The sequence below is a fragment of the Arthrobacter sp. 49Tsu3.1M3 genome, from assembly GCF_900168135.1.
Taxonomy (GTDB): Bacteria; Actinomycetota; Actinomycetes; order Actinomycetales; family Micrococcaceae; genus Arthrobacter.
On the sequence record NZ_FUZD01000001.1, the window covers coordinates 451,925 to 509,595 of the forward strand.

The 57,671-nt window shown below is 66.1% G+C and carries 51 protein-coding genes and 2 pseudogenes (2 of these 53 running past the window's edge); 38 read left to right on the forward strand and 15 right to left on the reverse strand.

The genetic code is table 11. From position 1 onward, the window contains the following. The 7 genes from B5X90_RS02215 to B5X90_RS02245 all read left to right on the forward strand — a co-directional run. Nucleotides 1-65, forward strand: the 3' end of a protein-coding gene (locus B5X90_RS02215) for a luciferase domain-containing protein (RefSeq protein ID WP_079549857.1). Its footprint begins 1,132 nt before the window's first position; only the last 65 of its 1,197 coding nucleotides appear in the window; its start codon lies beyond the left edge, outside the window; it ends in the stop codon at nucleotides 63-65. 126 nt (nucleotides 66-191) lie between these two features. Continuing rightward, complete coding sequence (locus tag B5X90_RS02220) at nucleotides 192-629, forward strand: VOC family protein (protein ID WP_079549858.1); 438 nt, start codon at nucleotides 192-194, stop codon at nucleotides 627-629. 197 nt (nucleotides 630-826) lie between these two features. Beyond that, nucleotides 827-1,384 (forward strand): putative immunity protein, encoded by a 558-nt coding sequence (locus tag B5X90_RS02225; RefSeq protein ID WP_079549859.1) that lies wholly within the window; start codon nucleotides 827-829, stop codon nucleotides 1,382-1,384. Nucleotides 1,385-1,596: 212 nt separating this feature from the next. Continuing rightward, nucleotides 1,597-2,202, forward strand: a complete 606-nt coding sequence (locus B5X90_RS02230) for a dihydrofolate reductase family protein (protein WP_079549860.1) — start codon at nucleotides 1,597-1,599, stop codon at nucleotides 2,200-2,202. A 297-nt stretch (nucleotides 2,203-2,499) separates the two neighbouring features. Continuing rightward, nucleotides 2,500-3,192, forward strand: coding sequence for a histidine phosphatase family protein (locus B5X90_RS02235; RefSeq protein ID WP_079549861.1), 693 nt, complete (start codon nucleotides 2,500-2,502; stop codon nucleotides 3,190-3,192). Nucleotides 3,193-3,216: 24 nt separating this feature from the next. Beyond that, a complete protein-coding gene (locus tag B5X90_RS02240) occupies nucleotides 3,217-3,771 on the forward strand; it encodes a DUF3090 domain-containing protein (protein ID WP_079549862.1) in 555 nt (184 codons plus the stop codon). Beyond that, nucleotides 3,771-4,538 carry an SCO1664 family protein gene (locus B5X90_RS02245; protein ID WP_079549863.1) on the forward strand — a complete coding sequence of 256 codons (768 nt, stop codon included), beginning with the start codon at nucleotides 3,771-3,773 and terminating at the stop codon, nucleotides 4,536-4,538. Before B5X90_RS02240 ends, B5X90_RS02245 begins: the two co-directional genes overlap by 1 nt. A 67-nt stretch (nucleotides 4,539-4,605) precedes the next feature. Here B5X90_RS02245 and B5X90_RS02250 read toward each other — a convergent pair whose 3' ends face one another. After that, complete coding sequence (locus tag B5X90_RS02250) at nucleotides 4,606-4,992, reverse strand: nuclear transport factor 2 family protein (RefSeq protein ID WP_179129010.1); 387 nt, start codon at nucleotides 4,990-4,992, stop codon at nucleotides 4,606-4,608. A 198-nt stretch (nucleotides 4,993-5,190) separates the two neighbouring features. Between B5X90_RS02250 and B5X90_RS21175 the strand changes: the two genes are divergently transcribed. From B5X90_RS21175 to B5X90_RS21360, 4 genes and pseudogenes are all read left to right on the forward strand, one after another. After that, nucleotides 5,191-5,361, forward strand: a complete 171-nt coding sequence (locus B5X90_RS21175; RefSeq protein ID WP_179129011.1) for a hypothetical protein — start codon at nucleotides 5,191-5,193, stop codon at nucleotides 5,359-5,361. 158 nt (nucleotides 5,362-5,519) lie between these two features. After that, nucleotides 5,520-5,882, forward strand: coding sequence for a PadR family transcriptional regulator (locus B5X90_RS02260; protein ID WP_079549865.1), 363 nt, complete (start codon nucleotides 5,520-5,522; stop codon nucleotides 5,880-5,882). Next, nucleotides 5,882-6,016, forward strand: a pseudogene (locus B5X90_RS21810) (hypothetical protein); the annotation flags it as partial. The gene B5X90_RS02260 and the pseudogene B5X90_RS21810, both read left to right, overlap by 1 nt. Before the next feature lie 10 nt (nucleotides 6,017-6,026). Beyond that, complete coding sequence (locus B5X90_RS21360) at nucleotides 6,027-6,371, forward strand: hypothetical protein (RefSeq protein ID WP_256860012.1); 345 nt, start codon at nucleotides 6,027-6,029, stop codon at nucleotides 6,369-6,371. A 2-nt stretch (nucleotides 6,372-6,373) separates the two neighbouring features. Here the strand turns inward: B5X90_RS21360 and B5X90_RS02270 are convergent, their stop codons facing one another. Then, nucleotides 6,374-8,035: a PucR family transcriptional regulator gene (locus B5X90_RS02270; protein ID WP_079549866.1), complete on the reverse strand. Its 1,662-nt coding sequence runs from the start codon at nucleotides 8,033-8,035 to the stop codon at nucleotides 6,374-6,376. Nucleotides 8,036-8,166: 131 nt separating this feature from the next. Here B5X90_RS02270 and B5X90_RS02275 point away from each other — a divergent pair, with 131 nt between their 5' ends. Continuing rightward, nucleotides 8,167-9,654: a CoA-acylating methylmalonate-semialdehyde dehydrogenase gene (locus tag B5X90_RS02275; RefSeq protein ID WP_079549867.1), complete on the forward strand. Its 1,488-nt coding sequence runs from the start codon at nucleotides 8,167-8,169 to the stop codon at nucleotides 9,652-9,654. A 28-nt stretch (nucleotides 9,655-9,682) separates the two neighbouring features. Then, nucleotides 9,683-11,059, forward strand: a complete 1,377-nt coding sequence (locus B5X90_RS02280) for an aspartate aminotransferase family protein (RefSeq protein ID WP_079549868.1) — start codon at nucleotides 9,683-9,685, stop codon at nucleotides 11,057-11,059. A gap of 37 nt (nucleotides 11,060-11,096) precedes the next feature. Here B5X90_RS02280 and B5X90_RS02285 read toward each other — a convergent pair whose 3' ends face one another. After that, on the reverse strand, nucleotides 11,097-11,738 hold the full coding sequence (locus tag B5X90_RS02285; protein WP_079549869.1) for a TetR/AcrR family transcriptional regulator: 642 nt from the start codon (nucleotides 11,736-11,738) through the stop codon (nucleotides 11,097-11,099). A gap of 110 nt (nucleotides 11,739-11,848) precedes the next feature. On the opposite strand from B5X90_RS02285, the gene B5X90_RS02290 reads away from it, so the two are divergent. The 7 genes from B5X90_RS02290 (at nucleotide 11,849) to B5X90_RS02320 (ending at nucleotide 24,001) form a co-directional block, all read left to right on the forward strand. Then, nucleotides 11,849-13,399 carry an APC family permease gene (locus tag B5X90_RS02290; protein ID WP_079549870.1) on the forward strand — a complete coding sequence of 517 codons (1,551 nt, stop codon included), beginning with the start codon at nucleotides 11,849-11,851 and terminating at the stop codon, nucleotides 13,397-13,399. Beyond that, nucleotides 13,400-14,311: a carbon-nitrogen hydrolase family protein gene (locus B5X90_RS02295; RefSeq protein WP_079549871.1), complete on the forward strand. Its 912-nt coding sequence runs from the start codon at nucleotides 13,400-13,402 to the stop codon at nucleotides 14,309-14,311. A gap of 164 nt (nucleotides 14,312-14,475) precedes the next feature. After that, a complete protein-coding gene (locus B5X90_RS02300) occupies nucleotides 14,476-16,143 on the forward strand; it encodes an amidohydrolase (RefSeq protein WP_256860013.1) in 1,668 nt (555 codons plus the stop codon). 131 nt (nucleotides 16,144-16,274) lie between these two features. Then, a complete protein-coding gene (locus B5X90_RS02305) occupies nucleotides 16,275-16,724 on the forward strand; it encodes a DUF1003 domain-containing protein (protein WP_079549873.1) in 450 nt (149 codons plus the stop codon). A gap of 196 nt (nucleotides 16,725-16,920) precedes the next feature. After that, nucleotides 16,921-20,187 carry a BTAD domain-containing putative transcriptional regulator gene (locus B5X90_RS02310; protein WP_079549874.1) on the forward strand — a complete coding sequence of 1,089 codons (3,267 nt, stop codon included), beginning with the start codon at nucleotides 16,921-16,923 and terminating at the stop codon, nucleotides 20,185-20,187. 75 nt (nucleotides 20,188-20,262) lie between these two features. Continuing rightward, nucleotides 20,263-21,669, forward strand: coding sequence for an FAD-binding oxidoreductase (locus tag B5X90_RS02315; protein ID WP_079549875.1), 1,407 nt, complete (start codon nucleotides 20,263-20,265; stop codon nucleotides 21,667-21,669). A gap of 709 nt (nucleotides 21,670-22,378) precedes the next feature. Next, entirely contained in the window at nucleotides 22,379-24,001 is a 1,623-nt protein-coding gene (locus B5X90_RS02320) for an MFS transporter (RefSeq protein WP_256860014.1), read from the forward strand. Between the two features lie 103 nt (nucleotides 24,002-24,104). Here B5X90_RS02320 and B5X90_RS02325 read toward each other — a convergent pair whose 3' ends face one another. The 9 genes and pseudogenes from B5X90_RS02325 to B5X90_RS02355 all read right to left on the reverse strand — a co-directional run bounded on the left by B5X90_RS02325 (nucleotide 24,105) and on the right by B5X90_RS02355 (nucleotide 30,755). Next, nucleotides 24,105-25,217, reverse strand: coding sequence for an FAD-dependent oxidoreductase (locus tag B5X90_RS02325; protein ID WP_079549876.1), 1,113 nt, complete (start codon nucleotides 25,215-25,217; stop codon nucleotides 24,105-24,107). 391 nt (nucleotides 25,218-25,608) lie between these two features. Beyond that, complete coding sequence (locus B5X90_RS21365; RefSeq protein WP_218670157.1) at nucleotides 25,609-26,001, reverse strand: amidohydrolase family protein; 393 nt, start codon at nucleotides 25,999-26,001, stop codon at nucleotides 25,609-25,611. Then, entirely contained in the window at nucleotides 25,920-26,576 is a 657-nt protein-coding gene (locus tag B5X90_RS02330) for an amidohydrolase family protein (RefSeq protein WP_218670158.1), read from the reverse strand. Before B5X90_RS02330 ends, B5X90_RS21365 begins: the two co-directional genes overlap by 82 nt. Nucleotides 26,577-27,114: 538 nt before the next feature. Next, nucleotides 27,115-27,492, reverse strand: a complete 378-nt coding sequence (locus B5X90_RS02335; protein WP_079549877.1) for a hypothetical protein — start codon at nucleotides 27,490-27,492, stop codon at nucleotides 27,115-27,117. Nucleotides 27,493-27,506: 14 nt separating this feature from the next. Next, nucleotides 27,507-27,629 (reverse strand): annotated as a pseudogene (locus B5X90_RS21180) (PxKF domain-containing protein); the annotation flags it as partial. Nucleotides 27,630-28,213: 584 nt separating this feature from the next. Next, nucleotides 28,214-28,903, reverse strand: coding sequence for a nucleoside/nucleotide kinase family protein (locus B5X90_RS02340; RefSeq protein WP_079549878.1), 690 nt, complete (start codon nucleotides 28,901-28,903; stop codon nucleotides 28,214-28,216). Between the two features lie 96 nt (nucleotides 28,904-28,999). After that, nucleotides 29,000-29,614, reverse strand: coding sequence for a TetR/AcrR family transcriptional regulator (locus B5X90_RS02345; RefSeq protein ID WP_079549879.1), 615 nt, complete (start codon nucleotides 29,612-29,614; stop codon nucleotides 29,000-29,002). 208 nt (nucleotides 29,615-29,822) lie between these two features. Further along, a complete protein-coding gene (locus B5X90_RS21185; RefSeq protein WP_179129014.1) occupies nucleotides 29,823-29,960 on the reverse strand; it encodes a hypothetical protein in 138 nt (45 codons plus the stop codon). Between the two features lie 177 nt (nucleotides 29,961-30,137). Continuing rightward, nucleotides 30,138-30,755 (reverse strand): TetR/AcrR family transcriptional regulator, encoded by a 618-nt coding sequence (locus B5X90_RS02355; protein ID WP_079549880.1) that lies wholly within the window; start codon nucleotides 30,753-30,755, stop codon nucleotides 30,138-30,140. A gap of 243 nt (nucleotides 30,756-30,998) precedes the next feature. Here B5X90_RS02355 and B5X90_RS02360 point away from each other — a divergent pair, with 243 nt between their 5' ends. Further along, the gene (locus B5X90_RS02360) at nucleotides 30,999-34,217 is read left to right on the forward strand and encodes a bifunctional cytochrome P450/NADPH--P450 reductase (protein WP_079549881.1); all 3,219 of its coding nucleotides are present in this window, start codon (nucleotides 30,999-31,001) and stop codon (nucleotides 34,215-34,217) included. Nucleotides 34,218-34,672: 455 nt separating this feature from the next. Beyond that, the gene (locus B5X90_RS02365) at nucleotides 34,673-35,719 is read left to right on the forward strand and encodes a zinc-binding dehydrogenase (protein ID WP_079549882.1); all 1,047 of its coding nucleotides are present in this window, start codon (nucleotides 34,673-34,675) and stop codon (nucleotides 35,717-35,719) included. Between the two features lie 269 nt (nucleotides 35,720-35,988). Here the strand turns inward: B5X90_RS02365 and B5X90_RS02370 are convergent, their stop codons facing one another. Beyond that, on the reverse strand, nucleotides 35,989-36,687 hold the full coding sequence (locus tag B5X90_RS02370) for a TetR/AcrR family transcriptional regulator (protein WP_079549883.1): 699 nt from the start codon (nucleotides 36,685-36,687) through the stop codon (nucleotides 35,989-35,991). A gap of 131 nt (nucleotides 36,688-36,818) precedes the next feature. Here B5X90_RS02370 and B5X90_RS02375 point away from each other — a divergent pair, with 131 nt between their 5' ends. The 7 genes from B5X90_RS02375 (at nucleotide 36,819) to B5X90_RS02405 (ending at nucleotide 45,917) form a co-directional block, all read left to right on the forward strand. Further along, nucleotides 36,819-37,961, forward strand: coding sequence for a VOC family protein (locus B5X90_RS02375; protein WP_079549884.1), 1,143 nt, complete (start codon nucleotides 36,819-36,821; stop codon nucleotides 37,959-37,961). Further along, nucleotides 37,958-38,896 carry a fumarylacetoacetate hydrolase family protein gene (locus B5X90_RS02380; RefSeq protein WP_079549885.1) on the forward strand — a complete coding sequence of 313 codons (939 nt, stop codon included), beginning with the start codon at nucleotides 37,958-37,960 and terminating at the stop codon, nucleotides 38,894-38,896. The genes B5X90_RS02375 and B5X90_RS02380 overlap by 4 nt, the downstream gene beginning before the upstream one ends. 5 nt (nucleotides 38,897-38,901) lie before the next feature. Further along, nucleotides 38,902-40,791, forward strand: a complete 1,890-nt coding sequence (locus B5X90_RS02385) for an acyl-CoA synthetase (RefSeq protein ID WP_079550003.1) — start codon at nucleotides 38,902-38,904, stop codon at nucleotides 40,789-40,791. A gap of 61 nt (nucleotides 40,792-40,852) precedes the next feature. Next, nucleotides 40,853-42,445 carry a bifunctional 3-(3-hydroxy-phenyl)propionate/3-hydroxycinnamic acid hydroxylase MhpA gene (locus B5X90_RS02390; RefSeq protein ID WP_256860015.1) on the forward strand — a complete coding sequence of 531 codons (1,593 nt, stop codon included), beginning with the start codon at nucleotides 40,853-40,855 and terminating at the stop codon, nucleotides 42,443-42,445. Beyond that, on the forward strand, nucleotides 42,442-42,783 hold the full coding sequence (locus tag B5X90_RS02395) for a nitroreductase family protein (protein ID WP_256860016.1): 342 nt from the start codon (nucleotides 42,442-42,444) through the stop codon (nucleotides 42,781-42,783). Before B5X90_RS02390 ends, B5X90_RS02395 begins: the two co-directional genes overlap by 4 nt. 219 nt (nucleotides 42,784-43,002) lie before the next feature. Next, nucleotides 43,003-44,901: an ABC transporter ATP-binding protein gene (locus B5X90_RS02400; RefSeq protein WP_079549886.1), complete on the forward strand. Its 1,899-nt coding sequence runs from the start codon at nucleotides 43,003-43,005 to the stop codon at nucleotides 44,899-44,901. Next, nucleotides 44,898-45,917, forward strand: coding sequence for a CHAD domain-containing protein (locus B5X90_RS02405; protein WP_079549887.1), 1,020 nt, complete (start codon nucleotides 44,898-44,900; stop codon nucleotides 45,915-45,917). Before B5X90_RS02400 ends, B5X90_RS02405 begins: the two co-directional genes overlap by 4 nt. 513 nt (nucleotides 45,918-46,430) lie before the next feature. Here the strand turns inward: B5X90_RS02405 and B5X90_RS02410 are convergent. Continuing rightward, nucleotides 46,431-47,972 (reverse strand): xylulokinase, encoded by a 1,542-nt coding sequence (locus tag B5X90_RS02410; RefSeq protein WP_079549888.1) that lies wholly within the window; start codon nucleotides 47,970-47,972, stop codon nucleotides 46,431-46,433. A 19-nt stretch (nucleotides 47,973-47,991) separates the two neighbouring features. Beyond that, nucleotides 47,992-49,182, reverse strand: a complete 1,191-nt coding sequence (gene xylA, locus B5X90_RS02415; protein ID WP_079549889.1) for a xylose isomerase — start codon at nucleotides 49,180-49,182, stop codon at nucleotides 47,992-47,994. Between the two features lie 239 nt (nucleotides 49,183-49,421). On the opposite strand from xylA, the gene B5X90_RS21495 reads away from it, so the two are divergent. From B5X90_RS21495 to B5X90_RS02455, 9 genes are all read left to right on the forward strand, one after another. Then, nucleotides 49,422-49,547 (forward strand): hypothetical protein, encoded by a 126-nt coding sequence (locus B5X90_RS21495; RefSeq protein ID WP_256860017.1) that lies wholly within the window; start codon nucleotides 49,422-49,424, stop codon nucleotides 49,545-49,547. A gap of 10 nt (nucleotides 49,548-49,557) precedes the next feature. Further along, nucleotides 49,558-50,805, forward strand: a complete 1,248-nt coding sequence (locus tag B5X90_RS02420; RefSeq protein WP_179129016.1) for an ROK family protein — start codon at nucleotides 49,558-49,560, stop codon at nucleotides 50,803-50,805. A 297-nt stretch (nucleotides 50,806-51,102) separates the two neighbouring features. After that, the gene (locus tag B5X90_RS02425; protein ID WP_079549890.1) at nucleotides 51,103-52,122 is read left to right on the forward strand and encodes a VOC family protein; all 1,020 of its coding nucleotides are present in this window, start codon (nucleotides 51,103-51,105) and stop codon (nucleotides 52,120-52,122) included. A gap of 6 nt (nucleotides 52,123-52,128) precedes the next feature. Beyond that, complete coding sequence (locus B5X90_RS02430) at nucleotides 52,129-53,091, forward strand: fumarylacetoacetate hydrolase family protein (RefSeq protein ID WP_079549891.1); 963 nt, start codon at nucleotides 52,129-52,131, stop codon at nucleotides 53,089-53,091. Then, on the forward strand, nucleotides 53,088-54,134 hold the full coding sequence (locus B5X90_RS02435; protein ID WP_079549892.1) for a cyclase family protein: 1,047 nt from the start codon (nucleotides 53,088-53,090) through the stop codon (nucleotides 54,132-54,134). Before B5X90_RS02430 ends, B5X90_RS02435 begins: the two co-directional genes overlap by 4 nt. A gap of 63 nt (nucleotides 54,135-54,197) precedes the next feature. Further along, complete coding sequence (locus B5X90_RS02440) at nucleotides 54,198-55,322, forward strand: FAD-dependent monooxygenase (RefSeq protein WP_079549893.1); 1,125 nt, start codon at nucleotides 54,198-54,200, stop codon at nucleotides 55,320-55,322. Further along, nucleotides 55,319-56,398 (forward strand): amidohydrolase family protein, encoded by a 1,080-nt coding sequence (locus B5X90_RS02445; RefSeq protein WP_079549894.1) that lies wholly within the window; start codon nucleotides 55,319-55,321, stop codon nucleotides 56,396-56,398. The genes B5X90_RS02440 and B5X90_RS02445 overlap by 4 nt, the downstream gene beginning before the upstream one ends. A gap of 12 nt (nucleotides 56,399-56,410) precedes the next feature. Further along, nucleotides 56,411-57,409 carry a fumarylacetoacetate hydrolase family protein gene (locus B5X90_RS02450; protein ID WP_079549895.1) on the forward strand — a complete coding sequence of 333 codons (999 nt, stop codon included), beginning with the start codon at nucleotides 56,411-56,413 and terminating at the stop codon, nucleotides 57,407-57,409. 1 nt (nucleotide 57,410) lies between these two features. Beyond that, a protein-coding gene (locus B5X90_RS02455; protein WP_179129017.1) for an SDR family NAD(P)-dependent oxidoreductase crosses the window boundary here: on the forward strand, nucleotides 57,411-57,671 show its 5' portion. Its footprint extends 516 nt past the window's final position; the window shows 261 of its 777 coding nt (coding positions 1-261); the start codon lies at nucleotides 57,411-57,413; its stop codon lies beyond the right edge, outside the window.

Consider the following 57,671-nt stretch of genomic DNA (forward strand, 5'->3'; position numbering starts at 1 on the left):
TGGTCGCTGCAATGGTGGAGACCAGTCATGCCTACGCCACAGGCCCCAACGCCGACATAATGTAGCATCTCGCGCCGTCATCGCTGGGACGCGGCCAGAGGCCGACCGCCGTTGCAACTGATTGCTCCAGCGCTTCTTCGATCGAGCCCGCACTCTGGTGCTGTTCGGTCCGGCTCGATAGCGTGTGACCCATGGCCATCAAACTTGAGAATGTCGGCATTGCGGTTCGCGACCTGGAGGCGACGATCGCCTTTTTCACCGACCTCGGCCTCACCGTAGTCGGCCGTGACACGGTCAGCGGCGAGTGGACCGACACTGCCGTCGGACTCGACGGCAACCATGCCAAGATTGCGATGCTCCAGACACCAGACGGTCACGGTCGCCTGGAGCTGTTCGAGTACATCCACCCGGAAGCGATCGAGTCGAACCCAACCCGCCCCAACGAGATCGGGATGCACCGCGTCGCCTTCTCGGTCGACGACATCGACAAAGCCCTTGAGATAGCTGCGCGCCACGGCTGCCGCCCGCTACGCGGGGTGGCCACGTACGAGGACGTCTACAAGCTCACCTACGTCCGCGGTCCCAGCGGCATCCTCGTGATGCTCGCCGAGGCACTGAAGAAGGATTAACAGTCGGGTCGCCGCACCAGCATTCGGCAGCGGATCGCCGTGTGCACCCCTGCGGTAAGCGGCGGCCTTTTGCGGCCCTATGGGGCACCCCAGGACGCTTCCCCGGCCGCGTTGCAGGGGCCGCGGCCGGCCGGGACTTATGTGCCCGAGGGGCGGCCGTCCAATAAGTGATCTGCAGACGTGTGTATGGTGCTGATATGGCTTCTCCGCAGACGCTAAGCGAGCCCCAGCGCCGCGTCGTCGCGACCTGGGCCGCAGACTGCGCCGAGCGGGTCGTGGCCATATTCGAGGCCGAGGCGCCGGCAGATGATCGCCCCCGCGACGCCATCGCCCGGGCCCGGGCCTTCGCCCGCGGTGAGCTCAGTGCCGCCGAAGAGATCCGCCGGCGGTTTGTGGCCGGCCGTGCCGCACGCGAGGTGACTAGCCCTGCTGCGGTGGCTGCCGCCCGGTCTGCCACGCAAGCCGCCGCCGTCGCCCACATGGGAGCGCACGCCCTGGGGGCAGCCGCGTATGCCGCGAAAGCGGCCGGCCTGGCGGCGCCCGATCGCCCCCAGACGGTCGACGACGAGATCCACTGGCAACTCGAGCACATGAGCGCCGAGGCCCGGTCCGCGCTCCGGCGCCTGCCACCGCTGGGTGCGAATGCCGCCGGTCCGCTGGGGCCGGGACTTCTCGCGTCCGGAATCCTCGCCTCGATCATCCGCGCGATCCAGGCCGACCTGGCCCGCCCTGACCCGCCTGCCCCCTCCAGCTGATCTGCCCGCAAGCCGGTCCCCCACCGCCGCCAACATCCGCCCGCACTGGCCCTCGTAACCGGCTCCCCGTCAGCCAGCAACACGGCCCTGAGCCCGGGTGAGGAGACCGCCGGCGAGCAACCGCCGGAGGCGGTGGGCGAGGATGCCATCACGTGCTAAGCTCCCGAGAATCCCCATGACCATGCAAGGCGCAATCACTCAGGAGGTACGCGGTGCCGGACACCACCTGCCACATGTCGATCTCGCTGGACGGCTTCGTCGCCGGGCCGGACCAGAGCCGCGAAAACCCTCTGGGCAAGCGGGGGCTGGAGCTGCACGGCTGGCACATCGGCGACCCGCGGGCCAACGATGCCGACAAGGTCGCGACCGACTGGCTCATGCGCCCGCGCGGCGCCTATGTGATGGGCCGGAACATGTTCGGCCCGATCCGCGGGGACTGGGATGAGGAATGGACTGGGTGGTGGGGAGCCGAACCGCCGTACCACGCGCCGGTGTTCGTGCTGACCCATCATGCACATGACCCGATCCAGCTGGACGGCGGGACCACCTTCCACTTTGTCACCGAGGGCTTCGACGCGGCCTACGCCGCCGCGTGCCAGGCAGCCGGGGACAAGGGCGTGGACATCGCCGGCGGGGCCTCGACCGTCCGACAGGCACTGCTCGCCGGCGTGATCGACGAGCTCACCCTCGACATCGCACCGGTCCTGCTCGGTTCGGGCGAGCGTATCTTCGACGGCGTTGAATCCTTCGGCTTCGAACCGGCAGAGGTGCTTCACTCACCGCTGGCCACCCACATCCGCTACCGCCGCGTCAGTTAACTCCGTAGTCGCTGCCGGCCTCCCGCGCACCAGAACCAGGCCAAAACAGTCTCCGACCCGGGGACGACACGATCCGAGGCCCAGAAGAGTGTGGACATTGTCCACACTCTTCTGGCAGTGCCGCTTCGTCCGGTTTTGCTGCCCCAGCCATGAGCCGGTATATGCGTGCCGAGCCCGTCCGGGCGGCTTTGAGCGCCTCGGCGTACTTGAAGGGTTCCGCCCGTGCATTATCTGCCTGGTCGACGCACGACCCGGTACGGTTCACACCGGCATCGAGGGTGTGGTTAGGCTGGGTGGATGGCGACAGTTATTCTCGTGCGGCACGGCCGCACCACAGCCAATGCCACCGGACTGCTGGCCGGTCGGGCCGTCGGCGTCAGCCTGGACCAGATCGGGCGCGACCAGGCTGCTCTGACCGGAGACCGGCTCGCGGCCGTGCCAGTAGTCGGGGTGGTGTCGAGCCCTCTTGAGCGTTGTCAGCAGACCGCCCAGCTCATCCTCGATCGCCAGGCTGGCTCGCCCTACGCGCCGGTCGATCTCGATCTCACCGAGTGCGATTACGGCCAGTGGCAGGGCCGCACGCTCAGTGATCTTGCGACCGAGGACTTGTGGCCGGTCGTGCAGTCGCAACCGTCCGCCGTCGTCTTTCCCGGCGGTGAATCCATGGCCGCGATGCAGGCTCGGTCGGTGGCAGCGATTCGACGCCACGATGCAGCCTTCGAAGCCGAGTATGGGCCAGGGGCCGTGTGGGTGGCGGTAAGTCACGGTGACATCATCAAGTCAATCCTCGCCGACGCGCTCGGCATGCACCTTGACCTGTTCCAGCGTATTAACGTGAGCCCCGCCTCAATATCGATCGTGCGCTACGGCGCCAGGCGGCCGAGCGTTTACGCGACCAACACCGACGCGGGTGATCTGTCGTGGCTGTCGAACGGCATCCAGTCTGGCGATGCGCCGGTGGGCGGCGGCGCAGGGCAAAAGGCGCCATGAACCTCATGTGCCTAGAATACTGACATGCCTACACGTGTTCACGAGTTTGCCTGGCCTGATCGGGTCGTCGTCGGCACCATTGGACTTCCGGGGGCGCGAACGTTCTACCTGCAGGTGCGCGCAGGGACGCAGATCGTGAGTATCGCCCTGGAGAAGCAGCAGTCGGCTCTGCTCGCGGAGAAGATCGACGAAATTCTCGACCAGCTGATCACCGTCGAGGGCAACCCCTTCAGCGTTCCCACGGGTACCCCCATTGAACTTGTCGACAATGACCAGCTCGAGGCCGTTCAGGAGCAGTTTCGCGCCGGCGCCATGAGCTTAGGTTGGGACCCAACCACGGCCCAGGTCGTATTAGAGGCCTACCCCATCACCGACGTCGATGCCGATGACAACGACGAATCGCTTGATGAGGACGGCGCTATCGAGCCCGAAATGCTGCTGGTGCGAATGCCGGTCGGCACCGCCCGCGCATTCGCCAAGCGCACCCGGGAGATCGTGGGCGCCGGGCGTCCGACGTGCCCGCTCTGCGGTTACCCCATAGACGCCGACGGTCACATCTGCACCCTTCCCGAGGTCTGATGCCAGCGCCGGACCTAGTGACCGCCGAGCTGACGCTCACCGGCCGCATCACGACGGCTTCAAACGCTACATTCCTGGGCAGCATCGGCGACGTGGTGGTGGTTTATAAGCCGATAGCAGGCGAAAGTCCGCTGTGGGATTTTCCCCACGGCACCCTGGCTCACCGGGAGGTGGCCGCCTATCTGGTCTCGCAGGTCGTCGGCTGGGACGTCGTGCCGCACACCTGGCTGCGCGATGGTCCGATGGGCGAAGGAATGGTGCAGCTCTGGCGGGAGCAAGACCGAGCCCAAAGCGCCGTGAACCTGGTCGCGACGGACCACGTACCGGAGACGGGCTGGAAACACGTTCTCGAGGGACGGGATGAGAACGGACGAATGGTCGCCCTCGTTCACGAAGACTCGCCAGCGCTCAGACGCATGGCGGTGTTCGACATGGTCGTCAACAACGCCGACCGCAAAGGCGACCACATTCTTGCCATGACCGACGGACACCGGCACGGCGTCGACCATGGGCTCACCTTTCACCGAGAACACAAGCTGCGCACGGTGCTGTGGGGATGGCTGGGAGAAGCTCTGACCGCCGAGGAACGCGACGGCATCGATCGTGTCAGCGAAGGACTGCACGGTGGACTGGGCCGGGACCTCGCCGACTTGCTCAGCGCCGAAGAAATCGCGTCACTCGCCGCGCGCTGCGCCCGGTTGCGCCTGGCAGGGCGGTTTCCGGTTCCGAGCGGTGGGATGCCGGCGGTGCCCTGGCCGCTGTTCTAAGGGACAAGGTTCATATTCGTGATCCGCAAATCGGGCAAGCAATGAAGGTCGACAGTAATGGTGTTCTTTACTGGGCCGGCGGCACCTGGGCCTTCAGGGCCTCATTGACGGGGGCGAAGGCGACCCGATCCAGGACAAGTTCGGTCTCGCGGATTTTGTCAGCGTTGATGGTGAGCAGCTCGATGCACCTGACTGCGCCAGCAGCCGTGTTGGTGGTGAAGTCATACACGATGCAGACACGATCCTGGGCGGTGAAGACATCCCGGATCTCGTTGCGAACCAGCGCCGGGAGAAGGCGCTTAAGCGCCGTGGTCCACCCAGCCTTGTCGAGGGTCGTTCCGGCGAAGGTGGCTACGAAATCCTCACTGAGCAGGGTTTCCACGGCGTTCAAGTCATGGGAACCAACGGCCAGGATGTAGGAGCGTGCGATCCCTTCGACGCTGAAGTCCGGCATGAGAGATCCATTTCTGAGCAGCGGAGCGGCCCCGGCGGGGGCCATGGGCAAGCCAGGAACCCGAGGGTGGTCACCTCGCTTTCCAGAAGCCTAGCGGCCAGGGAATGGGACGGGAAGCCCAACGCCCCAGCGCCTAACCTGAGCCCCGTCTAGTCCACGTTTGGTGCACGGCGAACTCTGATCAGGCCCGGGCCGGGCGTGGCCGGCTTCGTCGGCACCGGCACCCGTGACCTCCATCCGGTACACCACCCGGATCCGGTTCTGATCGATCGGGTCGATCCGGAAGGTGGTGCGCAGCAGGAGGCCGCCGAAGCTGGCCTCATCGACGAACAGTTCGTCTTTGACCGCTTCGGCGATGAGCAGCAGTAGCGGGTCTTCTCCGGGCGGCGTCATTGTGATTTGCGTGCCTGCCGCGAACGGCCGCCCCGGAACGGAGTCTTACAGGCTTTGGCCGTCCGGACATCCAGGACCTCCATACCTAGAACTACAATGCATGATACCCTTCAGCTCTAGGTATAGGAGGCGCAGTGCGCATCGATAAGGATCTGGTCGCCGCTTCAGCCACGCCGCTTGTGTTGGGCATCCTGTCGGACGGCGACCTGTATGGCTACGCAATCCTTAAACGGGTGAGTGAGCTCTCGGGAGGCGGCATGGAGTGGACGGACGGGATGCTCTACCCGCTGCTGCACCGCCTCGAGCGGCTCGGTTACGTCTCCTCGCTGTGGGGTACTTCCGAGGCCGGGCGCCGGCGCAAGCACTACACCATTACCCCGGCGGGCCGGAACGCCCTCGCCGACCGGCAACAGCAGTGGACAGTCGTCTCAGACGCGCTGCGCCAGGTGTGGCAGACCGCTCAGGGGCCAGCGGCCGCGGCTGAGGGATGGGCGTGATGGCGGCACACGCTGAACTGGAGGCCCAGATCGACCGGTGGCGCGGATACGTTCAGCGGAACCGGGCGATCTCCCCCTCCGACGTGGACGAGCTGGAGGACCACCTGCGCGGGCAAATCGCCGACCGGCAGGCGACCGGACTCGATGACGAGGAAGCCTTCCTCGTCGCAATCAAGCGCATGGGGACTGTTCGACGCTCTGCAGTTGGCCCTCGTCATCGCAGCCCTTGCACTCGATGCCGCGATGCTGACAGCGATGCTGACCCGGATCGCTGAGTTCGGCTACAGCCCGAACAAGATCGCCGCACTCGGATTGAACCTGATCCTGCTGGTGCACCTGCTGCGCGCGGCCTGGCTCACCGTCGGGTTCCTGCGCGGCCGGCTCCCGTTTGCAGAGCTCGAGCGCTGGCAAACACGCTACCTGCCGGTCTACGGCGCCTGGGCAACGGTCGTCGTCGTGGTCTTTCCGCCCGTCTTCGGCTTCATTTAGTGTTAGAGCCCCCGCAGCCGGTGCAGCAAGAGCGCGACGTGTAGGGATGTCCTGGATTCGGCGTCGTCGAGATCCACCGCCAGCAGTTCCTCCAGTTTGGCCAGCCGAGCGTAGAGCGTAGGACGGCTCAGGTAGCCGCTGCGGGCCATCGCCGCCTTGTTGCCGCCGGATTCCAGATACTTCCCGAGCAGTTCCAGCTGGCCGCCCTGGCCTTGGGCTTCCGCCGTGAGGAGGGAGGCCAGTTCCGATTCGACGAACTGCTGCACACGCGGGTCGTGGCGAAGCAGGGCCAGGAGTCCCCGGAGCCGGACATCCGTGGCTCGGTAGAAAGACTTTCCACCGTCGCGCAGGGTCGCCGCCGTCTCGGCGACGTGGGCCGCTTCGTCGATGCCCGCTGCGGCCTCGAGGAGGGAACCGGTGGGGCGTCCGACGCCAATGGTCCAGCGCGGCGCCGCCCAGGCTCCCGCATCCCCGGAAGGACCCGCGTGCTCGGCAACGACCCGGGCGAGGTGTTCGAGCACCGCCTCCTGGAACCGGTGTGCCGGCAGGCCCAGGATCATGCCGACCGAACCCGATCGGATGCTGGCCGTCAAGGCGGTGCCGGAGCTTGTTTTGAGCGTTTGGGCCAAGAGTTCCAGCAGTTCCCGCTCCTCCTCCTGGCCGGCGAGCGGGTCCCCCGGCGGAAGCGTTGCGCCGTGCGCGGCAGCCTGCTGGGCCGGGGTGGTCCGGAACACGACCGGCACGTAGAGCGGTGACCGCTTCAGCCCCAGAGATCCGGCGCGTGCAAGGGCTTCGGCGTCGCTCAGTCCGCGGGGCTGGCGCAGGGCGTTGAACAGACCTGCCTGGGCCCGCTGGCTCAGTTCGAGCCGGTCCCGTTCCGCGAGGCGGTTAATGGCCAGGGTCTGTGCCGCGCGCTCCAGGACCATTGCGGCCGTCCCGTCGTCGGCGAGCGGCACCGGCACAATCAGCCGGCCCCACAGATGCCGCCGCACGCCCACCGGCGTCTGAAGCCATTCCTCCGGCCCGGTCCGGGCCGTCGAGGCTGGCGCCGGCGTGGTTCGGGACCGTCGCTCCCAGTCTTCCAAAAGTTCTGCCGTGTCCAGCTGCCGGGCGGAGTAGCTAAGGACCAGATGGGAGAGGTCCTCCAAGACCACGGGGGCGTCGATCATTATCGCCGCCTGCTCCACCACCTGCTGGCTCCCAGCGCTTTCCAGGCTCAGGACGGTGAAGGCTTCATGGACATCTCTGGCGCGCTCGACGCGTTCGAGCTGCTCCGCCACGATCATCCGGTGCACTACTTCCGTGACCTGGACGAACCGCACGCGCCGCTCGAGGACAATCACCGGAAGTGAGGCCCCCTCGGCCGCGGCCCGCAGCGCGGCCATGCTGCGTTCCCTGTGTCCGATAAGTTCGACGATCAGCCCGGCGGCTGCGGCGCCCTCGAGAGATCTGATGAACGACGCCGTGAGGCCGGGTTCCTTTTCCAGCTCAAGGCCCGTGGTCAACACCAATTCCCCGCCGGAGAGCAGCCCGCCGACGTCGAGCAGCTCACTGACATGCACCCAGCGCACTGGCGCGTCCAAACCGGCTGAACCACCCAGCACCCGCGGGCCCGCAGCACGCAGAACGGGAAGGTCAAGGATCGTACGGACAGTGGGCAGCATTTACAGAGTGTAATCCCACGAGCTTCATTCTTTACACACTGCCCCTTATGGTGTTGCGCCGCCGCGGACAGACTGGACGCACAGCACGGCACCGAATGCCGCCACACATCAAATAGCACTGAGGAGAATCCTTGAACACGATCAAGCACTGGATCAACGGCACCTACGTCCCCGCCGGGGACCGCACAGCCCCCGTCACGAACCCCGCCACTGGAAAGGTGACCGGACAGGTTGTGCTCGGCAGCCGTGTTGAAAGCAATGCCGCCGTTGCCGCCGCCAAGGCCGCCTTCCCGGCTTGGCGCGACGCCTCGCTCGCCCGACGCACCCAGGTCCTCTTCGCATTCCGCGAGCTGCTGAACACCCGCAAGGACGAACTCGCGGCCATCATCACGTCCGAGCACGGCAAGGTCCTGGACGATGCCTTGGGCGAGGTCACCCGCGGCCAGGAGGTCGTGGAATTTGCCTGCGGCATCCCGCACCTGCTCAAGGGCAGCTTCACGGCGAACGCTTCCACCAACGTGGACGTCCATTCCCTCCGCCAGGCCCTCGGCCCGGTCGCCATCATCAGCCCCTTCAACTTCCCGGCCATGGTTCCGATGTGGTTCTTCCCCCTGGCCATTGCCGCGGGCAACACCGTGGTCATCAAGCCGAGCGAAAAGGATCCGACCGCCGCCAACTGGATGGCCGAGCTATGGAAGGAAGCCGGGCTGCCCGACGGCGTCTTCAACGTCCTGCACGGCGACAAGGTGGCCGTCGATGCACTGCTGACCCACCCGGACATCAAGGCCGTCTCCTTCGTGGGCTCCACACCGATCGCCAAGTACGTCTACGAGACCGCCACCGCCAACGGCAAGCGCGTCCAGGCCCTCGGCGGCGCCAAGAACCACATGATCGTCCTGCCCGACGCCGATCTCGACCTCGCCGCCGACGCCGCCATCAACGCAGGCTTCGGCTCCGCCGGCGAACGCTGCATGGCGATCTCCGCGCTCCTCGCCGTGGGCGACATCGCGGACGAACTGGTCGGCAAGATAGCCGGCCGAGCAACCTCGATCCGCACTGGCGACGGACTGCGCGGCTGCGATATGGGTCCGCTTGTCACGGCGCAGCACCGGGACAAGGTGGCCGGCTACATCGACGCCGGCGAAGCGGCCGGCGCCACGCTCGTCGTCGACGGCCGCACCATCGCCGCCGACGCCGACGGTGAGGGCTTCTTCGTCGGGCCGACCCTCTTCGACAACGTCACCACCGACATGTCCATCTACACCGATGAGATCTTCGGCCCGGTCCTCTCCGTGGTCCGCGTCGACAGCTACGACCAGGCCCTCGAGACGATCAATTCCAACCCGTACGGCAACGGCACCGCGATCTTCACGAACGACGGCGGCGCGGCCCGCCGCTTCGAAAACGAGGTGGAGGTCGGCATGGTGGGCATCAACGTTCCGGTGCCGGTCCCAATGGCCTACTACTCCTTCGGCGGCTGGAAGAACTCGCTCTTCGGCGACACCCACGCGCACGGCACCGAAGGCGTCGGATTCTTCACCCGCGGCAAGGCCGTCACGTCCCGCTGGCTGGACCCGAGCCACGGCGGCATCAACCTCGGCTTCCCGCAGAACGCGTGACCGGAACGTCAAGAGAAAGGCAACTGCCATGACCCCCACAATCGACAGCGGCATCCGACCGGTCCACGACACGGCCCACGCCGCACGCCGCGCCTACGAACTGGACCGCAGGCACGTCTTCCATTCCTGGTCCGCCCAGGACCTCATCGACCCCATGGTCATTTCGGCGGCCGAGGGATCCCACGTCTGGGACGGCGACGGCAACAAGTACCTGGACTTCTCCTCACAGCTGGTCAACACCAATATCGGCCACCAGCACCCCGCCGTCGTCTCCGCGATCGCCGCCCAGGCCACGAAACTGTGCACGATCGCCCCGAGCTACGTCAATGACGCGCGCTCCGAAGCCGCCCGTCTGATTGCCGGGCGCACCCCCGGCGAACTGGACAAGATCTTCTTCACCAACGGCGGCGCCGACGCCAACGAGCACGCGATCCGGATGGCCCGGCTGCACACGGGCCGTCAGAAGGTGCTCTCCGCCTACCGCTCGTACCATGGCGGCACCCAGCTGGCCATCAACGTCACGGGTGACCCCCGCCGCTGGGCCAGCGACACCGCCAGCAGCGGGACCGTGCACTTTTTCCCGCCGTACCTGTACCGCACCGTCTTCCATTCCACCACCGAGGAAGAGGAAAGCCAGCGCGCCTTGGAACACCTGGAACAGCTGATTAGCTTCGAGGGCCCTTCAACCATCGCCGCCCTCATCCTGGAAAGCGTCCCGGGCACAGCCGGGATCTACATGCCGCCCCCTGGATACTTGCAGGGGGTCCGGGAGCTCTGCACACGGCACGGCATCGTCTTCATCGCCGACGAAGTCATGTCCGGCTTCGGCCGCACCGGGACCTGGTTCGCCGTCGAGCACTTCGACGTCGTCCCCGACTTGCTGACCTTCGCCAAGGGCGTGAATTCCGGCTATGTTCCGATGGGCGGCGTGGCGATCAGTCCGGAGATCGCCGCCACGTTCGGCACGCGCGTTTACCCTGGCGGGCTGACCTACTCGGGCCACCCGCTCGCGGCGGCTGCCGCCGTGGCCACCATCAACGCGATGGAGAACGAACAGATCGTCCAGCACGCGGCAGCCCTGGGCGAGGCGGTGATCGGCCCGGCCCTCCGCAGATTCGCCGAAACCCATGCCTCGGTTGGCGAAGTCCGCGGCACAGGCGTCTTCTGGGCGATCGAACTCGTCAAGGACCGGCAGACCCGGGAGCCCTTGGCCCCGTACGGCGGTTCAAGCCCGGAAATGAGCCAGCTCGTGGGGGCCTGCAAATCCCGAGGACTGCTCCCCTTCGCGAACTTCAACCGCATCCATGTCGTCCCGCCATGCAACACCAGCGTGGAAGAGACCCAGACGGGCCTGGCCATCCTGGACACCGTGCTGGACATCGCGGACGGGTTCGCCACCACCTGATGAATCCGAAGAGCAAATGCCGACCCGATTCAGCGGCTTAACCTTGACGGGCGAAGGTGAGACTTCCGATGTGGTCGAGGAGCGTGTCGCGGTCGAGCCCCAGAAGGGCCGAGGCGAGACTGGCGACCAGGTCAAGCACCTCCTGGCTGCTGGCGGTGCCGGCCAGTACGTCCATGACCAGGCCGTCTTCCTGCGCCACCAGGGTCCGTGCAATCTTCGCTGATTCCAGGACCGGAGAGAACTCACCGGCCTGCATTCCATCGGCAATGATTTGTTCGTACGTCGCTTGCTGGGTGCGGATGAGATTCGCTTGGATCCGTCGGTGCTCCAGGTCCCTGATCGAATGCGTCCAGTACTCGTAAAGAATCCGGAAAGTGTCGTCCTCAAGCCCTGCCGTAGTGCCGGCGCTGATGACTGCGGCGAGCCGGACCGTCGGGCTCATGGCGGGGTCCGCTGCCTCCGCCAGCCGTGCGAGGAATCTGGCGGATGAGGCTTCGACGGCTGCTGCGGTGATCTCGGCAAGGCTTCCGTAGTAGTACAGCACGGCGTTTGGCGCCATGCCTGCCTCCGCCGCAATCGCCCGCAGCGTCGCGGCTTCGGCACCGTCACGGGCGGCGACGGCCTGTGCCGCCGCCGCAATCGCCCTCCGGCGCACTTCCCTCTTGCTGAGGTCCGCCATTGCCATTCCTCCCCCGCCCCGATGCCTATTGACAGCGAGTCTAGACCCGTATTGAATGGTATTCAAATTTGAATGTGATTCAAATAACTATGATTCGATGAGGAGTCTCCGTGTCACATCCCCTTCCACCCCCCACCGTTACACCCCCTACCCCTCCGGTTGCCGCTGCGAGCAAGGGACTGAAGGCCGGCTCGATCGGCATCGGCCCCACGGTGGCACTGGGTCTCGCCGCGGTGGCCCCGGCGTACAGCCTGGCGGTGACCTTGGGCTTCGTTGTCCTGGCGGTCGGGTCGAGCACACCCGCGGCGTTCCTCCTGGGGTTCGTGCCTATCCTGTTCACGGCCTTCGCCTTCCGGGACCTCAACCGGGAAATGCCGGACTGCGGCGGGGTTTTCGTGTGGATCTCCCGGGTCTTTGGCCCGTGGTCGGGCTGGTTCTTCGGTGGCTGGGTCCCCCAAATTGCCACCTTCATCTCCAGCGCGGCCCTGGCGCAGGTTGCCACGACGTATCTTCTGACCTTTTTGGGGCTCGGCTGGGCCGCCTCCCAACCGGTCATCGTCGCGTCCATCGCGTGCGGGCTGATCGCCCTGAGCGGCGTCGTGGCGGCCCGCGGAATTGAACTCTCCGCGTGGCTTCAATACGCATTGATCGCCTTGCAGCTGATCGCTCTGGGCGGTTTCTGCATCGGGGCCTTTACCGCCATGGCCGCCGGGACCGCGGCGGCAGGTGCCGAGCCGCCACGGCTGGACTGGTTCAACCCCTTTGCCTCCGGCGATCTCTCCGGCCTGGTCCACGGCGTCATCCTGTGCCTGTTCATCTACTGGGGCTGGGACGCGCTGATAGCGGTCAATGAGGAAACGACCGACCGCAAGGGAACACCCGGGCGGGCCGTGGTCATCACCACCGTGATCCTTCTGTTCTTCTACGTCGTGACCGCGACGGCCGCCGTCGGATTTGCCGGGACCGCCGGCATCACGGATCCTGCAACCGTCTCGGACGTGCTGTCCGTGCTTGGCCCCCAAGCCACCGGTGGCCTCTTCGGGCAGGTCATCATCCTCGCCGTCGGGATCTCGGCATTAGCGGCGCTGATGACCGTCGCGATCAGCAACCCCCGATCCTGGCTCAGCATGGGAACTTACGGCGCACTGCCCGCTGCCACCACGAAGATGCACCCCTCCAGAGGGACACCCACCACGTCAATCGTTTGGTGGGCGCTCCTGAGCATTGCCGTGACAGTAGTTCTGACAGCGATCAGCGCCGACTTCATCGGCCTGGCTATTCTTTCAGTCGGCCTGATGATCGCCGCCTACTATGCCGCCACGGCGCTGGCCTGTGTCGTCTATTTCGCGCCCCAAATGCGCACCTCCACCTCTGCCCTTGTCATCAAGGGCATCCTCCCTGGCCTGGGCGCCCTCCTGATGACGGGAGCGTTTGCCTACAGCGCCGTCGACATGTTGTCCCCCGACTATGCCGGGCTCTCCTGGCTCGGTATCGGAACCGTGTTCTGGATCGGCATCGGCGCCCTCGCCCTGGGCGTCCTGGTCATTGCCATCATCCGCCCCCGGCTCCGGCCCTACTTCGCCGGGCAAACGATCCCCCGGGGAACTTTCTCCACCCGCAACGAACTGCAATCCATCCTGAGCAGCGAAACCGAGGCATAAATGCGCGTCCTATCCATCGCAGCAATCCAAACGAAACCCGTGCCGTACGACGTCGAAGCAACCTGGGACCGCTTCGCCGCCCAGGCCGAAACCGCCAAAGAGCTCGGTCCTGAGGTCGACATCATCGTTGCACCAGAACTTCTGCTCGCAGCACCCGGGGAATTCCTGATCCCCGACCCTGAGGGCGAAACCCGCTCCGCCGGCCCCATCCCCAGCGCGCTCACCGACCGGATCGCGGACCTGGCCCGCCGCCTGGGGGTCTGGCTCGTGCCCGGCTCCCTGCTGGAAACGGACGGCGGCAACACCTACAACACGGCAATCGCTGTTTCCCCCGAAGGCGAGATCGTGGCCCGGTACCGGAAACTCTTTCCCTGGCGCCCGTTCGAAACAACGACGCCGGGCGACTCGTTCGTGACCTTCGACGTCCCCGGCCGGGGACGCGTAGGCCTCGCCATCTGCTTCGACGGAAGCTTTCCCGAGGTCGCCCGGCAACTGGCATGGCTCGGAGCAGAAGTCATCATCCAGCCGACCCTCACCACGACCCGGGACAGGGAAATGGAAATCGTGATGTCACGGGCCAACGCCTTCGCAAACCAGGTGTACATCGTCAACGTCAACGGCGCCGACCCATCAGCCGTCGGAGAAAGCGTCATCGTGGACCCCGAGGGCACCATCATGCAGCACGCCAGAGGAGGCGAGGAAATCCTCTACGGAGTCCTGGACCTCGACCGGGTCACCCAGGTCCGCCGCTACGGAACCCACGGCATTAACAGGCCCTGGGCACAGCTCCACGACCAGCAAGGAATCCTCCGTTACCCGATGTACGGCGGCGCGCACTTCCAGCCCCCGGCGTGGAGCACCCCGGACCCGGAGGATTCACGCGTGAACCAGCTCAGCACTTCAAGGGCCTGACCGCTTCCTCCCACGGCCGAACCCCCACCACAACGAGTGCGTACCTCCGGCCCCGGAGGTACGCACTCGTTGCCAGAAACCACAATCGACAGCACGATCTCATCCGCACCACCAACTGTCGGCCGCTGCGAGGCCGTAGACCCTTGCCCCGACACTCCAGGCGCGTGCCAACCTTCAAGATCACGGGAAGTCTGATGCCCAATATCCTCAAATCCGCGGACACTGTCATCGTCAATGCCGGGGTGCACACGCTGGATCCAAGACAACCATCCGCCAGCACCATCGTCATCGCGAACGGCAGGATTCTCGCCGCTGGCGGCAAACACCTTCTTCGCGAGCACCGCGGCACACACACCCAAGTGCACGATGCCAAGGGCCAAACCATCACGCCGGGACTCATCGACGGGCACATTCATCCCATCCAAGGTTCGGAAATCACGATCGGCGTCGATTTCGGCCCGGTGTCAACATTCGACGGTTTCCTCGCCGTCCTGCGCACCGAAGCAGCCAGGGTTCTTGCGGATAATCCGGCGGGGTGGGTCCGGGGATGGAACCTTGACTACGGCGTCTTTGAAGGCAGGCGAATATCCGCTGACCTGATCGAGGAGTCGGTCCACGGCCTGCCGGCGTACATCCTCCTGTTTGATCTTCATACCGCACTGGCGAGCAGGAAAGCTCTGAGCCTGAGCGGCATCACAGGTGCGCGCCGGTTTTGCGACAATTCAGAGATAGTCGTTGACGAGGCCGGCAACCCCACCGGGGAGTTACGGGAATCCACTGCCTACGAATTGGTTGGATCCACCGCACCGGCTCTTTCTGCAGCGCAGGCCGTTGAGAGGGCCCGGGAACTGATCTCCTGCTTGTCGAGAACCGGCATCACCTCAGGAACAATCATGGATGGTGACCTTGCTTCGCTCGATTTCATCGACAAGATCGACAGCACGGGATCGGGTTTGCCCGTCAGGCTGGTTTCCGCACTCGAGCATCGGCCCGGCCTGACTGCTGAAGAAGCACGGTCTTACGTCTTGTCGAAGGACCGGCGGGGTCGGCGCTGGCGCGGCGGGCTCATCAAACTCTTACTCGACGGTGTAATCGATACGGGAACCGGCTGGCTCTATGAGCCGGACACGATGGGCGGCGGACTGAAATCCTTTTGGCCCGACCCGGCTGACTATGCAGCAACCGTCAAAAACTATAGCGACGCAGGATTTCAAATCGCGACGCACGCCATCGGCGATCGAGCCATCGGTGCCGCGATCGAGGCGTACGTCTCGGCCGGCGTGCGGTCCCGGCGGGGAGCCCCGCACCGCATTGAACACCTGGAGTGCCTTGCGGACACGGACCTCGCACGTCTTTCCGCGGCAGGCATCACGGCATCGATGCAGCCGTTGCACATGCAGTGGCGAAAGGCGGACGGATCCGATTCTTGGTCCAGTCGCCTGGGCGCCGAGCGATCGAAACGGGCCTGGAGGATCCGTGACGTCATCGATTCGGGTGCTCCGGTTGCGCTGGGCTCGGATTGGCCGGTGGCCCAGTACGACGCCCGCATCGGCATGGCCTGGGCACGCCTGCGCCGCATCCCGGGCCGGACCGATGGGCATGTCTTCGAACCTTCACAAAGGTTGACGGCGCTCGAAGCGCTCAAGGGCTTCTCGGTTTGGGCCGCCGAAGCCCAAGGAGACCACGACCAGGGAAGCATCCGGCCCGGGAACAGGGCGGACCTCGCGATATGGGCTGACGATCCCCTGTTGGTTTCTGCCGACGACCTCATTGACCTGCCGATCGAATCGACATGGGTGGATGGAGAAACTGTCTTCAGCCGCCAAGAATAGGCCGACGTCGGCCTTCCCTGTCGGTGAGCTCAGTGCCGCCGGAGAGATCCGCCGGCACCGGAGGGCTAGGACTCATGGCGCAGACTAGCGGAGAAGCAGGTCCCAGCCGCTGCGTCTGGTTAGGGTGGAGGATGACCGGAGAACCGAACACCTGGCACGACAAGCACAAGGCTTCCCTCACACGCGGGCAGCAGGCCGCGGACCTCATGCGAAACGGGATGGGGAGCTGGCCTTTCGTGGGTGGTTTCATCGCCTTCATGCTGGTCTGGGCCGCCGTAAACACCTGGGCGCTGGCAACCCATGCCTGGGATCCGTACCCCTATATCCTTCTTAACCTCTTTCTGTCCATGCTGGCCGGTCTGCAAGGAGCAATTCTGCTCATCGCCGCCAAACGCCAGGATGCCATCGCGGGGGCCATGGCCCAGCATGACTACACTACGAACCTGAAGTCCAAGGAAGAGATCGATCTCCTGATGGACATTAACCGCCAGCAGTTGGAGATTCTCCGCGAACTTCAGCAACGCACACAGCACGGACCAAGCGAAAGCAGCCTGACAACTAGCGCCCGCCCGGCCCTGTAGGGAGACAAACGTTGCCACGTTGTTTCCCTACACTCGGCCCAAACTGCTGAATCGAGCCGTACGGGGGCGATTGGCTGCTGTGGTTCTAGTGGTTTGCTTGCCAGTGATGGGGGCTCACAGCGTGCGCCACGGCGGCGCGCCTGTGGGAAATTTCGTTGTTCGACAACGCCGGTTGGCGAGCGGATACTGAAGAACCATGAAGCCCACCCAAAGCGGGTTGCGCATCCAGCTTCTCGGCTCGTTCATCGTGTACGTCAACGGGAACGCCGTCGAGAACAGCCACTGGAGGCTGCAGAAGGCAAAGGCCGTGGTGGCAATGCTGGCACTGGCGCGTGGTCAGCGTGGCCGTCGCGAGCAGGTACTGGACCGCCTGTGGCCTGACATGGAGCCAGTGGCCGCGGCCAGAAATCTGCATCAGACCCTGTACGTCGCCCGCCGTGCGCTCGCAAGCGCTGGAGCCGGCAGCGACGGGCTGCTCGCCATCCGCGGGGAAGTGGTCGTGCTGGATGACACTGGCCCGGTCGATGTCGATGTCCTGCACTTCGAGCGTTCGGCCGTGGCAGCGTTGGCTGCAGGTGTCGAGGCAAGCCTGCGCGATGCAGCCGACTTGTACAGCGGTGATCTTCTGCCGGAGCTGCCGGATGCAGACTGGCTGACGACACGCCGCGATGAGGTCCGGGAAATCCATCGCGAGGTACTGGTGAAACTGGCGTCCACGGTGGCACAGCGCGCGCCGCAGGAAGCGTTGGTCATCCTCACCCATGCGCTCGAATCCGATCCCGTCCATGAGGGAGCCGTGCGCGCGCAGATGGTGGTGCTGGCCGGGATGGGCCGGCGGTCGGAAGCATTGGCACGATATGAGCGGCTGGTCGACGAACTCCTCGACGCGTTCGGGACCGACCCGGACACCCGGACGGTGCAACTGTTTCGCGAGTTGTTGACCGGCTCGCCGCCCGAGGAACGCCTCCACCAGCCCGCCGGCGTGACCGGCAAAGACGATGCCATCGGTTATCTGCCATCCCCGTTGACAAGCTTCATCGGGCGCGAGCGCGAGCTCGTTGACGTCGAGCGGCTGATGGGCCATGCGCGCCTGCTCACCCTCACCGGGGCTGGCGGCAGCGGCAAGACCAGACTGGCGTTGGAGGCCGCGAGGATAGTTCGTCCCGAGTACGTGGACGGAGTCTGGTTCGTCGACCTCGCGGCCGTTGGGGAGTCGCTGCTGGTGGCCGATGCCGTAGCCGAGGTCCTCGGGTTGGATTCCGGCGCGGCACCAAGCCGCGTGCAAGCGCTGGTCGACCAACTGCGGCGACGCTCGCTGCTCCTCGTGCTGGACAACTGCGAACACTTGCTCGCGGCCTGTGCGCAACTCGTCGTCGCGCTGCTTGACGGATCTCCTGGCGTTAAAGTGCTGGCCACCAGCCGGGAGCCACTTCATGCCGACGGGGAGTACACCTACCGGGTGCCGTCATTGCCCCTGCCCTCGCCCCTGCGGACCGACGCTCCCGACCTGGCCGAGCTGGGCCGTCTGCCCTCTGTCCGGCTTTTCGTTGAGCGGGCAGCGCAGGTCCGGCCGGGTTTCGCGCTCGACGCCGACAACGCGCAGGGGGTGACAGAGTTGTGCCGACGGCTCGACGGGATGCCGCTGGCCTTGGAATTGGCCGCGGCCAGAACGGCCGTCCTCGAACCTGCCGAGATCGTCCAGGGATTGGGTGATGCTTTGTCCATGCTCGGCGGGGGAACCAGCGGCGTCACGCGGCACCAGACGCTGCGTGGCACCTTGGAATGGAGCCACGAACTGCTCACCAAACCGGAGCAGGTTCTGCTGCGCCGGCTCTCTGTGTTCGCCGGTGGTTTCACCCTCGACGCTGTGGTGGCAGTCTGCGCTGACGCGCCCCTCCAGCAGATCGAACTGCTCGACCTGTTGGCCAAGCTGGTGGACAAGTCTTTGGTGGTCACCGAAAGGAGGGGCGCCGGAACCCGATACCGGCAATTGGAGACGGTCCGCCAGTTTGGCCAGGAGAATCTCGATCATGCAGGCGAGGCGGCTCAACTGGCGGCTGCGCATTGCGCCTACTTCCTTGCCGTCGCCGAATCCCACAATCCCGAACGGGCCACCGGGGTGGTCATCGAACAGCCGAAGTCGCTCGACCGCGAGCACGACAACCTGCGCGCTGCGTTGCGCTGGGCGTGCGCCCGCGATCCCGAGACCGCGCTCCGGCTCGCGGCCAGCCTGTGGCGGTTCTGGTTCGTCCGCGGTCACGCCGTCGAGGGAGCCCGTTGGGTCGAGCGTGCCTTGGCGGTGGCTCCCGGCCCGACCCGGGCTCGTGCGGCTGCTCTGATCGGCCTGACCGGGCTGGACAGCCGGCAGGGCCGGGGCGATCGGCATCGGGCGCTCGGCGCGGAGGCCCTGGCAATTATGCGGGAGATCGGCAACCCCGACGAGGTGGCGATGGCCCGGCTCATTGAGACCTCGCTCGCCTGGAGCACTTTCGACTTGGACGAGGCCGAACAGCTGGCAGCCGACGTGCACACCGAGGCAGTCGAGGGTGGCAGACCCGAACATTGCGCTGCGAGCAGTTGGCTGCTCGGCCAGTGCGCGTTGTCCCGGGAGGACGGACCACTCGCCGCCCGTCACCTAAACACCTGCCTGAGCGAACTCGCACAGTCTGAGACCGGCACTCCACCCTTCCTGCCGGTGATCACGCCCAGCCTGCAACTGGTCCCGATCGCCGGGCGGTGGGTCCCCTGCGTCGAGGAGACGCTGCTGTTGGGCCGGCGGGTTGGCGTCATCCAAGCCAAAGGCTACGTGCTGTCCGCGATCGGTTACGCGGCCAGACTTTCGAAAGACACGCAGTCTGCGATATCCGTCATCACGGATGCAGCCGAACATTTCGCCGATTTAGGCGATGACCTGGCCAGGGCGCAAACACTTCACCAACTTGGCTGCATTCTGCGCGACTGTGGCGACCACAGCGCGGCCGATGAGGCACTTTCCTTGGCGCGGGAGCTTCGGCTCGGTCTGGGCGACCGACGCGGCGAGCTGCTGACCGAGATTAATATCGCCCTGCTCCGCGCCATGCGTGGTGATATCGACCGCGGCCTGACAGATGCTCGGCGTTGCCTTTCAGGGTTCGAGTCCGCGGGAGATCAGGTGGGGATGGGCGCCACTCTGACCATTCTCGGTGCCGCCGAACTGATCTCCGGGGAGGTCCGGGCAGCGCGGGAAATGTACAGGCAGGCAGCGGAAAAAGTCGCCCCATGGCGGCGACACACGGGCTGGCAACGGTTGATGGTGGCAGAGCTATCCAACGAGCTCGGCGACCCGCATCGGGCGTCCCGCGAAATTGACAGGGCTGGAGCGATTTTCGACCGAACGAGATGCCTCATCGCCGGCCAGCGGCTGGCGGCACTGCGTAGGCGGGACTCGGATGATGATGTTGAGACGGCGTTGAGTGCCCGTTGAGGACGGTCCTCTAGCGTTGTTGCTGGATCTGACAAATGGATCTGGCAAACAAACATCAATCAGGAGGAACGCATCGTGACAACGACGCAGACTAGGCCGACCCGCATCGGCGAGGCCACCATCGCCGAGTTCGCCGCCGGGCTGCGCGGCACGGTCGTCAGGCCAGGGGACGCGGACTACGACCACGAACGCAGCATCTGGAACGGGGCCCACGACCGCCGACCGGCGCTCATCGCACGCTGTGCGGGTGTGGCAGATGTGATCCGCACGGTCGATCTCGCGCGCAGCGAGGGGTTGCCGTTGTCGGTTCGCGGCGGTGGACATTCGATCCCCGGGTTTTCCACCGTCGACGACGGTATCGTGCTGGACCTTTCGCTGATGAAGGGGGTGCAGGTGGACCCTGCACGCCGCCGCGTCGCTGCACAGGCAGGGTGTACCTGGAAGGACCTGGATGCGGAGACCCAGCAGTTCGGGCTCGCGGTGACCGGCGGCTTGGTGTCCTCGACCGGCGTCGCCGGCTTCACCACCGGCGGCGGCATCGGCTGGCTCGTGCGCAAGCACGGGCTGGCCAGCGACAACCTGGTCGGCGCCGACGTCGTCACTGCTGACGGGCAGTTTATTCACACCAGTGCCGACGAGCACCCCGATTTGTTCTGGGGACTGCGCGGCGGCGGCGGCAATTTCGGTGTGGTGACGTCTTTCGACTATCAATTGCACGAAGTGGGGCCCATCGTCCTTTCCGGCCTGGTTTTCTACCCCGCAGAAGAGGCGGAGCAGGTGTTGCGCGGCTATCGGGCGGCCTGCGCGGCGGCCCCCGATGAGCTGACCACGCTGGTCAACATGACCACGGCGCCGCCGGTCCCGTTCCTGCCAGAGTCAGTGCACGGCAAGCCGGTCATCGCTGTGGGAGGGTGCTGGTCCGGCGATCTAGATGCCGGCGAGGCAGCCACCGCGCCCTTCCGGTCATTGGGCACGGTCATCGCCGATGTGTTCGCGGCCAACCCGTACACGGGGTGGCAGCAGGCGCTCGATCCGCTGTACCCGCGGGGCGTGCACAACTATTTCCGCTCGGCATTTCTCCGCACCGCCGACGACGCGTCCGTGCGCGTGCTGCTGGACTCGTTTGCAGCCTCGCCCAACGCCATGACGGAGATTCACCTGCACCACCTTGGCGGCGCGGTCGGCCGGGTTCCTGCCGAAGCAACGGCCTTCGCGCTCCGCGACCAGGAATTCATCGTCAATGTTATTGCGCGCACGCCGACGGCGGAAGGCTTCGCGGATGTCGTCGAATGGGCCCGGGGCGTGACGTCCGCGCTCGGTCCGGATGCGGCGGCCTACGTCAATTTCACGGGTGAAGCGAATACGGCACTCGTCCGGGCGTCGTACCCGGCGGAAACATACCGGCGGCTCGTGGAACTGAAGAACGAATACGACCCCACCAATCTATTCCGGTTGAACCAGAACATCGCCCCCACGGTGTGACAGCACGGCCTGCGTGAGAAGTGGATGATCGACCGTGGATCGGGAGGCAACCTGACAACCTGCAACTGACCGGCAACGCCGGTCAGTTGCCGGGTCCAGCCCACCTCCCAGCACGCGGAGCTCCACCAGCCAGGGCCCTGAACCCGCCACCCCTACAATCGAACAAGCCACCGCGCCCACGATGTCGCGGGGCTCTAACAGGCGGGTCAGCGCGGCGCGTGCGATGCGGTTTTCGTCAGTCATGATTTCCGCTGTCCTTTGCCGAGGATCCGGCGGGTGGGTGGCTCAGGTGACCGGATCGAATAGATCGTCCGTTCTGGATGAGCCGGATATCCAGGACGGGTGCAATGCTGGCCCCATGGATGATCAGTCCGCTGCCTGGCAGTCACAGTCTCGGCCGCGTGCTTATCAGACAGGGCGGATGGAAGCATTCAGCGACGTCGCGCTTTGCCATTGCGATAACGCTCATCATTCTGGAGATAGCCGTCCTTCCCGGATCCCACCGAGGACCTCGTGGCCGCGCTTTCCGCCCTGTGGCCGTCGTACTTGGCCTATCTACTCAGCTTCGCCACGCTTGGGGCGGTCCCGCATGACCGACAGGGGTGATGCCGATGTGCCGGCTCGCATCACTGCGGCCCAGTGGCAGTTGCGGGCAACATCAAGTCCTGGATGCGGTTCGTCCGACGGAGAGTGAGGGGCTGGGAGCGACGTGACTGAGCGGCAAGTGGGTGCGGCCGGGGTCGTGCTGTTGACGTTGGCGATGGGGCAGTTCGTGATGGCCCTGGACACCACCGTAATGAACACGGCGATCGCGACGGTGGCCAACGACCTCGGGACCACGGTGACCGGCATTCAGACGGCGATCACGCTCTACACGCTGGTGATGGCGTCGTTGATGATTACGGGCGGCAAGATCGGCGAGATCATCGGCCGGAAGCGGGCGTTCACGATCGGGTGCGTCGTTTATTCCTGCGGATCGTTGACGACGGCACTGGCCCCGAACCTGACCGTGCTGATCATCGGCTGGTCATTCCTGGAGGGTCTGGGAGCCGTACTGATCATGCCGGCGATCGTGGCGCTCGTCGCGTCGAACTTCGGCAAGCCCGAACGGCCGCGTGCGTACGGGCTGGTCGCCGCCGCCGGCGCCATCGCGGCGGCGCTCGGGCCGCTGATCGGCGGCGCTTTCACCACCTACGCATCGTGGCGCTGGGTGTTCGCCGGCGAGGTCCTCATCGTGGTCGTCATCCTGCTGCTCGCGCGGCGCGTTAACGACACACCCGCTGCGGAGGGTGTCCGCCTCGACCTCGTCGGCACGGCGCTGTCGGCGCTCGGTCTCACGTTGATCGTCATGGGCATCCTCCTCTCCGGGTCGTGGGGGTTCGTGCAGCCCAAGCCCAACGCGCCTGAATGGCTCGGGCTGTCTCCGGTCATCTGGCTCATCCTCGGCGGCGGTGCGGTCCTGGCCGTTTTCATGGCGTGGGAGAACCAGCGCATCGCACGCGGTAAGGGCGCGCTCATCGACCCCGCGATGCTCCGCAACCTCCAGCTGCGCAGCGGCGTCACCTCCTTCCTGTTCATGTACCTAGTCCAAGCAGGCACTTTCTTCGTCGTCCCGCTGTTCTTGTCCGTGGCGCTCGGGCTTTCAGCCATCGAGACCGGCGTGCGCCTGCTGCCTCTTTCGCTGACTCTGCTGATCTTCGCCATCGGCATACCGAAACTGCGCCCGGACGCTTCGCCACGACGTGTCGTCAACGCCGGCTTCGTCGCCCTGTTCACCGGCCTGGTGCTCCTGGTCGCACTGCTCGAAGTCGGCGCGGGTCCAGAGATCGTGACCTGGCCGCTGCTGCTCGCGGGTTCCGGACTGGGAGCGATGGCCTCCCAGCTCGGCAGCGTCACCGTGTCCGCCGTGCCTGACGAACAAAGCGGTGAGGTCGGCGGTCTGCAGAACACAGGCACCCAGCTCGGCGCCTCGATCGGGACCGCGCTAGCCGGCGCTGTGCTCATCTCCGCGCTCAGTGCCTCGTTCTTCGCGATCATCCACGACAACCCGGAAATCCCGGCCACCCTAGAGTCGCAGGCGCAAATACAGCTCGCCGATGGGGTTCCGTTCGTTTCCGACGCGGACCTGCGGGCCGCGCTCACTGCCGCGAACGTTCCCCCCGCGACTATCGACGCGGTCGCGGAGGCGAACGCGGACAGCCAGATCCAAGGGCTACGCAGCGCCATCTCCATCCTTGCCCTGATGACACTGCTCGCCCTGGTCTTCACCCGCGGCATACCAACCGTTCAACCCGGCACCCAAACCAAGCAAGACTCCCAACGGGCGCCGTAATACTCGACGGCTCGCAAGCACACCAGAGCGCCGGTGAACGGTGCCGGTTCGGTGAAGCCGGTCATGCTCCCTATGGAGGAAACGGGATCGCACGGCGCGAAACTCAGGCAACAAGCCTCCGAAGCCGTCTTAACACCGCATTGCGCACCGCGATGCCCGATCGGGTCTTGGGTACGAGGAGGCGCGATGCGATGCCGGCGCCCCGTAGTAGCGGTCGGACGTGTTGGCGGTGCGTGTGTTCATAGCCGGCGAAAGCAGCGGTGTGGTCGCCCGGATGGGCGGCAATCGCGTCGGCGAGGGTCTTGGCTCCGACGATCGCGCTGCTGGAGCCTTCACCGAACAGCGAGATGCAACTCGCCGCGTCACCGACCAGCACCACGCGGCCGGCACTCCACTGCGGTACGTCCACGCGGGTGACGGCGTCGAAGTACCTATCGCCGGACGCACCCCATTCCTCGAGCGCGAGCGTGGTGAGCCATCCGCCGCCGGCGTAGGTGGACTCGACGAGGCACCTGCCTCGTTCCGCATCGCGGTAGTCGAAATCGTGTTGCCCACGGAAGATAAATGCGAAACCGGGCTTCCCACCCGCCGGATGGATGGTCAAGGAGGTTCCCGGTTCGTTGTACATCAGCACGGTGCGCGGATCCTCGACCGGCGCAGGGGCGCGCGCGGTGCCCACGAACATGCCGAATGGGCGGGAAAAACGTTCCTCGGGGCCGAACGCCAGACGCCGAACGGTGGAGTGGACTCCGTCGGCTCCGACGACCAGGTCGAAGCGACGGGAAGGGGTCCGCTGAAACTCGACGTCGATTCCACCGCCGTCCTGATGCAAGGCGGCGATCGAGTCGTCCCGGATGATGAGACTTGCCTCCCGGGCCCTGTCGAACAACAAGCCGACGAGTTCATTGCGCGCGACCTCGACCTCCTCGTGGCGGTCGACGCGTTGGCGCGTGCGGATCGTGGCCTGTGGCCGCCCGTCCGCGTCGACGAAGACCAGGCGTTCGACACCGGTGGCAGCGTCCTCCAGGCGCGACCAGATGCCCATTTGCCGTGCGATAGCGACCGCTGCTCCGCGTACGTCGATAGGGTTGCCGCTGGATCGTGTGCCGGCCGCTCTTTCCACGATCGTGACCGACCAGCCAGCCTTCGCCAGCCAATACGCGGCGGTCGAGCCGGCAATCCCGCCGCCGGAGACCAGTACGCTGCGATCCACCATGCCCCCATTCAAGCACTCAACTCCGGAGCCAAGTCCGCACCGCTGGCGATCCCACGTCGGACCCCACTTGGATCGCCATGCGATCTCCGCCGCACAGTGCCGCGCAGGGCGCTTACGAGTCTGGGCGCCCGCAAGGACCCGATCAATGGCGACCACGCCGTAACCGCAATAAACAGGAACGGCCGGCACCAAACGAAGCCCGCGGCTGCCCGGGCCGGCGGCACCCCGGCGGTCACCAACTCCATCGGTTCGCCCTGCCCTACCCGATGCTCAAGAACATCATCGACGTCACGACGGGACTTTTCCCCGGAGAGCCGGTATGACACCTGCTGGTCGTTGGCGGCACAGGAAGCGGTACGGAGTTTTCTACATCGCTGGTTGCTGCCTTGATTTAGCCTTGATCAAGCTTCAGGCGGGGAAACAGCGCCTCGGAATTGCCGCGGTCTATCGCTGCGCGCAGGACGGGGCCCAACGGGTAGTTCTCGTACTGCATGTTCAGGAAATCGATCGCCATAGATGGGGCGAAGGGGAAGTCAGTGCCGTAGATGATGCGGCTAGGGTCAGCGACCGCGAGGAGGCTGGGCAGGGCCGCCGGGCTGGCGGACAGGGCGACGTCGTAGTAGAACCGCCGCAGGACGGACTGCTTCTCATCTGCCAGCGCTGCCCACGCGCTAAGGGCCAAGTCCTTATCGTTGAGCATCGTCAGCAGGATCCTCGAGGAGATGTATGGCACGAAGCCGCCCGCGTGGGCCAGGATGAACTTGATTCCCGAGTGTTTCTCCATCGCGCCGGACAGGACCAGGCTGATGGCGGTGCGGGTGTGGTGTCGAGCAAGAAATCAGCGACGAAGGTGGGTATGCCAGGCACCGCCGGAGCGGGCAGAGCACCAGGGTGGATGAAAACTACTGCCCTGCGGTGGTGCAGGAACTCCAGCAGTGGCTCAAAGCCCGGGTCGCCGAGATAGCGGCCGGCGCTGTTGGCCAGAAGCACGATTCCGTCCGCGAGCAGGGTGTCCAGGGCGTACTCGGCCTCCGCCAGGGCACCTTCGACGTCCGGCAACGTGAGCGTCGCGAAAAACCCGAACCGCTCCGGTCGGGCGGCCACCACCTCTGCGCTGTACTCGTTGACCTCCCGCGCCCGTAGCCGCGCCTCCACGGCGTCCCCGAAGTACACGCCGGGTGTGGACAAGGACAGGATGCCGGTCTGCACGTCGTGCCTGTTCATGAACTTCAACGCGGAGCGCTCGGACCACGACGGCAGGCTTAGGCCGCCGGGGCGGATGCCCTTTTGGTGCATCCAGCGTTCATAGCCCGGCGGAATGATGTGCTGGTGAGTGTCGATGCGGTAGGGCCGGTTCATCCGGGTCCTTGTCCACGTGCTCGTTTCGCTGATCCGCGGGACCCTCAAAGATCAGCGGATGTGAACAATCTACTCGCTAAGCGGACCCAAGCGCAGACCGTGGGACGATGCCCGGGCCTGAGCTGGACCGGTCCATGGGTGCTCTTCGAGTCGCGTGCACCGACCGCCGCGGACGCGGGGAGCCGTTCTCTTAGTCGCCCCGCGGGTTCTCCTCGGTCAGTGTCTCTGGGGGTCGGGGCGGCAGGTGACGGTAGTGGCTGGAGCGGGTGATATCCGTGGCTTTGACTATAAACCCCTCTGACGAGGGGGAATACTGTGCCCGAGGTGGGACTCGAACTTCATCCAGCCCCTGCGAACACTGGGAACTCCCGGAAACATAACGAATCCGGGCCTTCCGGCACCAGCACGAACCGATCCGCCGACCAAATGTGCACAATATACACACCGCCCGGGAGTCGGCCGCCAGTTCACAAAAGGGCCGCCCCCTTCCACTGCACTGCTCCCCGAGAGCGCGGCCACTCTTGTTTGTCGTGAGGGGTCACGAAGGCGTTCGGCGCCGCTGACCCACGACGCCGCCGATAACCCCGACCACCCCCAGCGGGACGGCGGCCAGCGCAGCGATGTGCGGCAGCAGGCTGTCGCCGACGACCAGATTCAGTCCCCCAATGACCACTGCCGGGACCGCTACCGTGACAGTGACCCACAAGGGATCGCCCCGATGCCGCGACCAGCCGGCGGCCGCCAGATCAAGGACGGCCCCGGCCAGGATGAGCGTGTTGCCGATCTGGTCCCGCGCAAAGGCATTCGTGACGGACCCGAAGTAGAATGTCTGGCCCAGACCCAGGCACAGCAGGATGAGGCCCGCCGCGGCAATGCCTGCCCAGGCCGCCCTTGCCGCTATGGACGGTCCTCTCATGAGTCCTCCTGCTGTCATTTGGTGAACTGGGATGTCACCGTGTGGGCGGTGCCGTCATCGAGCTTCAGCGTGAAGACCCGGCACGTTCCGGCCCAGTCCTTGTTGGTTTTCCACACGTAGCTCCGCCCTCCATGCCTCGTAGTCCGGGTGCCCGAATCTGACCTCTCCCGACAACAGCTGAATGTGGCCTTGCACGTTGCTCAGCATCCACCCAAGGCCGGCCGCCAGAGGTCCCGCAACGAACAAATTCAAGAGCCAGTGGAGCCAACGTGCGCTGCGTTGGCCGCGCGAAAGTCCGGAATTAGACACCGTTTCTATGGACACTGCTATTCCCCCAAATGACCCCGGCGCAACAGCGGACCCGCTGCTGACACCCGCCTGATATCTATCGCCCAATCGTTGCATCCGTGCTCCATTAACAACCGAATCGTGCCGCCTGGACCACGATATTGGCCGTTGGCATACCGGAGCACGTCATAGACGAACGCGAGTAGAAATTGAGCTTGATGCCGATGGAGCCCGTTGACCGCACCAACGGCCGCTTGGAACGCACTCCCCCACCCGCAGATCCTCCGGTACCGGAAATTATGACAAGTCGCCGCCCAGAAGGGGCTATGAAGGCACGTGAACACCATCGATGATGAGCCTCGTGGGCATTTTGTGTCCCAGGCAGTGAGTGACGCCGCCGCCCCTATGAAGCAGCGGCTCGGTTTCCGGCCGTTTACTCGAGGCCGGGCGCCGATAAGGTCGACGGCGTGTGCTCGATGACGAGTGTGCTCCGCTGGTTTCCTGCTGCAACCAGGCGCGCGTTGCGTTCGTCATTGCCGGTTGCACGCCATTCGGCGATGGCGGCGTCGTTATCGAACTTCAGGTGCCGGGCGGTGAGCCGGCGCAGCCGTTCGTCCTGGTCGAGTTCCACGAACCAGGTTTCATCCAGGAGCGATGCGACCTCGTTCCATGGGTCCTCGTCAAAGAGCAGGTAGTTGCCCTCGGTGATGACCAGGCGTATTTCCGGCGGGACGGCGATGGCCCCGGCGATCGCGTCGTTGACTTCGCGGCGGAAGACCGGCGCGAAGATCTCCCGCGAAGTCTCCGAGCGCAGCCGGCGGAGCAACGCGACGTAGCCGACACCGTCGAAAGTGTCCGGAGCGCCCTTACGATGCTCAAGCCCGCGGGACTCGAGCAGCGACTGCGCCAGATGAAATCCGTCCATGGGGACCAGGGCGACCTGCCGGGGATGGTTGGTGAGCAGATGCTCCAGCAGCCATTCGGAGATGGTGGATTTTCCGGCACCAGGCGCCCCGGCTATTCCAAGCAGGCGCCGTCCGCGCCGCTGGAGCAACGCTTCAGCCCGGGCGAGGAGCTGCTGCCGGCCTGATCCGTCCCAGCGCAGGTGCAACGGAGTGTTCATCGCTTCTACTTTCCTCCTCATGCCTGGACCAAGACGCCAATCAACCCGCCTGACCACGGGCGCTCTTTGAGGCTGCAACGCTATAGGCCCGCATCATCAATGGTCGGCGCCCTGAAAGTCACCGTCGGCGGCGAGTCGGCTTTCCAGGCCCATGATGATCGTGTCCAGCGTCAGGCGGAAGACGCGGACGTCACGGCCTGGAACGGTGAGCCCGTCTTCGCCGACAGTGGGGAGTTTGAGGCTCGACCACCGGTGGAGCGCGCCATTGAGTTCGGCGGTGACGACACCGGTGATGACGACGCCCCCGAGAGCGGTGAACTGCGGGAGCTCCGAGCGCGGCACCCCTGCGGCGTCCAGGATCGCGGTGAGCGCAACCAAGAACGGGTCTTCGGGCTGGATGAAGTCCGCCTGGTGGCTGAACGAGTAACCCATGAGCCTGGGGTGGCGGTGCGCCAGTGTCCGGAAATCCGTAGCGAGCAGGCGGATGCGCTCCTGCCACGGGGCGTCCTCCCGCGCCACGGTGCGGAACTGGGTGCCGACCATTCTGGCCACGCCGCGCAGCACGGCGTCCTTGTTCAGCACGTGGTGGTACAGCGACATCGGGTTCGCATCTAGCGCGGTCGCGAGTTTGCGCATGGTGAGCGCCTCGACCCCGTCCGCGTCAATGAGCCGCAGGGCGGCTGCATAGATCCCAGCCTCGGTCAGGGGCACCTCTCTCTTCCTGGTCCCCCGCGGGGAACTTTTCGTCTTTTCCATATCCGGACGGTAACAGATTCATACAGTGTATGAAAAATAGCCTCGACCCCGCGGCGGGATGACTACCGCCCGCACGGCTCCGGATTACATCCATCGATCCATGCATTGCATGGTTCCTTGCCCTGGCCAACGTCACAGCCATGCTGCCAATTGAGCTGCTGGTTCACGCCGCCGTGGCGAACGCGGCACTGCCATATGTTCTGAAGGTCCTTGTCCTGACTTTGACGGCCACCGTACTGGTGATGGTGCGGGCGGGATGCTGGACGAGCTGGTCGTCTCCGCGCCCGATCATGTCACCCACGCGGAACTGCTCGCTGCGACCGCGGGCGGCGGAGGACGGAATGTCCGAGCGCGGTCGGCGACAGCCCTGACCGTGGCGGACGGCCAGACCAAGGCGCTTGCCGTGGCCCTGCGCGTCGTGGTGGACCCGACGGCCTGCCAGAAAGTTCCATCGCGGCAACGCTGCAGAACCGCACCATCAATGGTCGGCGCCGCGACCCTCAGCAACAGCGGCGAGTTGGCCCTCAAGGCCCATGATGATCGTGTCCAGCGCCAGGCGGAATACGCGGTCATCATCAGGGCCTGGAGGGGTGCGTCCGTCTTCGCCAAGACCGGCGGGGTTGAGGCTCGACCACCGGTGGAGCGCGCCGGTGAGCTCGGCGGTGAGGACACCGTTGATGGCAAAGCCCACGAGAGCGGTGAAGTGCGCGAGCTCAGGGTGCGGCAACCCTGCGGCGTCCAGGATCGCCGTGAGCTCACTCCAGAACGGGTCGTCGGGCTGGATGAAGTCCGACTGGAGGCTGAACGAGTAGCCCATGAACCTGGGGTGGCGGTGCGCCAGTGTCCGGAAATCGGTGGCGAGCAGGCGGATGCGCTCCTGCCACGGGGCGTCCTCCAGCGTCACGGTGCGGAACTGGGCGCCGACCATTCTCGCCACGCCGCGCAGCACGGCATCCTTGTTCGGCACGTGGTGGTAGAGCGACATCGGGTTCGCATCGAGCGCGGTGGCAAGTTTACGCATGGTGAGCGCCTCGACCCCGTCCGCGTCGATGAGCCGCAGGGCGGCGGCATAGATCCCGGCCTCGGTCAGAGGCACCTCTCTCTTCCTGGTCCCCCGCGGGGAACTTTTCGTCTTTTCCATACGGGGACACTATCAAATTCGTACAGCGTATGGAAATAACCCCGGCAGCCCGCCGGAATTACCGCAGTCCAAATTCAGGGTTGCGATCATCCATCCATACGCTGTATGGTTGAGCTTCCATACATCGTATGTTTCCGCGACGCATCTCCACGGCGCCGGCGCAATAGCCCATCCCCGCCCTGTACAAAGGAGCAACCCATGACCACACAGTCCGAGAACGACCTGCGACCGATCCCGTCTCCGCGCGGGGTTCCGCTCTTAGGCCACACGCCGCAGATCCCCAGCACCAATCCGGTGGAGTACTTCGGCGAACTGTCCAAGCAGTTCCCCGAGGGGCTCTACGGCATGAAGATCGCCGACATTGAGCAGATCTTCGTCTGGGATCCGGACCTTGTAGCCGAGGTCTGCGACGAGACGCGGTTCTTCAAGCAGATCGACAAGACGCCGCTGGCCCATGTCCGGGACTTCACTGGCGCCGGGCTGTTCACGGCCCACCAGCACGAGGAGGAATGGGGCATGGCTCATCGAGTCCTTCTCCCGGCCTTCAGCCAGCGTGCCATGAAGGGCTACTACGGGCAGATGCTGGAGATCGCCCAGAACCTGGTGGGCAAGTGGGAGCGCAGCGAGGGCCAGTCGGTCAACATCACCGACGACTACACCCGGCTAACTCTGGACACCATAGCCCTGTCGGGATTCGGTTACCGGTTCGACTCATTCGCCAAGGAGGATCTGCACCCCTTCCTCAACGCGCTGCTGGAGGCGCTGGTTGAATCGCTCCGGCGCACGCAGGAGCTGCCGATGATGACCAAATTGCGCAAGGCCGATGACAAGAAGTACCGCGCGAACATCCAGCTGATGCGGGACCTGGTGGAGAGTGTGATCAAGGAGCGCCGCGAAGGGAAGGGCGCCGCTGAGGATGACCTCCTGGGCCTGATGCTGGAGGCTACCGACCCGGAGTCCGGCAGGGGGCTGGAGGACGAAAACGTCCGTGACCAGGTGGTGACGTTCCTGATCGCCGGTCACGAGACCACCAGTGGCCTGCTGGCGTTTGCCACGTACTCGCTGATGCGCAACCCAAACGTGCTGGCCCAGGCCTACGCCGAGGTGGACCGACTACTGCCGGGCGACACGGTTCCGGACTACGACACGATCATGCAGATGGACGTGATCCCGCGCATCCTCGAGGAGACCCTGCGCCTGTGGGCTCCCATCCCGATGATCGGCAAGTCCCCTCTGGAGGACACCGTCATCGGCGGCTGCTACGAGCTGACGAAGGGAGCGCGGGTCAATATCCTCGAGGGCCCGCTGCACACCCACCCCAAGGCGTGGGACCGGCCGGAGGAGTTCGACATCAACCGGTGGCTGCCGGAGAACCGAGTCAACCATCACCCGCACGCCTACAAGCCGTTCGGCAACGGAGTGCGTGCGTGTATCGGCCGGCAGTTCGCGCTCACCGAGGCCCGTCTCGCCCTCGCGCTGGTACTGCAGAAGTTCAAGTTCGCCGACACCAACGACTACAGGATGGACGTCAAGGAGGCGCTGACGCGCAAGCCCGGCGGATTCGAACTGAAAGTGCGGTCCCGTCAGGAGCACGAGCGCACCGTGTTCGGCGCGGTGGACCTGCAGACCGGCGACACGCAGGCGCCGGCCGCGGTCAGCGGTGTCGGGGTGAACTTGACCGTGGCCTACGGCTCCAGCCTCGGCTCGTGCGAGGACTTGGCCCGCACCATCGCCGACCGCAGTGAGCGCTCCGGTTTCGGCACCACGCTTGTCGGTCTGGACGAGCTGGTCGACAACCTGCCCACCGAGGGCCTGCTTGTGGTGGTGGCCTCCAGCTACAACGGCAAGGCCCCGGACAACGCGCAGCGTTTCGACGACCTGCTCGCTGCCGGGCTCCCGGCGGGTTCGCTGTCGGACGTGCGGTTCGCGCTGCTGGGGGCCGGCAACACCCAGTGGGTGGCCACCTACCAGGGCTTCCCCAAGCGGATCGAGGCAGGCCTGCTGGCCGCCGGCGCCACCCCCGTTATCGAGCGCGGCGCCGCGGATGCCGCCGGTGACTTCGACGGCATGGCCACCCGCTGGATGGAAATCCTGTGGAGCACCCTGGCCGAGCAGTACGCCGCCGACACCTCCCAGGCGAACAGCCCGCGCTTCCAGGTGCAGCTGCTCACCGAGGCGGACGTGCGCCCCGCGATCGTCTCCGAGCAGGCCTACCCCCTCACTGTGGTGGCCAACGAGGAACTCGTGGCCGACGCGACCGGCCTGTGGGACTTCAGCCTCGAGCCGCCGCGCCCGTCGGCGAAATCCATCACGATCGGGCTGCCGGAGGGTGTCACCTACGAGACCGGCAACCACCTGGCCGTCTTCGCCAAGAACGAGCCGGCCCTGGTGAACCGCGCACTCGCGCGGCTCGGCATCGACCGCGATCAGGTCCTGCGCCTGGAGCAGCCCGCCGGCGGCCGCACCCATCTCCCGGTGGGCACCCCTGTGACTGCAGGCCTGCTGCTCACCGACTTCCTGGAGCTGCAGGACGTGGCCACCCGCTCTCAGATGCAGCTGCTTGCCGAACACACCCAGTGCCCGTGGACCCGGCCGCAGTTGCAGGCCTACACGGCCGACACCGCCGAAGCCGAGGAGCGCTATAAGACTGAGATCCTGGGCAAGCGCGTCTCCGTGCTGGGCCTGCTGGAGCGCTTCCGGGCGGTCGAGCTGCCGCTGGCGGTCTTCCTGGACATGATGGGCCCGATCCGTCCGCGGTTCTACTCCATTTCCTCCGCCCCGCTGGCCAACCCCCGCCACGTCCGCCTGACCGTGGGCCTGCTGGAAGGCCCGGCCCTGTCCGGTGACGGCCAGTACCGGGGCACCTGCTCCTCCTACATCGGTGGCCTTGAGCCCGGGGACGTCTTCTACGGCTACGTGCGCGTGCCCTCCCCGACCTTCGCCCCGCCGGCCGACCCTGCCACGCCGCTGATCCTCATCGGTCCCGGCACCGGCATCGCGCCACTGCGCGGCTTCCTTGAGGAACGCGCGTCGCAGCACGAGAACGGCACCGAAGTGGGTCTGTCGCAGGTCTTCGTCGGTTGCCGCCACCCGGAGCACGACTACTTCTACCGGCAGGAGATGCAGGACTGGGAGCAGGCCGGGATCGCCGAGGTGCACACCGCCTACTCCGCGGTGACGGGCCACCCGGCCCGGTTCGTGCAGAATGCCATCGCCAACGCCGCCGACACGGTGTGGCAGGCCATCGAAGACGGCGCGTACATCTATGTCTGCGGCGACGGCCGCCGAATGGCGCCCGCCGTGCGCCAGGCCCTCGTCGCGATCCACCGCGAGCGGACCGGCAGCGAGGACGCCGCCCAGCAGTGGCTCGCCCAGCTCGAGGCCGATGGGCGCTACCAGCAGGACGTCTTCGCCTGATCCCTCAGACGCGGAAGGGTGCGGCGGTCCCGACGCACCGTTCCCTTCGGCCACCACTCACCGGCTAAACACACGACCACACTCACGTCAACAAAGGAGTCACCATGGCGACGGAAACCCAGGCCACGGCCGCCCCTCAAAGAGGCATCCTGAGAGCCACCGGCAAAACCGATGCAACGACACTACCGCCACCGCAACTTTCACCCGCTCACCTTGAGCACCGGCGGGCTTGCGAGCTGACCCATGCGCCGTGGGCCGGCTGGTACTGCGAGACCGCACCTGACTGAAAACCGCAGCGGTGCCCACACCGTCGCCTGATCCCCCAGACGCCGGAAGGGTGCGGCGGATCCTATGCCGCACCCTCCCGGCCACCACCCAATTGCGAAACACCACAACCACACGGCAGTCATCGGCCCAAAGGGCCAGAAAATGCGCCTCAGAGAAAGCAGATCACCATGCCCACCATGCTCGCCGGACGCTTCCACCTGGACACCAAGAAGTTCGCCGTGGAGGAGGTTCCCATCCCCGTTCCGGGCCCCGGTGAAATCCTGATCGAGGTGAAGGCCGCAGGTGTCTGCCTGTCGGACGTCCACCTGCTCGACGGTTCCCTCGTCCCGATGTTCGCCACCTCCGACGCGGTCACCGTCGGCCACGAGGTTGCCGGTGTGATCCACACCCTCGGCCCTGATCTCAAGCGCGGCCTGACCGTAGGCACCCGCGTTACCCTTGAGGCGGGCAAGACCTGCGGCCAGTGCGCGGGCTGCGTGCGCCACCGCCCCTGCACCCAGATGCTCACCGCCGGCATTGATTACGACGGCGGCTGGGCCCAGTACACCGTCGCCCGCGAGGACACGCTCATCCCCATCCCCGACAACCTCCCCTTCGATCAGGCAGCGATCATCCCGGACGCGGTTTCCACCCCCTACGCCGCCGTCGTTGCCACCGCCGGGGTGCGTCCCGCACAGTCCGTCGGCATCTGGGGCGTCGGCGGAGTCGGCGCCCACAACGTGCGCGTCGCCCGCATGGCGGGCGCCGCGCCGGTCATTGCCGTCGACCCGCTGCCCAGCGCCCGCGAGCGTGCCCTGGCCTTCGGTGCGGACTTCGCCCTGGACCCTGCCGCCGACGACTTCGCCGACCAGATCCGCACAGCCACAGGCGGACGAGGCCTGGACTTCGCCTTCGACTGCGCCGGCGTGCCCGCCGTCCGAGAGCAGGCCGCTTCCGTACTCGGCCTCAACGGCGCCCTCATCCTCGTCGGCATCAGCCCCAGGCCTCTCACCATCACCGAGGGCCTGACCTTCAACTACCTCGGAAAGCAGGTGCGCGGCCACTACGGCGGCACCCCGGAGTCCGTCAGCGAGCTGGTCCGACTGGCTGAGGTTGGCCGTCTAGACCTCGCCCCCTCGATCACCGACCACTTCCCGCTCGCCGAGGCCGCCGACGCGGTGAACCGGCTGGCGAACAAGATCGGCGACCCGATCCGACTTATCTTGATGCCCTGACACCTGAACAGAAGTTCACATGGGCAATCTTAGCTTCCAGGACTCCCTGTTTCATGGCGGCAGCATCAGATTCAATGTTGACGAAAACGGCAGCCGTCGCGGTCGAATCGACTTCAACCGATGCACTTTCAGCGGAACAACATTTGAAACTGTTGAACAAAGCCGTGATGCCCTGTCGCTGGACTCGAAACCCGGAGAACACCCGCGGCTCCGGAGCACGAATGGTCTGGCGACGGCCGCTCTCCGTCGCCATCCCGAGGTCGGGCAATTCAGCGGGCAGCCTCTCCGTTCGCCGGCACCTCGTCGACGGCACCGCGCAGCCCGGCAGTATGGAGTTCGGGGAGTGGACTGCGAGATATCGCACGCGCTTCGCTGGGAGGTACACCCAGCATCCGCAGCAGCGCCTCGGCCGCCCGATCCGTCGCCTCGGCGTCGTCGCGGTCCGGTTCGGCATGGATGAGCTGTCCAAGAAAGGTTGCCGCGCCGACGGCGCACACCACGGCGACGTCGACGTCCGTCATCGTGAACCGACCGGACTCGACGCCGGCCTCGATGTCACGCCGGACACGCGGTGTCAGTCCTTTCGTCGCGCCAAGGAGGTCGAGGGCGCTGTGCAGGATCACCTTGCTGAGCTGAGGTTCACGGCGGTGGAAGCGACCGGTCAACCTGAAGCTGGTCGCAAACGCAATGGCGGGGTCATCGACGTCGGTCGTGAGTTCGTCGAGGACAGCGCCAAGGAGATCCATGACGTGTTCCACCGCCGCCTCGAACAGCTCGTCTTTCGACGCAAAGTGGTTGTAGAAGGAACCGATCCCAACATCCGCGGCCTGAGTGATCTCCAGCACCGGCGTGTTGGTCTGCCCTTGAGCCAGGAAGGCCTGTGCTGCGCGGACCAGTGCGGCGCGAGTCTGCGCCTTGCGTCGATGCGACCGGGTGGGTTCCGGAGACGGGGCTGGGGCTTGGGTCATCGCTGGCTCCTTGAAGTCATCCGGACATCGCCATCCTACCAGCGCACCGACACTACTGAAGAAATCTTCAACTAGTCTTGACTGACGATATCTTCATAACAGAGCATTTATTCAGAAAGTGAGGACCATCCATGAATGACCACCATGACCACGCTGGGATCCACAGCGACCTGCACAGCGAGCACGGGGCGCTGCGCGGCGAGCACCGCGGACGGGCGGCAAACCCGATCATCAAGGTGCATGACATCGCCTGGCTGGAGTTTCAAAAGCCAGACCTGCTCGCCGCAGAGACCTTCGCGCACGCCTTCGGCTTCGCCACAAGCCTGCGCACCCCTGACGAGCTGCACCTTCGAGGCACCGACACCGGGGCGCCGTGCGTGATCGTACGGCGCGGACCGAGATCGCAATACCTGGGTGCCGCATTCACAGCGGCCGCGGCCTCGGACGTCCTTCGCCTGGCAGACGCAACGGGCGCGACCTCGAAAAAACTACCGGAGACGATTGGTGGCATCGGGGTCGACCTCGTGGATCCGAGCGGCGCTGCGATCCGCGTCGTCGCAGACACGCACAAACTCCCGTCACTGCCGGCCCAGACACCTCTCACGTTCAACGTCGGCCACGAGCTGGCGCGGGCCAACCAGACCCAGCGGCCACCGCGTCAACCAGCGACGGTCCAGCGCCTCGGTCACGTCGTGCTGCAGAGCACTAAGTACCGTGAAACGCTCGACTGGTACCTCGAGCACCTCGGCCTGATCGTCAGTGATTTCCTCTACTACCCGGGCCAGCGCCAACGCGGTCCGACAATGAGTTTCATCCGCTGCGACCGGGGTTCGACACCAACCGATCATCACACCATCGCGATGACGCTGGGACCGACGAATCGCTACGTGCACTCGGCATACCAGGTCGCTGACATCGATGCCCTGGCCGCCGGCGGTGAACTGCTGAACGACCTGGGGTACCACCGTTCGTGGGGGATCGGCCGCCACATCCAAGGCAGCCAAATCTTCGACTACTGGCGGGATCCCAACGGCTTCCTCGTCGAGCACTTCACTGATGGGGACATGTTCGACTGCACCCTCGAGCCCGGTTGGGCACAAATGTCCGCCTCCAATCTCGCCCAGTGGGGTCCTCCGGCGACCAAGGACTTCCTCGGCATGGCCCCTGGCCGAGAGTCTCTGCGTGAGCTGGCCTCGATGCTCTCCGCGCTCCGCAACGACAACGAGTTCGACTTCACGCGCCTGCGCGGCCTGATGAAAGTAGCCACCTCATGACCGTCTCCATCCTGCGTACCGTCGACGATTGGTGGGTCCACACGCCCACCGGCGCCGCCCGTATCGCCACTCCTGCGACCACCACCGGCGAGCTGATCGCCGATCGGACGGCCATCCACGCCGCGATCGGCAGCGGCGAAACTGTGCCAGTGGAAAACCTCGACCTCATCTCGCCGGTCACAGTGCCGTGCCGCGTGGTGGCCCAGATGACGAACTTCGCCTCACACGTGAGCGACGCCGGCCTGGATCCTAAGAAGATCCCACTGACATTCTTCCGCAAGTCTTCGGGCTCGATCAGCGGGCCCCATGACGACGTCGTCCGGCCTTCGCACGTGCGGTTCCTCGACTACGAGGCCGAGATCGGACTGGTGATGGGCCAAGAGACCCCGGTCGGCTCCGTCATCACAAATGAGACAATCGCCGACCACGTCGCTGGGCTCGTCATCACCAACGACATTTCCGCCCGCGACCTGCAACTCCCGAAGACCCAATTTTACGAGTCCAAGTCCTACCCGAGCTTCACGCCCACCGGACCGACGCTCGTGCTCTTCGACGCCGAGGACTGGAACCGCTTTGCTGAGCTGCGGTTGCGGCTGTGGGTGAACGGCGAGATCCGCCAGGACATGACGGTAGCCGACATGATCTACCTCCCTGTCCAGGCGTTGGGGGCTCTCACCCGCTTCCAGCACCTCTCCCCCGGCGACCTGATCCTGACTGGCACTCCCGTAGGCACGGCACTGAGCGCACCAGCGAAGCCAGTCGAGATCATCAGCAACCTGCTGCCCCCAGCCACTAAATGGCGCCTGTTCTTCAAGGCCCAGGGCCGCCAGCGGAAGTACCTCAAGAGCGGTGACGTCGTTGAGATCGCCGTCAGCACCGACGACGGGAAGATCGACCTGGGGCGCCAGCGCACGACAGTGAGGGACGCCCGGTGAACGGCATGACTCTCTGGCCGCGGTACTCGAGCCCAGATGACATTGTCGACATCGAGAGGACCCCCCTCTCCGAACGCGGACTTCCGGCATCGACATACGAGCTGCTGTGCCGGGCCGCCCGGCTGTGGCCGGATCGGACGGCGGCGGCAGTACTTGCCAACACCGAACGCTGGCAGGAAACCGTCAAGCTGACCTTCGCTGAGCTTCTCGCCGATGTGAACCGGATGGCGAACCTGCTGGCAGAAATCGGGGTCGGCCGCCACGACACCGTGGCCTTGCTCTCGCCCAACTGCCAGGAGCTCATCCCCGCAACCCTGGCCGCCCAGGCTGCCGGAATCGCCGTCCCGATCAACCCCGGCTTGGCCCAGAACCACATCGCCGAGCTGCTCCAGCGCTCGGGCGCGCGTGTGCTGGTGGCGGCCGGGCCCGATCTCGATCCCGTCGTCACCGAGGCCGCTTTCAGCCTCGCGAAGACGGGCCTGCTGGACCATGTGCTCCTCATGTCACCAACCGGGCAGGCATCCGCCGCCCCGGCCTCGAGAGTCGGATCCGCAAGCGTGGACTACCTGAGACATCGGGCAGCAAACGCGTCGTCCGAACAGTTCCACGGTGTCCTGCCCGGACCAGGCGATCTCGCGGCACTCTTCCACACCGGCGGCACGACCGGCACCCCGAAGCTCGCGGCACACACCCAAGCCAACGAGGTCGCCGACGCCTGGATGCTCGCAGCCAACGACCTCCCCGGCGAGGACGCCGTGTACTTTGCCGCACTGCCGTTGTTCCACGTCAATGCCCTCGTGGTGACCGTTCTCGCTCCCCTTTTCAAGGGACAGACGGTCGTGTGGTCCGGACCGCTGGGCTACCGCGACCCGGCCCTCTACCGCGTCTTCTGGAAGCTGGTCGAGCACCACCGGCTTACAGCCATGAGCGCCGTCCCTACCGTCTACGCCACGCTCGCAGCCACTGAAGTCAATGCCGACATCAGCAGCCTGCGCCACGCAATGGTCGGAGCCAGTCCCCTGCCCGCGGCCGTGCGTGCTGGCTTCGAGACAGCCACCGGCGTCGCCCTCATTGAAGGCTACGGCCTGACGGAAGCCACATGCGTAAGCGTACGGAGCTTCCCGGGCGCCACCGGAGGTTCGCTCGGCTGCCGACTGCCCTACCAGGAGATCAAGGCGGTGCACGTCGACGACGCTGGACACTGGCGCGATGTCGGACCGGGCACAAGAGGGCAGCTGGTAATCAAGGGCCCAACGGTCTTCCCCGGCTATGTCACCGGCAGGGGCCCCGACGGCCTCTCGCTCGACGGCCTCGGCAAACTGCGGGACGGCTGGCTCGACACCGGCGACCTCGGACAGGTCGATGAGGACGGAATCGTCCAGCTCACCGGTCGCGCCAAAGACCTGATCATCCGAGGCGGCCACAACATCGACCCCGCAATCATCGAGGACGCCCTCCTCACCCACCCGGACGTGACCGGCGCAGCGGCGGTCGGCAGACCCGACCGGTATGCGGGAGAGGTACCTGTCGCCTACGTAGCCTTGGCCGCGGGCGCAACCACCAGGACCGAGGACCTGATCCGCTGGGCGGATGCCCGGGTCGGGGAACGGGCGTCCTCGCCGAAGTTGGTCACAATCGTCGACCAGCTTCCGGTCACTGCCGTCGGCAAACTCTACAAGCTCGCGCTCCGGGCGGATGCCGCCAAGGTGGCGCTGGGTGAGGCCCTGCGGGAGACGGCCGCCGTCCACGCCGTGGAGACCGAGATTGAGGACGGCACGATCGTCGTCACCGTGAGTGCTGACGAGGCATCGCATGCGGCCGTCAAGTGCGCCCTGGACGAATACGGCGTCCGATGGCGGATCACGCAGCGGCCCGCACGGAAGGCGGAACGATGAGCGTCGTCCTCACGATGGCGCTGGCTGGATGCTTCACCATGCTCGCTACGGCGGCAATAGTATGAGCGCCCACAACGACGGCGCGGCGCCGGTGGTAGTCGTCGGCGCCGGCCCGTCCGGGCTGGCTGTCGCCACCCTGCTCGGCCACTACGGCGTCGAATGCCTCGTCCTGGAACGCCGGGAGGGCGTCTACCCCCTGCCACGGGCGGTGCATCTCGACGACGAGGTCTACCGCATCCTCCACCGCCTAGGCGTGGGGACGCAATTCGCGGGGCTCAGCCGCCCTGCACACGGGCTACGTTTGCTCGCACCCGACCACCGGGTGCTCGCGGAGTTCCAGCGAGCGGCCGACGGCGGCGCCCACGGTTATCCCCAAGCGAACATGTTTGACCAGCCGGACCTCGAGCAGCTCCTGCGCAACAACCTCCGGGTCATGCCTACGGTGACCCTGCGCGCAAATGTCGAGGTTCTCCGCGTGGCCCAAGGCAACGCGGCAGTGCAGGTGGACTTCACGGATCGTGCCACAGGGGCACGCGAGTCAGTCCGCGCCAGCCACGTCCTCGGCTGCGACGGCGCCAGCAGCATGGTGAGGGGCGTCATCGGCGCGGAGATGGAGGACCTGGGCTTCGAACAGCGCTGGCTGGTTGTCGATGTCGACACGTCGGCGCAACTGAACCACTGGGAAGGCATCCACCAGCTCTGCGACTCCCACCGCGCCGGTACCTACATGCGCGTCGGAGAGGTCCGCTACCGCTGGGAGTTCCGACTCCTGCCTGACGAAACTGCCGCCGACTTTGCGACGATCGATGCGCTTCATTCGCTGATCCGACCGTGGACCGGCGACGTCCCATTGGACGAACTGCGCGTGATCCGGGTCGCCGATTACACCTTCCGCGCCCAGGTCGCCAACGAGTGGCGCGACCGTCGGGTCTTTCTCCTCGGCGACGCCGCTCACCTGAGTCCTCCCTTCATCGGTCAGGGCATGGGGGCGGGACTCCGAGATGCGATGAACCTGGCCTGGAAGCTCGCCGGTGTGCTCGCCGGCGACCTTCCAGCAACTACGCTGGCCAGCTACCAGACCGAGCGCAAGCGGCACGCGAGAAGAACCATCACCGTTGCAAAGCTGTTCGGCCTTACCATGACCGCGGGTGGTCGCGTCGGTACGGCCCTGCGGAGGTTCCTCGCACCGGGCCTGCACCTCGTGGCAGGCCTTCCCGCACAGTCATGGACAGCGATACCCCTCGGCTCTCGGCTGTCGGCGCTCGCCCGCACTTCCGCCGTCGGACGTCTCTGCCCCAACGCCCGCACCTCGGTCACCCCGGAGGGCAACCGATTCGATGACGTCGCCGGAAACGGATTCGCGCTGCTGGCTCTCGCGATCACTGCCGGGGAGCGCGAACAGATCCTGTACAAGGGCGCGTCGCCCGTCGTCCCCGAACCCGGATCTGAGCTCCACCAGTGGCTCGTCCGACATCGGATCGCTGCCGCGGTTGTCCGCCCGGATCGCGCCGTGATGTTTACTGCCGACTCCGTCGCCGGGGGCCTCGCCCGCCTGCCGTCGTTCAACTCCGCCGGGGTTAGACCCGGCAGAAGTGGTCGTCACACCCCGCGGGATCAACCACTCCCACACCCGAAAACCAAAGGAACACCATGAACCCCACGACAACCGCGGCCACGGCCGACGACCATATCGCCATAGACTCCGACAGCACCCAACGGCTCTTCCTCGAAGCGCGGACCGCCAATAGCTTCTCCTCCAAACCGGTCCCAGCCGACACGTTGGCCGCGATCTACGAATTGACGAAGATGAGCCCCACGATGATGAACAACCAACCGCTGCGCATCACCTGGGTCCAGACATCCGAAGCCCGCGAACACCTTGCCTCACACCTGGCCGAAGGGAACCAGAAAAAGACCCGCACCGCCCCCGCAGTTGCGGTGCTGTCCTATGACAGCGACCTCTCAGCCGACATCGCGGTTCGAACCATCTGACTGACCACATTCCACAACAGGCAGGGTCTTCTCCTTCGACGCAGCGAAGAAGAAGCCCTGCCTTTTGTGTGCAGGGCCCTCTCGGGGAAACAGGCGGTCGGTATTGCAGCCCACCCTCCATACGCTGTATGGTTAGAGCTTCCATACAACGTATGTTTCTGCGGTGCATCCCGCATCGTCGACGCCGTTGCCCGTACCCCAAGTAAAGAGGAGCAACCTATGACCGCCCACTCCACGAACGATCTGCCAGCGAGCCCGGAGGCCGTAGACGCAGTCAAACCCGAAAGACACGGCGCCGGTGGGCGTCCGCGCTGGGATCTCAGCACTCTGCGCGAGCTATGGCGGTTCAAGGACTACGGCCGAACGGAGCGAAAGTCGCTGGTCCTGGGCATGCTGATGAACGGCGGGCAAATGGCCGCCAATCTGGCCGCCCCCTGGCCGCTGGCGCTGGTCATCAACGACCTGCTCCAGGACAAGGGCCAAGGCAACGGCCAGGGCAAGAGCGGGATCCTGCACACCGTCGCCGGGTGGTTCGGAGGTTCATCGATGGCGATGCTGCTGGTCGCGGCGAGCGCCGTGGTGGTGATCACAGGTGCCGCAGGGATGTTCTCCTATCTGGGCGACATGCACATGAACGGGTCCGGCCAGCGGATCACCTCGCGCATCCGTGCGGATGTGTTCGCCTACACCCAGCGGCTGCCGATGGCCTTCCACGACCGGCAGAACGTCGGCGAGCTGGCCAGCCGGGTCGTCTCGGACACGTCAACGGTGGAATCGACCCTGCGGGATGTGGGCACCGACCTCGTCCCGTCCGTGCTCACCCTGGCCGGTACCGCCGCCGTGATGGTCGCCGTGGACTGGCGCCTCGGGCTCATCGGGCTCGTCGTAGCCCCGCTCATGTTCCTGACCGCCAACCACTTCGCCGGCCTGACCCGGCAGTACGCCCGTCGCAAGCGCGCCGCCACCGGCGACCTGACCGGGCTCGTCACCGAGTCCCTGATGGGCATCCGCACCGTGCACGCGTTCGGCAGCCAGCGGGTGCAAGACGAGCGGTTTGCCGCACAGAACGACAACGTGCTCGGCCTGTCGCTGCGCTCGGTAAAGATCAGCGCCAAGTTCTCCCCCACTCTGCAGCTGGTCGCCGCGGTAGGCACGGCACTGGTGTTGTTCGTCGGCGGTTACGGAGCGCTGAACGGCTGGTGGCAGGTCGGGGTGCTGGTGGTCGTCACCAGTTACCTCAAGACCATGCTCTCGCCGATGAAATCCCTGGCCAAGCTGGCACCTAGCTTCACCCAGGGCGCCGCGTCCGCCCAGCGGATTGCCGACATCCTCGACCAGCCCACCGACCACCAGGGCACCGAGGAGCCGCTGCCGGCCCGCGCAGACGGCCGCATCGAACTGCGCAAGGTCGTGCTGGACTACGGCACCGGCCGCGGCCCGGTTTTTACCGACGTCGACCTGACCGTCACTCCCGGTGAGCGGATCGCCCTGCTCGGCGACAACGGCGCCGGCAAGTCGACCCTTCTGTCAGTGATCGGTGGCCTCTACCGTCCCACCGCCGGCCAGGTCCTGCTCGACGGGCACCAGGTCCCCGATGTCCCGGAGCACTGGCTGCACCAGCAGGTGGCCATGGTCCTGCAGGACACCTTCCTGTTCTCCGGCACGCTGGTCGACAACATCCGTTACGGCCGCCCCGACGCCACGGATGCTGAGGTGGCTGCCGCCGCTGAGGCGGCCCTGGTCAGCGAGTTCGCCGATGACCTCCCCGACGGGCTCGACACCACCGTCGGGACCGGCGGGACCGGGCTGTCCGGCGGACAGCGCCAACGCGTCGGCATAGCCCGCGCACTGCTCGTCGACGCCCCCGTCGTGCTCCTCGACGAACCCACCGCCGGCCTGGACGTTCACGCCGAGGAACTCGTTGTCCAGGCGCTGGGCCGGCTCGTCGAAGGTCGCACGATCATCGCGACGACGCACCGTCCCGCGGTCACTGCCCTGGCCACCCGCAACGTGTACCTGCGCCGGGGTGGCGTCCTGGACACCGAGCTGCCCGGGACCGCCCCGGCAGACCCTTCCGCCGACCGCACCCGTCTCACCACCATCGGAGCCCTCTCATGACCACCACCGCGACGAACACCCAAGAGCCGTCCACCGGCCGCACCAAGTCGTCGAAGAACCAGACGTCGACCGCGTCCCCACCCACGGCCGGCGAGGTGGTGCTACAGGCCCTCCGTGCCCAGACCAGGGCGCTTCGGGAGGCCGAGCGCAAGGTGCGCGACGGCGACCCGAAGGGGGTCACCAAGATGCGCGTCACGATCCGCCAGCTGCGTTCCACACTTCGCGGTTTCTCCCGCGTCCTCGATCGGCAGGTCACCCGACCGGTGTGCGCTGAGCTGGCGTGGCTGGGCCGCCAGCTCGGCGAGGAGAACGACACCCAGAGGACACTCATCGAGCTGAAACGACAGCACGACGCCCTGCCGTCGGAATTGATCGTTGGCCCCGTGGTCGACGACGCCCGGACCCAGCTGGACCAGCTCGCCGTCAGTAGCAGCCAAACCACCCAGGCCACGCTCGCCAGCGATCGTTACGCCGCGCTCCGTCAGGTGCTGGACTGGCCGCCGGCCGACCCGCCCTTCACCGAGCGCGCGGCGCGGCCCGCGGCGGAGGAACTGCCAAAGAGCATCGCCAAGGCGCTGCGCACGCTCGACCGTCACCTCGTGGCCGCCCAGGCACTGCCGGCGGGGACGGAGCGGGATGAGGCGCTGCACGACGCCCGCAAGGCCGACAAGCAACTCCGCTACGTGATCGACGTCGCCACCCCCGTCGTCGGCAAACCCGCGCGGCGGCTGGGCCGGCAGGCCAAGAAGCTCCAGGACCTGCTCGGCGAGTACCAGGACGCGGCCGTGACCCGCCCAGTTGTGCAGGAGCTCGGTTCCGCCGCGTCGGCCAAAGGCCATCCGACCAGCACCTACTACCTGGTGGACGCTCTGGAGCAGGTCCGCACCGACCGTGTCCTGGAGAAGCTTCCGCGCCGGCTAAGCAGCCTCTACGACGAGACGGACTGGCTGCCCGACGCCGCCTCCCTCCAGTACGACCCGGGGACGTCAGCCGTGCGGACCGGGAGCGGGATCTGAAACGCACCAGAGCTGCCGACTCGAGCGTGACCGGCGGGTCGACACGTCCGCCGCAGGCGTGCGTCTGTTCGGGCCCCACCGGCCACCATGGCCAGGCATGTCCGGCCGCGTCGCGGGCCTGACCTCGCGGCGCGGCCGGAACCGGGGTGCCGGGTTCGTCGCCCTCGCTATCGCAGACTTGATACGTATCCGCTCGCCAGACAGTGCAGTGCAATGTCGAGCAGGTTCCGCTCGCAAAAGACCGTGATCGCCCAGACAAACCCGTGCCGCGAGGTTCGCAGCCGCCTGACTCAGCGAACAGGGTGTTGCCTGGCCGTGGCGCATGCGCACGGTAGCAAGATGTCGGTCGGCTTGCCGAGGATACCAAGGCTGCCTTGGTTCATCCGAGGACTCGCCCCAGCTTTCCCTTGTAGTGCCCAGCGGCAGCTCAGCGTTGAGTCGGGCCTCGTATCGGCCGGGTCGAGTCGCGTTACCAGGATCGGTACTGGAAGTCCGTAGGGTGCCAGCGGTGGCTCAGTTGCCGGGGTCAACATGGCCAGTCGCCTTCAGGTAGTTCTGCTGGATTTCCGGGTGGAAGTCCGGGGCCGGAGCGGCGTCCACAGCCACAGGCCATGCCGGGCGGTTGCCGCTGCGGGCCCAGGCTGCCTGGGCGGCCGCGCCCCGGGCCACGTACTCCCCCGGGCTCGGGATCACGACCGGCAGCTCGAAGACCTGGGCCGCGATGGCCTGCACCGCGGGGCTTTGCACGGCGCCGCCGATCAGGAGCAGGCGTGTCGCGGGGCTGCCTTGGGCGCGGAGGGCATCCAGCCCGCCGGACAGTCCGCAGAGCATGCCTTCGATGGCGGCCCGGGCCAGGTTGCTCCGGGTGCTGGAGGCGATGCTGAGACCGTGGAGGCTGGCTTTGGCGTGGGGCAGGTTGGGCGTTCGCTCCCCTTCGAAGTACGGCACGAGCACGACGCCGCCGGCGCCGGGTTCGGCATCGAGTGCTAGGCGGGAAAGTTCGTCGAAGTCCACGCCCAGGAGGCCCGCCACGGAGCTGAGCACGCGCGCGGCGTTGAGCGTGACAGCGATGGGCAGGTACTCTCCGCTGGCGTCCGCGAAGCCTGCGACGGTGCCGTCGGGATCGGCAACGGCCCGCGATGCCACGGAGAAGACCGTGCCGCTGGTGCCTACGGACACCACGACGTCGCCGGGTTTGGCCCCCAGTCCCAGGGCGGCGGCCGCGTTGTCCCCGGCGCCGGCGCCGAGCAGGATCCGGGGTCCGGATCCTGCTTTCCCGGCTCCTGCCTGGATTGATCCCGACTGGTCTGGCAGCTCAGCCGGGGGTCCGAAGCAGCCGGGATGGATCGTTCCGGCAGCGTCGCCTGGGCCCAGCACGCGGGGCAGGACCACGGTTCCCGAGTCCCCCGGCCCGGCGTTGCCGCTGGCTTCCCTGGCGTCCCGGCCGAAGGCGATCTTGAACAGGTCAAGATCGTAGTCCCCGGCCGATGGGCTCCAGTATCCGGTGCCGCTGGCATCGGAGCGGTCGGTGGTGAGCTGGTCCAGGTCCGGGCCGAGGGGGCTGGAGCCTGCCGGGCCGTAACCGCGGAGGCGCCAGGTCAGCCAGTCATGCGGCAGCGCGACGGCCGCCACCTGGTCCGCCAGGTCCGGTTCGTGGTCCCGGACCCAGCGGACCTTCGTGATGGTGAAGGAGGCCACCGGGACCAGGCCGGTCCTGCGGGCAAAGTCCTCGGCCCCCACTTCGTCGGTGAGTGCGGCCGCGGCGGCGGCAGAGCGGGTGTCGTTCCACAGCAGCGCCGGGCGCACTACGTTACCGGCGTGGTCCAGCAGCACCATGCCGTGCTGCTGGCCCCCCACCGACAGTGCGCCGACGTCCGCCAGTCCGCCGGCGTCGTCGAACGCCTCAGACAAGGCGCGCCACCAGCGGTCCGGGTGGACCTCCGTTCCGTCCGGGTGAGCGGCCCGGCCCTCGCGGACGAGCTTTCCGGTTTCCGCGTCCAGGACCACCACCTTGCAGCTTTGGGTGGAGGAGTCGACGCCGGCAACAAGGGTCATGGGAGCAGCCGTCACGGTATCAGCGGGCGCCGAGCAGGTGCTCGATGAAGAGCTGCTGCAGCTTCACGAAACCGAAGCCCTTGCCGCCGAAGTAGGCGTCGGCGTCGAAGTCCTCATAGGAGGCGCGGTCCGCGCGGAGCTGCTCGTACCCTTCGCCCGGGTTGAGCGTGGGTTCGTTGATCTCCGCAACGCGGGAGGCCTGCAGCGCGGCCTGGACCTGGGGGTCGGCGCGGAAAGCCTTGGCGCGTTCCTTGAGCAGCAGGTAGGTCTGCATGTTGGCGGCCGCGGAGTCCCACACGCCGTCGATGTCCTCGGTGCGGCTGGGCTTGTAGTCGAAGTGGCGCGGGCCGTCGTAAGCCGGGCCTCCGTCGGGGCCGCCGTTTTCGAGCAGGTCCACCAGGGAGAACGCGTTCTGCAGGTCGCCGTGGCCGAACACCAGGTCCTGGTCGAACTTGATGCTGCGCTGGCCGTTGAGATCGATGTGGAAGAGCTTGCCTTGGTAGAGCGCCTGGGCGATCCCGTGGGTGAAGTTCAGTCCGGCCATCTGCTCGTGCCCGGTCTCGGGGTTGATGCCCACGAGTTCGGGGCGCTCCAGCGTTTCGATGAACGCCAGGGCGTGGCCCAAGGTGGGCAGGAGGATGTCGCCGCGGGGTTCGTTGGGCTTGGGCTCGATGGCGAAGCGGATGTTGTAGCCCTTGTCGGTGACGTAGTCGCCCAGCAGGTTCACGGCCTCGCGGTAGCGTTCCAGGGCGCCGCGGATGTCCTTGGCGGCGTCGTATTCACTGCCTTCGCGGCCGCCCCACATGACGAAGGTCTCGGCACCGAGCTCGGCGGCCAGGTCAATGTTGTCCAGGACTTTGCGCAGGGCGAAGCGCCGGACTCCGCGGTCGTTGCTGGTGAACCCCCCGTCCTTGAAGACCGGGTGGCTGAACAGGTTGGTGGTGACCATCGGGACGATCATCCCGGTGGCCTTCAGCGCCCCGGTCAGCCGGCCGATTTCGCGCTGGCGGTCAGCGGCGGAGCAGCCGAAGGGAAAGAGGTCGTTGTCGTGGAAGGTAATACCGTAGGCGCCGAGGTCGCTAAGCCTGTTGACGGCCTCCACCGTGTCCAGTGGCGGGCGCGTGGCGGCACCGAACTGGTCCTGGGCCTCCCAGCCCACCGTCCAAAGGCCGAAGGAAAACTTGTCTTCACGGGTGGGCTGAATCGCCATTGAATGCTCCAGGATCTGTGCGCGGCTACGGGGTGGGGAAAGGTTCAAATTGAATTGTTCTAGACGCAAACATATTATAGATTTCAGTGATGTCAACCACTTGAGGGAGATGGGGGCCGCGCTAATTGGTTCAAACTCTGGCCGGTCACCGGCGTGGCTGTTATGTTGTGAAAAACATCAAATGAGCGCCGGACTAGATGAGACCAGGGCAGCTGACCTCCCAAGTGAAGGATTCAACCGTGATCGGTGAGATCGTGACAGAGCGCAACCGGGCGGGGAACTACGGCCACCGGGCACCGCGGATAACGAGGCATGCCGGAAAATTCCGCAAAGCCTTCCTGGACCGCACGGTGTTCGGCCGCTGATAGTGTCACGATGATGCCTCCACGTACCCATCCCCCCGCGCCGGCCGAGCCGGATCCGTCGCGCCGCAACAACTTGGCGCTGCTGACCTCCCTCGTCCATCACCACGGGGTGCTCAGCCGCGCCCAGCTGACCCGGCAAACGGGGCTGAACCGCTCCACGGTCGGGACCCTGATCGGCCAGCTCACCTCGCTGGGGCTGGTCTATGAAACGGCGCCTGCCGGCGAGGGCCAGGTGGGCAGGCCCAGCCCCGAGGTCCATCCCAGCCCGTCGATTGCGGCGCTGGCCGTCAACCCTGAAGTCGACGCCGTCACCATCGGTCTGGTCAGCCTCGGCGGGAAGGTCCAAAAGAAGGTCCGCTTCGAAACGGAACGGATTCCGAGCGCCCGGGAAGCGGTGAATATCGCAGCGGCCGTCATCGCCGGGATGCGGTCCGAACTCGATGCCTCCTACCGGATTACCGGCATCGGCACGGCCGTGCCCGGCCTGGTGAACCGCGACGACGGCGTCGTGCGGCACGCGCCGCACCTGGGCTGGCGCAATGAGCCCGTCGCCCGGATGCTGAGCGAGGCCACCGGATACCCGTGTCAGGCCGCCAACGACGCCTCTCTGGGCGCGGAAGCCGAGTTGATTTTCGGTGCCGGCGCCGGCACCGGATCAAGTGTCCGGCCGGGCAATCTGATCTACCTCAACGGTGGCGCCAGCGGCATTGGCGGCGGGATCATCGCCGACGGGCGCCTGCTCCGGGGGGCCTCCGGCTACGCCGGGGAACTCGGCCACACCTTCGTCCGCTCGGGCGGCACCACCTGCCACTGCGGCGCCACGGGCTGCCTGGAAACCGAGGTCTCCCAGTCCCGCCTCCTGGAACTTGCCGGCTTGAGCAGCAGCGACACCGCCGACCTCGAGAAAGCACTCGAGAACAGCGACAGCGCCGGGCTCAGCGACGAAGTCGCACGCCAGCTGACCTACCTGGGCACAGCCCTGCGCAACGCCGTGAACATTTTCAATCCCGACGCAATCGTCCTTGACGGCTTCCTGGGGACGCTGCACGCGCTCGCCCCGGGGTCGCTGCAGGCAATGCTGCTGTCCCAGGCAATGGACGGGCCCGCCGGACAGGCAACAATCTACCGCGCGGCCCTCGGCTCCGACCTGATGATGATCGGCGCCGCGGAACTGGCCTTCACCCCGTTACTGGCCGATCCCGCGGGCCTCGGCGCAACCGCCGGCGCAGTCCCCTCGCCCACGTCACAGGCAGGCTGACCGTGCCCAACCAGGCCGCTGAGAGTCAAACCCTAACTGAGTTCAACTAGGCCGCTGAGAGTCAAACCCTAACTGAGTTCAACTAGGCCGCTGAGAGTCAAACCCTAACTGAGTTCAACTAGGCCTTTCAGGCCGGTCTATTCGGGCTTCGGTTGTTTTGGTTAATCCTCGGAGGACTATCCGGTTCATGAATACCTGGTATCAAAAACTTCGCCTTCCCTGGATATATGAAATCCCTCACAGTAGTTACAGGACCTGCATCGACCAGCAGCAGCCAGTAACCAGAAGGACTTCACCGTGGAAACTCCCCTCTCCCATCTTGCCCACCTCGAAATCACCACGCCGGACGTCGAAGCCTCGGCACGGTTCTACGAGGAAAAGTTCGGCATGCGCATCATCGACCGGGTGGACGGCAACGTCTACTTGCGCTGCTGGGGCGACTACTACCGCTACAGCCTGGTCATTACCGAAGGACCGGAAGCATCCCTGGGCCGGATGGCCTGGCGCACCAACTCCCAGGCAGCCCTCGAAGCCGCAGCAGCCCGGGTAGAGGCAACCGGCGTCCAGGGCACCTGGACCGGTGGCGGCCACGGCTACGGCAAGGCCTATGAATTCACCGGCCCCTACGGCCACCACATGCGCCTCTTCTACGACGTGGACAAGTTCGTCGCTGAGCCCGGTTTTGAATCCACCTACCCGGACCGTCCGGAACGCCGCAGCAGCCACGCCGCCGCCCCCCGTTTCCTGGACCACGTCACCGTGGCCTGCTCCGACGTCCGCGGCTTCGCCAAGTGGTACAACGAGGCGCTGGGTTTCCGCGTGATGGCGTTCGTGGACCTGGACGAAGCACCCATCACCGTATTTTCCGTGCTGACCACCAATGAAAAGTCCCACGACCTGGGCGTGGTCCTGGACACCTCTCCCCGTGCCGGCCGCGTCAACCACATCGCCTTCTGGGTGGACGCCACCGAGGACCTGCTGCGCACCGCGGACGTCATGATGGAGAATGGCACCGCCATGGAATATGGCCCTTCCATCCACGGCGTGGGCGAGCAGAACTTCCTCTACTTCCGCGACCCGTCCGGTCTCCGCGTCGAGCTCAACTCCGGCGGCTACCGCAACTACGTCCCGGACTGGGAAGCCAGCACCTGGAAGCCCTCCCTAGGTTCCAACAACTTCTACAAGAACGGCGCCATGCCGCATTCCATGACAGAATCCTTCCCGCCGGCCGAGGGCTTCACCGCCACCGAGGAAGGCGCTTCCCCCGAAATGAAGGAAGCCCTGCTGAACCCTTACGCCAAGCAGGGACGGGGCTAAAACACCATGACCGAAGCAACGTACTCCCTTATCCGTTTCCAGGAGCCGGGTGACAGCAAGGCCCGCGTGGGCCTCTTGGTGGGGAGCCGGGTCCTGCCGCTGGACGGGGACATCAACTCCCTGATCGAGCACTGGGACACCACCGAGGACCAGTTGGACACCCTGGCTGCGTCCGCCGGTGAGGACACCGGCCTGGCTCTGGCCGGCGTCGAAGTTCTCGCCCCGGTGGAACCGGTCCAGGTCCTGCAGACCGGCGCGAACTACCGCAAGCACGTGATCGATCTCGCCGCTGCACATCGCGAACCGGGCCAGGACGAGGACGAAGTCCGGGACCGGACCGCGGCGATGATGGACAAACGGGCAGGCCAGGGCACCCCGTACTTCTTCATCGGACTCCCGACGGCGATCGCGTCCGCCACTGACGACCTCACCTTGCCCTCCTACAGCAAGTCCCATGACTGGGAGCTGGAACTGGCAGCAGTCATCGGCAGGACGGCCTTCCGGGTCACACCCGAGGAAGCACTGGACTACGTGTTCGGCTACACGATGGTTAACGACATCACCACCCGTGAGTACGTTTTCCGGAAGGACATGCCTGCCATCGGCTCGGACTGGTACCGCGCCAAGAACGCCCCCGGCTTCCTGCCCACCGGACCGCTGCTGGTTCCCGCCAAGTTCTTCGGGAACCCTCAGGACGTCCAGGTGACGCTGAAGCTCAACGGCAAGGCCATGCAGGACGAATCCACCCAGGACATGATCTTCGGGGTCGCCAAGCTGGTCAGCGAAGCCTCCCAGATCATGCCGCTTCAGCCCGGGGACCTGGTCCTCACCGGAAGCCCCGCAGGCAACGGACAGCATTGGGGCCGGCTGCTCCAGGACGGCGATGTCATGGAAGGCACCATTACCGGCCTGGGCACCCAGCTGATCCATTGCAGGGACGAAGTTCAAACTGATGGCAGCCAGCCGTGACCGCCCAGGACACCGCTTCAACCACCACCGCAACCGGGGAATCTGCCAGCACCGGTTCCCCGGCGATCCGGCGCGAGGACCCGCTCGGCAGCATCCGGGCCATGGCCGAGGCCCACAACAACTGGGGCCGCTGGGGTGACGATGACGTTTTGGGAACCTTGAACTTCATCGACGCGGCCAAGCGCATCGAAGCAGCAGCCCTTGTGAAAACGGGCGAGGCCTTCTCGCTGTCCCAGCCGTTCGACACCAACGGGCCGCAGAAGGGCTGGCGCCGCCGCACTAACCCCGTCCACACCATGACCGACACCGGCGTGGACGCCGAACGCGGCAACCAGGGATTCCCGCACGGCTTCGGCGGCGCTGATGACGTCATCGCCATGCCGCTGCAGTGCTCCACCCAGTGGGACGGCCTGGGCCACATCTTCGACCAGGGCAAAGCCTGGAACGGCCGCGCCGCCGGGGACGTGGTCACTTCCGAAGGCGACCTGGTCACCGGCATCGAAACCGCCGCGGCGAAGATCGTCACCCGGGGGGTCCTGCTGGACGTTGGCCGAGCGCTTGGACCCGAGCTTGGCAGGAAAGATGGCGAGCTTCCAGACGGTTTCGCCATCACCCCGGAACATCTCGAGCGGACCATTGAACTGCAGGGGCCAAGCTCGAAGGTGGGCCGGGGCGACATCGTGGTGATCCGTACCGGTCAGCATACGAGGGTCCGCCGCGACGGCTGGGGCGATTACGCCGGCGGGTCAGCCCCCGGGTTGTCGTTCAGCGCCGCACCGTGGCTGCACAGCAGCGAAATCGCCGGGATCGCCACGGACACCTGGGGTTTTGAGGTCCGTCCCAACGAGTTCGACGCCGCCTTCCAGCCGCTCCACCAGATCGCCATCCCCAACCTCGGGCTGTTCCTCGGCGAGATGTGGGATCCGGACGGCCTCGCGGAGGCCTGCGCGGCGGATGGCAGGTTCGACTTCCTGCTTACGGCAGCGCCGCTTCCCATTACCGGGGCTGTCGGATCGCCCGTCAACCCGATCGCTCTCCGGTAGCTTTCAGTCCAACAGCACAACATCAACCGAAGCAGTTACGCCGTCAATACAAAGGAGTCAGCGATGGCAGCAGTACAGAACGTCGGAATCGTCGGGGCGGGAGCGGCGGGACTGACCGCAGCCATCCTGCTGGCCGACGCCGAAATCCATGTGGAAGTCCTGGAGAAGGCGGAAGCCCCGCAGACTCTCGGATCCGGAATCACCCTGCAGGGGAACGCCTTGCGGGTCCTCCGCCAGCTCGGCGTGTGGGAGCAGATCGAGGCGAAGGGCTACGCGTTCAGCACCCTCGGCCTGCGCGCCCCGGACCCTGCCGGCACCGTCATCGCGGTCCTTGAGGACATCCGGACCGGGGGCGATGACCTCCCGGCAACACTCGGCATGTACCGCCCCGACCTCACCGCCATTCTCCGCGACCGGGCCCAGCAGGCCGGCGCACAGATCAGCTACGGCAGGACCGTCACCGGAATAACGGACGACGACGATTCCGTCACCGTCAGCACCGCCGACGGCGCCGCCGCCCGCTACGACCTCCTGATCGGCGCCGACGGCCTGCACTCCGCGGTCCGCAAGGCCATCGGCATCGACGTTGAGCCCGCGCCCACGGGCATGGGCATTTGGCGCGCGTTCGTGGAGCGGCCCGAGGACGTGGTCCGCACGGACCTTACTTACGGCGGCCCCTGTTTCATCGCCGGCTACTGCCCCACCGGCCCCGACACCATCTATGCCTACGTGGTGGAAGAAGCCCAGGAGCGCAGGCACGAGGACGGCCCCCGCATCATGGCGGAGCTCGCCGCAGCCTACGGCGGCCCGTGGAACGAAATCCGTGCGAATCTGGACCAGGGCGCCCGCATCAACTACACCTGGTTCACCACCCATCTGGTCGACGGGCCCTGGAACCGCGGCCGCACCGTCATCATCGGCGACGCCGCCCACAGCTGCCCACCCACGGTGGCACAAGGTGCTGCCATGGCGCTGGAAGACGCGGCCGTGCTGGCTGAGCTGCTGATCAACGCAGACGAGATCACGGAGACCCTGTGGAAGGAGTTCACCGACCGGCGCCTGCACCGGGCAAAGGCCGTGGTCAACGCCTCCGTCCAGCTGGGCCAGTGGATGCTCGACGGCGTCCGCGACGCCGACGTACCCGGCCTGATGCACTCCCTTTCCACCATGCTGAAGGAACCCGCATGAACACCCACCGCGCTGGAGGACCAACCCCCACCGTGGACGTCCACGCCCACATCCTGCTCCCGGCCCTGCAGCAGCTGGTGGCCGAGGCTGATCCCGAGGGGTTCGGTGCCCAGCAGGCCCTGGAAGTGCGCCGCAACGGGCCCGAATCCATGGCCGCGTCCGGCAAGATGATCAAGGAGCGCTGGCCGCAGCTGACGGACCTGGACCGGCGGTTGGCTGACATGGATGCCCAGGGCGTGGATGTCCAGCTGGTCTCGCCGTCGCCGTCGCACTTCTACTACTTCGCCCCAGGCGAGCTGGCCCTGCAGGTGGCCCGGTCCGCCAACAAGGCGGTGCGGGAGTTCGTGGACCGCGCGCCGGAGCGGCTCAACGGAGTTGGCCTTGTCCCGCTGCAGCACCCGGCGTTGATGGTTGAAGCCCTGGAACACGCCGTCCTGGAGTGCGGGCTGCTCGGCGTGGAAATCGGCTCGTTCGCCGCCACTCCCGGCGATCCTGACCGCAGCACCGTGGAACTTTCCGACCCCCGGCTGGAACCGTTTTGGCGCCGGGCCGAGGAGCTGGACGCCCTGGTGTTCCTGCACCCGTTCGGCTGCTCACTGGATGAGCGGCTGGACCGCTTCTACCTCGCCAACACCGTCTCCCAGCCGGCCGAGAACGCGGTGGCCCTGTCCCACCTGATCTTCAGCGGGGTCCTGGACCGGCACCCGGACCTCAAAGTCCTGGCAGCGCACGGCGGCGGCTACCTTCCCACCAGCCTGGGCCGCTCCGACCACGCCTGGCGGGTCCGGCCGGAGGCACACGGCTGCGCCCAGCCGCCGTCGTCGTATCTGAAGAAGCTGTACTTCGATTCGCTGGTCCACAACCCGGCTGAGCTGCGGGCTCTCGTGGCTGCAGCTGGCCCGGAACAGGTGCTGCTCGGCTCGGACTACCCGTTCGACATGGGCTCCGACCGCCCCGTGGCGGAGGTTATCGATGCACTGCTTCCTCCCGCGGACGAGGCCTGGGTGCTGGCCGGCAACGCCGCTGCCCTGGGCATCACACCCGCCTCGGCCCTCGCCGCCCGCCGCACAGCCTAAGGAAGAATTTTCATGGTCAAGATCGCACGCTGGAACCACGACGGCGGGACGCAGTCCGGCTTCGTTGACGGCGGAACCTGCTACGCCCTGCCCGCAGGCCAGAGTGTCCAGACCCTTTTGGATGCCGGGCTGGAAGAAACGCTGCGTCTTGCCCGGCAGACCATCGGTTCGGGCCCGGCCGTTCCGCTGGCCGACGTCCAGCTGCTCGCCTCATTGGTGCCCGCCACCATCCGGGACTTTGTGGCCTTCGAGGAACACGTCGAAGGCGTGCGGAAAAGCATCGACGGCGTGGCCGGGGTGGTGCCCGAATGGTACGAGGCACCCACGTTCTACTTCACGAACCCCCACACGGTGACCGGCACCGGTGAGCTGATTGGTATCCCGGCGGGCTGCGACGACCTGGACTTCGAGACCGAAGTCGCCGCCGTCGTCGGGCGCGTCCCCCAAAGCGACGGCCGGAACCTGACTGCAGCGGAGGCGCACAGGCACATTTTCGGCTACACCGTGCTCAACGACTGGTCGGCGCGGGACCTGCAGCGCCGCGAGATGAAGGTCAGCCTGGGGCCGTGCAAGGGCAAGGACTTCGCCAATACGCTGGGGCCCTGGATTGTCACCGCCGATGAGTTTGAGGACCTGCACGACGCCGAGGGGTTCCTGCCGATCTCCATGGCTGTCGAGGTCAACGGCGAAGCCATCGGCCAGGACCTGCTCTCCAATATGGGCTGGCCCTTCGCCGAGCTGGTGGCCTACGCCTCGCAGGATTCCGTGGTGCGCCCGGGCGATGTGCTGGGCTCCGGCACGTGCGGCAGCGGCTGCCTCGCGGAGCTCTGGGGGCGGAACGGCTCACAGACTCCCCCGCCGCTGAAGACCGGCGATGTGGTCCGCATGACGGTGGAAGGCATCGGCAGCATCGAAAACACGGTGGGTGAGCGCCGCAACGCCGGGACCCGCGTGCGTGCCCGGCAGCGTCCGCGCAACCGGGCTGCCGCCGTGGTTCCTTCCGGTGCCTAGGGTGGTCTCCCTTCAGCTCGATGGCCGGACCGTGGTGGTCACCGGCGCCGGCCGGGGCCAGGGCGCTGCCGGGGCTCGCATGCTGGTGGAGGCCGGGGCCCGCGTCATCGCCACAGACCTGGCGGTCGACATGCCGGCCGAGCTGGCCGTCATGTCATCGCCGTCGGCCGGTGCGATGTTGTATCGGCAGCTGGACGTCAGCGATGCCTCCGGCTGGTCCGATCTCGCTCACTGGATACAGTTCCAAGGGTGGCAGGTGGAC

Excerpts from the sequence above, each read along its gene's own strand:
- B5X90_RS21360 (WP_256860012.1), top strand. The coding sequence starts at position 6,027 with ATGACGAGGAAGCCTTCCTCGTCGCAATCAAGCGCATGGGGACTGTTC.
- B5X90_RS02430 (WP_079549891.1), top strand. The coding sequence starts at position 52,129 with ATGACCGAAGCAACGTACTCCCTTATCCGTTTCCAGGAGCCGGGTGAC.
- B5X90_RS02305 (WP_079549873.1), top strand. The coding sequence starts at position 16,275 with ATGACCGGAGAACCGAACACCTGGCACGACAAGCACAAGGCTTCCCTC.
- B5X90_RS02335 (WP_079549877.1), bottom strand. The coding sequence starts at position 27,492 with ATGAGAGGACCGTCCATAGCGGCAAGGGCGGCCTGGGCAGGCATTGCC.
- B5X90_RS02220 (WP_079549858.1), top strand. The coding sequence starts at position 192 with ATGGCCATCAAACTTGAGAATGTCGGCATTGCGGTTCGCGACCTGGAG.
- B5X90_RS02245 (WP_079549863.1), top strand. The coding sequence starts at position 3,771 with ATGCCAGCGCCGGACCTAGTGACCGCCGAGCTGACGCTCACCGGCCGC.
- B5X90_RS02365 (WP_079549882.1), top strand. The coding sequence starts at position 34,673 with ATGCCCACCATGCTCGCCGGACGCTTCCACCTGGACACCAAGAAGTTC.
- B5X90_RS02405 (WP_079549887.1), top strand. The coding sequence starts at position 44,898 with ATGACCACCACCGCGACGAACACCCAAGAGCCGTCCACCGGCCGCACC.
- B5X90_RS02445 (WP_079549894.1), top strand. The coding sequence starts at position 55,319 with ATGAACACCCACCGCGCTGGAGGACCAACCCCCACCGTGGACGTCCAC.
- B5X90_RS02420 (WP_179129016.1), top strand. The coding sequence starts at position 49,558 with ATGATGCCTCCACGTACCCATCCCCCCGCGCCGGCCGAGCCGGATCCG.
- B5X90_RS02325 (WP_079549876.1), bottom strand. The coding sequence starts at position 25,217 with ATGGTGGATCGCAGCGTACTGGTCTCCGGCGGCGGGATTGCCGGCTCG.
- B5X90_RS02385 (WP_079550003.1), top strand. The coding sequence starts at position 38,902 with ATGACTCTCTGGCCGCGGTACTCGAGCCCAGATGACATTGTCGACATC.
- B5X90_RS02240 (WP_079549862.1), top strand. The coding sequence starts at position 3,217 with ATGCCTACACGTGTTCACGAGTTTGCCTGGCCTGATCGGGTCGTCGTC.
- B5X90_RS02400 (WP_079549886.1), top strand. The coding sequence starts at position 43,003 with ATGACCGCCCACTCCACGAACGATCTGCCAGCGAGCCCGGAGGCCGTA.
- B5X90_RS02450 (WP_079549895.1), top strand. The coding sequence starts at position 56,411 with ATGGTCAAGATCGCACGCTGGAACCACGACGGCGGGACGCAGTCCGGC.
- B5X90_RS02390 (WP_256860015.1), top strand. The coding sequence starts at position 40,853 with ATGAGCGCCCACAACGACGGCGCGGCGCCGGTGGTAGTCGTCGGCGCC.
- B5X90_RS02440 (WP_079549893.1), top strand. The coding sequence starts at position 54,198 with ATGGCAGCAGTACAGAACGTCGGAATCGTCGGGGCGGGAGCGGCGGGA.
- B5X90_RS02285 (WP_079549869.1), bottom strand. The coding sequence starts at position 11,738 with ATGGCGGACCTCAGCAAGAGGGAAGTGCGCCGGAGGGCGATTGCGGCG.
- xylA (WP_079549889.1), bottom strand. The coding sequence starts at position 49,182 with ATGGCGATTCAGCCCACCCGTGAAGACAAGTTTTCCTTCGGCCTTTGG.
- B5X90_RS02225 (WP_079549859.1), top strand. The coding sequence starts at position 827 with ATGGCTTCTCCGCAGACGCTAAGCGAGCCCCAGCGCCGCGTCGTCGCG.
- B5X90_RS02250 (WP_179129010.1), bottom strand. The coding sequence starts at position 4,992 with ATGCCGGACTTCAGCGTCGAAGGGATCGCACGCTCCTACATCCTGGCC.
- B5X90_RS02410 (WP_079549888.1), bottom strand. The coding sequence starts at position 47,972 with ATGACCCTTGTTGCCGGCGTCGACTCCTCCACCCAAAGCTGCAAGGTG.
- B5X90_RS21365 (WP_218670157.1), bottom strand. The coding sequence starts at position 26,001 with ATGGAGAAACACTCGGGAATCAAGTTCATCCTGGCCCACGCGGGCGGC.
- B5X90_RS02395 (WP_256860016.1), top strand. The coding sequence starts at position 42,442 with ATGAACCCCACGACAACCGCGGCCACGGCCGACGACCATATCGCCATA.
- B5X90_RS02340 (WP_079549878.1), bottom strand. The coding sequence starts at position 28,903 with ATGAACACTCCGTTGCACCTGCGCTGGGACGGATCAGGCCGGCAGCAG.
- B5X90_RS02280 (WP_079549868.1), top strand. The coding sequence starts at position 9,683 with ATGACCCCCACAATCGACAGCGGCATCCGACCGGTCCACGACACGGCC.
- B5X90_RS02370 (WP_079549883.1), bottom strand. The coding sequence starts at position 36,687 with ATGACCCAAGCCCCAGCCCCGTCTCCGGAACCCACCCGGTCGCATCGA.
- B5X90_RS02360 (WP_079549881.1), top strand. The coding sequence starts at position 30,999 with ATGACCACACAGTCCGAGAACGACCTGCGACCGATCCCGTCTCCGCGC.
- B5X90_RS02270 (WP_079549866.1), bottom strand. The coding sequence starts at position 8,035 with ATGCTGCCCACTGTCCGTACGATCCTTGACCTTCCCGTTCTGCGTGCT.
- B5X90_RS02295 (WP_079549871.1), top strand. The coding sequence starts at position 13,400 with ATGCGCGTCCTATCCATCGCAGCAATCCAAACGAAACCCGTGCCGTAC.
- B5X90_RS02310 (WP_079549874.1), top strand. The coding sequence starts at position 16,921 with ATGAAGCCCACCCAAAGCGGGTTGCGCATCCAGCTTCTCGGCTCGTTC.
- B5X90_RS02235 (WP_079549861.1), top strand. The coding sequence starts at position 2,500 with ATGGCGACAGTTATTCTCGTGCGGCACGGCCGCACCACAGCCAATGCC.
- B5X90_RS02375 (WP_079549884.1), top strand. The coding sequence starts at position 36,819 with ATGAATGACCACCATGACCACGCTGGGATCCACAGCGACCTGCACAGC.
- B5X90_RS02330 (WP_218670158.1), bottom strand. The coding sequence starts at position 26,576 with ATGAACCGGCCCTACCGCATCGACACTCACCAGCACATCATTCCGCCG.
- B5X90_RS02380 (WP_079549885.1), top strand. The coding sequence starts at position 37,958 with ATGACCGTCTCCATCCTGCGTACCGTCGACGATTGGTGGGTCCACACG.